The 57,671-nt window shown below is 72.2% G+C and carries 42 protein-coding genes, 1 pseudogene and 2 CRISPR repeat arrays (1 of these 45 running past the window's edge); of the genes and pseudogenes, 16 read left to right on the forward strand and 27 right to left on the reverse strand.

Annotated features, from left to right (window positions below):
• Positions 1 to 99 (forward strand): annotated as a pseudogene (locus IC605_RS16850) (IS5/IS1182 family transposase); the annotation flags it as partial.
• Between the two features lie 17 nt (positions 100 to 116).
• Positions 117 to 1,854: direct repeats of the CRISPR family, unit length 29 nt; unit sequence CGGACCATCCCCACACCCGTGGGGAAAAC.
• 67 nt (positions 1,855 to 1,921) lie between these two features.
• On the opposite strand, the gene cas2e reads toward IC605_RS16850, so the two are convergent.
• The 7 genes from cas2e to casA are packed head-to-tail and all read right to left on the reverse strand — an operon-like array spanning position 1,922 to position 8,030.
• Positions 1,922 to 2,254: a type I-E CRISPR-associated endoribonuclease Cas2e gene (cas2e, locus tag IC605_RS16855; RefSeq protein ID WP_246580963.1), complete on the reverse strand. Its 333-nt coding sequence runs from the start codon at positions 2,252 to 2,254 to the stop codon at positions 1,922 to 1,924.
• On the reverse strand, positions 2,223 to 3,185 hold the full coding sequence (gene cas1e, locus IC605_RS16860) for a type I-E CRISPR-associated endonuclease Cas1e (protein WP_216326841.1): 963 nt from the start codon (positions 3,183 to 3,185) through the stop codon (positions 2,223 to 2,225). The genes cas2e and cas1e overlap by 32 nt, the downstream gene beginning before the upstream one ends.
• On the reverse strand, positions 3,182 to 3,829 hold the full coding sequence (gene cas6e / locus IC605_RS16865; RefSeq protein WP_216326845.1) for a type I-E CRISPR-associated protein Cas6/Cse3/CasE: 648 nt from the start codon (positions 3,827 to 3,829) through the stop codon (positions 3,182 to 3,184). The genes cas1e and cas6e overlap by 4 nt, the downstream gene beginning before the upstream one ends.
• Complete coding sequence (gene cas5e, locus IC605_RS16870; RefSeq protein WP_216326847.1) at positions 3,826 to 4,524, reverse strand: type I-E CRISPR-associated protein Cas5/CasD; 699 nt, start codon at positions 4,522 to 4,524, stop codon at positions 3,826 to 3,828. The genes cas6e and cas5e overlap by 4 nt, the downstream gene beginning before the upstream one ends.
• 2 nt (positions 4,525 to 4,526) lie before the next feature.
• Positions 4,527 to 5,678 (reverse strand): type I-E CRISPR-associated protein Cas7/Cse4/CasC, encoded by a 1,152-nt coding sequence (gene cas7e / locus IC605_RS16875; RefSeq protein WP_216326849.1) that lies wholly within the window; start codon positions 5,676 to 5,678, stop codon positions 4,527 to 4,529.
• Complete coding sequence (gene casB / locus IC605_RS16880) at positions 5,675 to 6,325, reverse strand: type I-E CRISPR-associated protein Cse2/CasB (protein ID WP_246580964.1); 651 nt, start codon at positions 6,323 to 6,325, stop codon at positions 5,675 to 5,677. Before casB ends, cas7e begins: the two co-directional genes overlap by 4 nt.
• Positions 6,306 to 8,030 carry a type I-E CRISPR-associated protein Cse1/CasA gene (gene casA / locus IC605_RS16885; RefSeq protein ID WP_216326851.1) on the reverse strand — a complete coding sequence of 575 codons (1,725 nt, stop codon included), beginning with the start codon at positions 8,028 to 8,030 and terminating at the stop codon, positions 6,306 to 6,308. Before casA ends, casB begins: the two co-directional genes overlap by 20 nt.
• A 162-nt stretch (positions 8,031 to 8,192) precedes the next feature.
• Here casA and cas3 point away from each other — a divergent pair, with 162 nt between their 5' ends.
• The gene (gene cas3, locus IC605_RS16890) at positions 8,193 to 11,051 is read left to right on the forward strand and encodes a CRISPR-associated helicase Cas3' (protein WP_216326852.1); all 2,859 of its coding nucleotides are present in this window, start codon (positions 8,193 to 8,195) and stop codon (positions 11,049 to 11,051) included.
• On the opposite strand, the gene IC605_RS16895 is transcribed toward cas3, so the two are convergent.
• The 3 genes from IC605_RS16895 to IC605_RS16905 form a co-directional block, all read right to left on the reverse strand.
• A complete protein-coding gene (locus tag IC605_RS16895) occupies positions 11,036 to 12,103 on the reverse strand; it encodes a helix-turn-helix transcriptional regulator (RefSeq protein WP_216326854.1) in 1,068 nt (355 codons plus the stop codon). The two genes, cas3 and IC605_RS16895, sit on opposite strands and share 16 nt — an antisense overlap.
• An 85-nt stretch (positions 12,104 to 12,188) precedes the next feature.
• Positions 12,189 to 13,892, reverse strand: coding sequence for a tetratricopeptide repeat protein (locus tag IC605_RS16900; protein WP_343216647.1), 1,704 nt, complete (start codon positions 13,890 to 13,892; stop codon positions 12,189 to 12,191).
• 32 nt (positions 13,893 to 13,924) lie between these two features.
• The gene (locus tag IC605_RS16905; protein ID WP_216326856.1) at positions 13,925 to 14,101 is read right to left on the reverse strand and encodes a hypothetical protein; all 177 of its coding nucleotides are present in this window, start codon (positions 14,099 to 14,101) and stop codon (positions 13,925 to 13,927) included.
• A 339-nt stretch (positions 14,102 to 14,440) separates the two neighbouring features.
• Between IC605_RS16905 and IC605_RS16910 the strand changes: the two genes are divergently transcribed.
• The 8 genes from IC605_RS16910 (at position 14,441) to IC605_RS16945 (ending at position 24,662) form a co-directional block, all read left to right on the forward strand.
• Positions 14,441 to 14,608 carry a hypothetical protein gene (locus IC605_RS16910; RefSeq protein ID WP_216326858.1) on the forward strand — a complete coding sequence of 56 codons (168 nt, stop codon included), beginning with the start codon at positions 14,441 to 14,443 and terminating at the stop codon, positions 14,606 to 14,608.
• Positions 14,605 to 14,886, forward strand: a complete 282-nt coding sequence (locus IC605_RS16915) for a hypothetical protein (protein WP_216326861.1) — start codon at positions 14,605 to 14,607, stop codon at positions 14,884 to 14,886. The genes IC605_RS16910 and IC605_RS16915 overlap by 4 nt, the downstream gene beginning before the upstream one ends.
• 64 nt (positions 14,887 to 14,950) lie before the next feature.
• Positions 14,951 to 16,321: a CRISPR direct-repeat array (repeat unit 29 nt; unit sequence GTTTTCCCCACGTGGGTGGGGATGGACCG).
• A gap of 707 nt (positions 16,322 to 17,028) precedes the next feature.
• Positions 17,029 to 18,351 (forward strand): LCP family protein, encoded by a 1,323-nt coding sequence (locus IC605_RS25415; RefSeq protein WP_216326864.1) that lies wholly within the window; start codon positions 17,029 to 17,031, stop codon positions 18,349 to 18,351.
• A gap of 154 nt (positions 18,352 to 18,505) precedes the next feature.
• On the forward strand, positions 18,506 to 20,005 hold the full coding sequence (gene glpK, locus IC605_RS16925; protein WP_216326867.1) for a glycerol kinase GlpK: 1,500 nt from the start codon (positions 18,506 to 18,508) through the stop codon (positions 20,003 to 20,005).
• Positions 20,006 to 20,092: 87 nt separating this feature from the next.
• A complete protein-coding gene (locus IC605_RS16930) occupies positions 20,093 to 21,670 on the forward strand; it encodes a glycerol-3-phosphate dehydrogenase/oxidase (RefSeq protein ID WP_216326870.1) in 1,578 nt (525 codons plus the stop codon).
• Between the two features lie 158 nt (positions 21,671 to 21,828).
• A complete protein-coding gene (galK, locus tag IC605_RS16935; protein WP_216326874.1) occupies positions 21,829 to 22,860 on the forward strand; it encodes a galactokinase in 1,032 nt (343 codons plus the stop codon).
• Positions 22,861 to 22,909: 49 nt separating this feature from the next.
• On the forward strand, positions 22,910 to 23,911 hold the full coding sequence (galE, locus tag IC605_RS16940; protein ID WP_216326877.1) for a UDP-glucose 4-epimerase GalE: 1,002 nt from the start codon (positions 22,910 to 22,912) through the stop codon (positions 23,909 to 23,911).
• Between the two features lie 118 nt (positions 23,912 to 24,029).
• The gene (locus tag IC605_RS16945; RefSeq protein ID WP_216326879.1) at positions 24,030 to 24,662 is read left to right on the forward strand and encodes a DsbA family oxidoreductase; all 633 of its coding nucleotides are present in this window, start codon (positions 24,030 to 24,032) and stop codon (positions 24,660 to 24,662) included.
• Between the two features lie 6 nt (positions 24,663 to 24,668).
• Here IC605_RS16945 and IC605_RS16950 read toward each other — a convergent pair whose 3' ends face one another.
• Positions 24,669 to 26,078, reverse strand: coding sequence for a replication initiator protein A (locus tag IC605_RS16950; RefSeq protein ID WP_216326882.1), 1,410 nt, complete (start codon positions 26,076 to 26,078; stop codon positions 24,669 to 24,671).
• Positions 26,079 to 26,823: 745 nt separating this feature from the next.
• Here IC605_RS16950 and IC605_RS16955 point away from each other — a divergent pair.
• The gene (locus IC605_RS16955) at positions 26,824 to 27,600 is read left to right on the forward strand and encodes a ParA family protein (protein WP_216326885.1); all 777 of its coding nucleotides are present in this window, start codon (positions 26,824 to 26,826) and stop codon (positions 27,598 to 27,600) included.
• Complete coding sequence (locus IC605_RS16960) at positions 27,597 to 28,466, forward strand: ParB/RepB/Spo0J family partition protein (RefSeq protein ID WP_216326888.1); 870 nt, start codon at positions 27,597 to 27,599, stop codon at positions 28,464 to 28,466. Before IC605_RS16955 ends, IC605_RS16960 begins: the two co-directional genes overlap by 4 nt.
• 44 nt (positions 28,467 to 28,510) lie before the next feature.
• Here the strand turns inward: IC605_RS16960 and IC605_RS16965 are convergent, their stop codons facing one another.
• The 3 genes from IC605_RS16965 to IC605_RS16975 form a co-directional block, all read right to left on the reverse strand.
• Positions 28,511 to 29,224 carry an HAD family hydrolase gene (locus IC605_RS16965; protein ID WP_216326891.1) on the reverse strand — a complete coding sequence of 238 codons (714 nt, stop codon included), beginning with the start codon at positions 29,222 to 29,224 and terminating at the stop codon, positions 28,511 to 28,513.
• Between the two features lie 73 nt (positions 29,225 to 29,297).
• Positions 29,298 to 30,395, reverse strand: coding sequence for a sulfite oxidase (locus tag IC605_RS16970; protein ID WP_216326894.1), 1,098 nt, complete (start codon positions 30,393 to 30,395; stop codon positions 29,298 to 29,300).
• Positions 30,396 to 30,656: 261 nt separating this feature from the next.
• Positions 30,657 to 31,106: a barstar family protein gene (locus IC605_RS16975; protein WP_216326898.1), complete on the reverse strand. Its 450-nt coding sequence runs from the start codon at positions 31,104 to 31,106 to the stop codon at positions 30,657 to 30,659.
• Positions 31,107 to 31,879: 773 nt separating this feature from the next.
• Between IC605_RS16975 and IC605_RS16980 the strand changes: the two genes are divergently transcribed.
• Positions 31,880 to 33,025, forward strand: a complete 1,146-nt coding sequence (locus IC605_RS16980; protein WP_216326901.1) for an ABC transporter substrate-binding protein — start codon at positions 31,880 to 31,882, stop codon at positions 33,023 to 33,025.
• An 8-nt stretch (positions 33,026 to 33,033) separates the two neighbouring features.
• Positions 33,034 to 34,452 carry an FAD-binding oxidoreductase gene (locus IC605_RS16985; protein ID WP_216326903.1) on the forward strand — a complete coding sequence of 473 codons (1,419 nt, stop codon included), beginning with the start codon at positions 33,034 to 33,036 and terminating at the stop codon, positions 34,450 to 34,452.
• Here the strand turns inward: IC605_RS16985 and IC605_RS16990 are convergent.
• The 3 genes from IC605_RS16990 to IC605_RS17000 all read right to left on the reverse strand — a co-directional run bounded on the left by IC605_RS16990 (position 34,436) and on the right by IC605_RS17000 (position 38,315).
• Positions 34,436 to 35,800: an MATE family efflux transporter gene (locus tag IC605_RS16990; protein ID WP_343216648.1), complete on the reverse strand. Its 1,365-nt coding sequence runs from the start codon at positions 35,798 to 35,800 to the stop codon at positions 34,436 to 34,438. The two genes, IC605_RS16985 and IC605_RS16990, sit on opposite strands and share 17 nt — an antisense overlap.
• 698 nt (positions 35,801 to 36,498) lie before the next feature.
• Entirely contained in the window at positions 36,499 to 36,846 is a 348-nt protein-coding gene (locus tag IC605_RS16995) for a c-type cytochrome (RefSeq protein ID WP_216326906.1), read from the reverse strand.
• The gene (locus IC605_RS17000; RefSeq protein WP_216326908.1) at positions 36,843 to 38,315 is read right to left on the reverse strand and encodes a PQQ-dependent sugar dehydrogenase; all 1,473 of its coding nucleotides are present in this window, start codon (positions 38,313 to 38,315) and stop codon (positions 36,843 to 36,845) included. The genes IC605_RS16995 and IC605_RS17000 overlap by 4 nt, the downstream gene beginning before the upstream one ends.
• A 167-nt stretch (positions 38,316 to 38,482) precedes the next feature.
• Between IC605_RS17000 and IC605_RS25195 the strand changes: the two genes are divergently transcribed.
• Positions 38,483 to 43,012 (forward strand): MG2 domain-containing protein, encoded by a 4,530-nt coding sequence (locus IC605_RS25195; protein ID WP_216326911.1) that lies wholly within the window; start codon positions 38,483 to 38,485, stop codon positions 43,010 to 43,012.
• Positions 43,013 to 43,015: 3 nt separating this feature from the next.
• On the opposite strand, the gene IC605_RS17010 is transcribed toward IC605_RS25195, so the two are convergent.
• The 10 genes from IC605_RS17010 to IC605_RS17055 all read right to left on the reverse strand — a co-directional run bounded on the left by IC605_RS17010 (position 43,016) and on the right by IC605_RS17055 (position 57,226).
• Positions 43,016 to 44,053, reverse strand: coding sequence for a sugar phosphate isomerase/epimerase family protein (locus tag IC605_RS17010; RefSeq protein ID WP_216326914.1), 1,038 nt, complete (start codon positions 44,051 to 44,053; stop codon positions 43,016 to 43,018).
• 99 nt (positions 44,054 to 44,152) lie between these two features.
• Positions 44,153 to 45,268 (reverse strand): Gfo/Idh/MocA family protein, encoded by a 1,116-nt coding sequence (locus IC605_RS17015; protein WP_216326916.1) that lies wholly within the window; start codon positions 45,266 to 45,268, stop codon positions 44,153 to 44,155.
• Positions 45,269 to 45,326: 58 nt separating this feature from the next.
• Positions 45,327 to 46,166: a sugar phosphate isomerase/epimerase family protein gene (locus IC605_RS17020; protein ID WP_216326918.1), complete on the reverse strand. Its 840-nt coding sequence runs from the start codon at positions 46,164 to 46,166 to the stop codon at positions 45,327 to 45,329.
• A 139-nt stretch (positions 46,167 to 46,305) separates the two neighbouring features.
• Positions 46,306 to 48,777 carry a glycoside hydrolase family 3 C-terminal domain-containing protein gene (locus IC605_RS17025; protein ID WP_216326921.1) on the reverse strand — a complete coding sequence of 824 codons (2,472 nt, stop codon included), beginning with the start codon at positions 48,775 to 48,777 and terminating at the stop codon, positions 46,306 to 46,308.
• A gap of 49 nt (positions 48,778 to 48,826) precedes the next feature.
• Entirely contained in the window at positions 48,827 to 50,200 is a 1,374-nt protein-coding gene (locus tag IC605_RS17030; protein WP_216326925.1) for a GH1 family beta-glucosidase, read from the reverse strand.
• Complete coding sequence (locus IC605_RS17035; RefSeq protein ID WP_216326928.1) at positions 50,197 to 51,252, reverse strand: ABC transporter ATP-binding protein; 1,056 nt, start codon at positions 51,250 to 51,252, stop codon at positions 50,197 to 50,199. Before IC605_RS17035 ends, IC605_RS17030 begins: the two co-directional genes overlap by 4 nt.
• Complete coding sequence (locus IC605_RS17040) at positions 51,233 to 53,185, reverse strand: dipeptide/oligopeptide/nickel ABC transporter permease/ATP-binding protein (protein ID WP_216326931.1); 1,953 nt, start codon at positions 53,183 to 53,185, stop codon at positions 51,233 to 51,235. Before IC605_RS17040 ends, IC605_RS17035 begins: the two co-directional genes overlap by 20 nt.
• Positions 53,182 to 54,168 carry an ABC transporter permease gene (locus IC605_RS17045; protein ID WP_216326934.1) on the reverse strand — a complete coding sequence of 329 codons (987 nt, stop codon included), beginning with the start codon at positions 54,166 to 54,168 and terminating at the stop codon, positions 53,182 to 53,184. Before IC605_RS17045 ends, IC605_RS17040 begins: the two co-directional genes overlap by 4 nt.
• A 314-nt stretch (positions 54,169 to 54,482) precedes the next feature.
• The gene (locus tag IC605_RS17050; RefSeq protein ID WP_216326938.1) at positions 54,483 to 56,123 is read right to left on the reverse strand and encodes an ABC transporter substrate-binding protein; all 1,641 of its coding nucleotides are present in this window, start codon (positions 56,121 to 56,123) and stop codon (positions 54,483 to 54,485) included.
• Positions 56,124 to 56,182: 59 nt separating this feature from the next.
• Entirely contained in the window at positions 56,183 to 57,226 is a 1,044-nt protein-coding gene (locus IC605_RS17055; protein WP_216326941.1) for a LacI family DNA-binding transcriptional regulator, read from the reverse strand.
• A gap of 171 nt (positions 57,227 to 57,397) precedes the next feature.
• On the opposite strand from IC605_RS17055, the gene IC605_RS17060 reads away from it, so the two are divergent.
• A protein-coding gene (locus tag IC605_RS17060; RefSeq protein WP_343216649.1) for a glycoside hydrolase family 125 protein crosses the window boundary here: on the forward strand, positions 57,398 to 57,671 show its start. The gene runs 1,028 nt beyond the window's last position; only the first 274 of its 1,302 coding nucleotides appear in the window; the start codon lies at positions 57,398 to 57,400; its stop codon lies beyond the right edge, outside the window.

Here is a 57,671-nt window from a genome sequence, read left to right on the forward strand (position 1 = left end):
GGACGAGATTTAGAACGCTTGTCCTCTACTCTGATCGGCTTTCACTTTGTTGCCGCTTGCGTTCTGATGCTGGCGAAAATCAAGCCATTTTTTGGATAGGGCTTTGCCCAGCCTCTAGGACCATCCCCACACGCGTGGGGAAAACGAGTTCACGCACCCGGTTTACATCCCAGACAACGGACCATCCCCACACCCGTGGGGAAAACCAGGAGCTGGACCGATCAGTCGGGGCCGGTGCAGGACCATCCCCACACCCGTGGGGAAAACACGATGGCGCTCTCCGGGAGGGTGAGGCGGGCAGGACCATCCCCACACCCGTGGGGAAAACGACCCCACCGTCAGCAGCGGCGCGGCGCTGTACGGACCATCCCCACACCCGTGGGGAAAACCCCTGCTGCCGAGCCGCCTCCCGCTCCTCCTGCGGACCATCCCCACACCCGTGGGGAAAACACGAGCGCCGTAGTCAGGGCGATGATGGAGCCCGGACCATCCCCACACCCGTGGGGAAAACGCATGGGGCGTGTACTGGGCCACGCGCTATCCCCGGACCATCCCCACACCCGTGGGGAAAACGGCCAGGGCCTCAAGGACGGCGAGGCGAGCTGCGGACCATCCCCACACCCGTGGGGAAAACCCGCCAGTACGGGTATACCGACGGCTGGCGGGCGGACCATCCCCACACCCGTGGGGAAAACGCGTCCACCTAGACCAGCCCCTTCTCGCGTAGCGGACCATCCCCACACCCGTGGGGAAAACTTGTCGAGGTCCTCGGGGATCACGCCCCGGCGCGGACCATCCCCACACCCGTGGGGAAAACCAGCTCCGGCTTCCCAACAACTCCCGGCACATCGGACCATCCCCACACCCGTGGGGAAAACGTCCCGGTGTGGGCGACCCCCGGCGCGTAGGTCGGACCATCCCCACACCCGTGGGGAAAACGTGCTGCTCACGGTGTTGCTGGTGATGCTGTTCGGACCATCCCCACACCCGTGGGGAAAACTCATGCACGAAGGGCACGACCACCGCGGGGACCGGACCATCCCCACACCCGTGGGGAAAACTGGATGACGAGGAGACAGGTGCGCGCTACGCCCGGACCATCCCCACACCCGTGGGGAAAACGGGTCGTACCCCATCGCGTGGATGTGGGCGTTCGGACCATCCCCACACCCGTGGGGAAAACCCGTGAACGCGGGTCCGCTCCAGCTCGAACCGCGGACCATCCCCACACCCGTGGGGAAAACGTGTCGGCGGTGGGCAGGCTGAGCCCCCACCGCGGACCATCCCCACACCCGTGGGGAAAACCTGGAGGCGGGTGAGCCCCCGGCCGCCCTCCCCGGACCATCCCCACACCCGTGGGGAAAACGCCAGCGGGGTGAACGACGCGACCCTCGCCCCCGGACCATCCCCACACCCGTGGGGAAAACGAACACCCGTTGTCGCGGCCGCATTAATCAGGCGGACCATCCCCACACCCGTGGGGAAAACCACAAGCCCAGCAGGCTGCCCCTGCTGGAAAGCGGACCATCCCCACACCCGTGGGGAAAACCGCAGCAGCCGGTCGAGCAGGGTGTCGCCCGCCGGACCATCCCCACACCCGTGGGGAAAACACCGTGTGGGACGCAGTTTTCGAGACTGCGTCCGGACCATCCCCACACCCGTGGGGAAAACGCGAGCAAGGAGGTCTCGAAGTTCGGCCAGGGCGGACCATCCCCACACCCGTGGGGAAAACCAGGTCACCCAGGCGCAGGCCCAGCCCGGGGACGGACCATCCCCACACCCGTGGGGAAAACACCTCGATTCGCCCGGCGCCCACGGTCGTGCCCGGACCATCCCCACACCCGTGGGGAAAACCCTCTCAAAACACAAGCCTTCCCAGGCATCACCCACACCGAGATCCCCACTCCAACTCCGACTCACCTCACAATTTGTCGTCGTCCTCGGGGGGGGCATACTCCCGGCTGAGTTCCGTATGACGGGCGTTGCGGACGGCGACCAGTTGATAGCCGTCGAGGCTGACGACGCGGCGGGTGGCGTCGCCGTGGGTACGGATCACGAAGCCCTGCTCGTTCCCCGCGCGGTAGACCTGGGTGCAGCGGCCCCGGCGCGTGTGCTGCACGGCCTTGTCCCACAGCAGGTCACGCACGAGGGCCGAGGCGTTGCCGACGTACACGCCCGGCTGCACCTCGATCAGCCAGCGGGCAAGTTCGCCGCGCAGGCTCTCAGGAACGGCTTCCAGGGTCATCACCAGCATAGTTCTTTCCTCCCGTCGCGTTGCCCCCCGGGTCCCAGAGGTCGCCCGGCGCACTCGGCTCCGGGTCCGGGTCGTCGCCGCCGAGGAGGTGAACGAGGTCCGCCGCCATGCGTTCGAGGAGCCGAAGGCGGGTCATGTGGTCGCGCAATCCGGTGCGGACGCGGCGTTCGAGGTCGTCGCCCGGGGTGGCCGCCTCGCGGAAGGCGACGGGGAGCACCACCTCGACCTTGTAGAGGTCGGCCACGTCGTAGACGAAGGACAGCAGCTTGCCGGTGTGGACGAAGCCCAGGGCCGGGCTGTACCCCATGCTGAGGATCGCCGCGTGCGCGAGGCCGTACAGGCAGGCGTTTCCCGCGCTGACCGCCTTGTTGATCGGCGTGGCGCGGTCCCAGTCCTGCTGCCTGTACTGCCGGGCGTCCCATTTGACCCCGTGGGCGGCGCTGTAGCGGGCGTAGGCGTCCCGCATCCGCGCCCCCTCGCGCCCGCGAATCTGCTGGAGGGTCAGGTCGTCCGGCAGCCCTTCCGGGAAGCGCATCGCGTACATCTGCCGCACGACCTTCAGGCGGCTTTGCGGGTGGGCCCACAGCATGGCCTGGCGGTGGAGGCGGGCCGCGCTGCGGGTCTCGCCCAGGCCGCTCGCGTACAGGCGCACGCCCCCCTCCCCGACCCACAGCAGCGAGCAGCCGGTGTCGGAGAGGGCCTTCACCGCCTCGTGGCTCACGCTGCACCCCGGGCCGAGGAGGAGGACGCTCAGGTTGGCGATGGGGACGGTGAGCATCCCCTCCGGGTGGTAGGCGCGCACGCCGCGCCCGTCTTGCTCCAGGCGGGTGTGTTCGAGGTAGAGGTAGCCCGTGCCGTCGCGGAATTTGGGCAGCTCGCGCAGGTTTTGCCGCTGCCAGATGATCGCGCCCTGGGGCGAGGGTTGAGTCACGGGGCACCTCCGGCAGGCGCGAGGCTCAGCAGGCCGCAGCCGAGCGCCTTGGCGTGGCCCAGGCCGCCCCGCACGGCCGCGAGGAGCGCCGCGCCGTCGCTCACTTCGATCAACCCGCCAAAGGTGACGGTGTGGAGGGTGAGGGTCTGGGCGCCCTTGCGGGTGCGGACGGTGCCGCTGTGGGCGATATCGGCGGCGAGCAGGTCAAAGCCGTGCTGGCCGCCCTGCCGCTCCAGCCAGAGAAGCTGCTCGTGCGGCCCGCGCAGGGCGTGGCGGCGGCTGCGGCCCCGCTCGTCGAGCCTGCGTACCGTCACGTTCGCCCGCAGCCGGAAGCGCAGGGCACGGCCGGGGGTCAGCGCTCCTGTCAGGTCCACCGCCTTGACCTCCCGGCCCCGCAGCGAGCCGGGATGCCGGGCGTTCAGGGCCTCCCAGTCGGGCACGGTCAGGCTCTGCACCAGCAGGGTGGCCCGGTCCTCCCGGCGCCACAGCAGCCGCTCGCCGTCCGGCAGGGGCGCCCCCTCCACCCCTGCCCCCGGAAAGGCCCAGCGCAGGGTCTGGTGCAGGGCGTAGGGGCTGGCGAGGTCGCGGGCCGTACGGGGGTCGCGGTCGTCGAAGGTCAGGCGGGAGAGGTGCAGCGGCGTCACGCACCCACCTCCTCGCGGTCCTCGTGCCGGAGCACCGGGTCGCGGGGCAGGTCGAGGTCGGCCGTCACCGTCAGCACGTCGCGGGACACGTAGCGCCGCCGCGCGAAGGGACCGTCCGGCACGTCCTGCCGCCGGGAGGGGGAGGCGCGGCCCCGCTCGCCCTCCGGCACCGCCTCCCGGTCCAGCACCAGGCGGTAAGGTTCGCCGTTCTCCTCACGGCGCAGGCCGGGCGCCTCCCGCAGCGCGTCCCACAGGGTCACCTCCAGCGGAGGCCCGGCGAAAATGGGCAGGCTCGGCTGGAAGGCCCTCCGCCCCAGCGACAGCGGCCAGTGCGGGTTTTTCAGGGCGGCGTGCAACTCGGCCAGCACCTCCCGGTCCCCCTCCAGCCCGGCCCAGAAGGCGGCGTCCGCGAGGTAGGCGCGGCGGGTCACGTCGGTCCGCGTCTTCGGGGAATGGGGGAAGAGCTGCGCCGTGTGGTAGTCGCTGGACGCCACCCCCTGACGGTCCACCCGCACGCCGAAGCGCAGGCGGGTCAGGTGGTCCACCGGCTCGGCCCGGTCGATGCCCAGCGCCGCCGCCGCGAGGCCCAGCACGCCCGAGCGGCTGGGTTCGGCCTCGGTGTCGCGGTCGTCGAAGCGGCTGCGGGTGCCCCAGGCCTGCATGGGCGCCACCAGCCGCAGCAGCAGGGTCGCCACCGTCAGGCCCCCAGCGCGTGCAGGGCGTCCGCGACCGTCGCGTCGATCAGGGCCGCCACGCCGGGCATCGCCTCCCCGAAGACCTCGTGCCCGCCCTCCCGCGCCACGAAGCGGGCGGTCCCCGCGTCCCCGAACACGCCGTTTTGCCAGCCCATCTCGTCGGCCAGCGCCGCGACGCTGGGGGCCAGGTAGCCGCCCCCACCCTCGGCCCGCACGCCCCTCTCGAAGGCGTTGGCGAGGTTGCGCGGCGAGGTGTCCCGGCGCACGACCTGCACCATCAGCCCCGGCAGGTTGTGCGCGGCGAAGGTGTTCTGTTTGCCCGTCGGCGCGGCGAAGACCGAGGCGTACAGGAAGGCCCGCAGCCCCCGCTCCAGCAGCTCGCGGTCGCCCTGGAGGTTCTCCAGCAGCTTGCCCAGGTCGATGCAGGCGTAGCGGTAGACGGTCGCGCTGGCGAACTCCACCGTGCCCAGCATGTCGGCCCCGGCGTTGTCCTCGGGCTTGAGGTCGTCCACCGCCGTGTAGAAGTCGTACTGCCGCTCGCGCAGCCCGTGGGTGCTGATCGCGTGCGCGACCTGCGCCGCCGCGTCGGCGTTCTTGTCGGGGAGGTCGGCGAGCATCCGCCCGAAGAGGGCCACGTCCACCGCCCTGGAGCCGTTCAGCGCCCCGGCCAGTTGCTTGCCCAAGTCACCGCCCAGGGTCGCCTTCTTGCTGGCCTTTTTCTTGCCGCCCTCCTCGGACGCGGGGGCCGCCGCCTGGAACTCGGCCCAGTTGGCGTTGATGATGTCGGCCACCCGGCGCAGCTCGTCGCGGCCCAGGAAGAGGAGGTACTGGTTCTTGCCGTCCTTGACGGGGAGGCCCAGCCCGCCCAGCGCGAGTTCGGCGGCGGCGCGGCACTGCTCCCCCGTGCGGCCCTCGCCCGCGAGCAGCTCGGCAATCGCCTCGTGCGCCCGCTTGGTCCGCACACCCATCTCGTCCGGCCGCAGAAGCTGCCGCCCCCCGAAGTCCTGCCGCATGGCCCGCTTGAACGACTGCGAGGAAATCCGCAGCCGCCGGGTGCCGCCGAAAAAGGCGTCCTTGGGGCTGCCCGTGTCGTCGCGGTTGAGGTTGCTGGGGGCGAAGTTCTGGAGGTAGTGCAGTTCGAGGAGGGCTTTCATAGCGTGTCTCCATCGGCGTCGTCGCCGGTCTGGGAAGAGGGGGTCGGGGTGGGCGGCGCGTCTTCCGGGGAGGCTGTGGAAGGCACCTCGGCCTGCGCCTTCGCCTCCCGGCTGATCTCGCGGTAGAAGTCCTGCGCCCACTCGCGGCGCACGCGGTCGCCCCAGTACAGGAGGTCGGTGGTGAGGCGCACCCAGTCGGGCGTCAGGTCCCCGGTGGCAAGCAGGGTCACCGCCTGCCGCATCTGGTGGTTCAGGCCGTCGCGGTCGGTGTCCAGCAGCCCCAGGAAGCGTTTCTCGGTGCTGGGCCGCCGGTCCTGCGCGAGGTAGAGCCTACCCATCAGCAGGCCGATGGAGGGGCCTCTTTCCGTGTCGGCGTTCTCGGCGGGCGGCATTTCCACCTCCGCCGCGTCGCCCTCGTCCTGCCGGGCCCGCGGCCCCAGGGCATACAGGCCCGCCACGAGTTGCAGGGCGTCTTTCCGGTAGGGTTCCGCCGCGCCGTAGCCGGTGCGGGTATACAGCCCCTCCAGCCAGTACACGCCGCGCTCGTCGCCGCCCAGCCCCCGCCGGAGCTGCGCGAGGGGGCCGCGTTCCAGCCGACGCAGCTCGGCCACGAAGCGGGCGGGGCGGTCATCCGCTACTTTGGTCATGGGTGCCTCCGTTCTTGAGGGTGCCCAGGGCCCCCAGCAGCGGCCCCTGCGCTTTCTCGATGGCCCGCAGGCCCACCGCGTTCATCCCGGCGGCCTGCTCGGCGGTGCGCCAGCCTGCCCGCGCCGCGCGGCTCAGGGCGGCGTGCCAGCCCGCCAGGGCCGCGTCCGTATTCGCGTCCAGCGCCAGCAGGTAGGTGCGGAAGGGGGTGTCCAGCCCCGCCCAGTAGCTTGGTTCGGCGGGAATCTGGGCGGCCAGCTTGCCCACGTCGTCCTTGTGGGGGTCGCGCTCACCGTCCTTTTTCAGCAGGGCGTGGGCGAGAAGGTGGACCGAGCGGCGCAGGCCCTCGCCCACCGTCCCCGCGTCGGTCAGGGCCGCCCGCACGTGGTCGCGGAACCCCTCGGGATTCTCGATAAAGGCTTCCGGCAGCGTGTAGGTCTCCTGCCGCATGGCAAAGGCCTTGCCCTGATCGGTGAGCTGGCCGAACACGACGACGGGAATGACCGGGTGCGCGGCGCGGGCGTCGGGCGTGCCTTCCTCGGCCCAGCCGCCCTCGGGCGCGTCCTGGGAGGGGAGGCTCTGCCGGGCCTCACCCGTTCGCCCCAGCCGCTCGGCAGCGGCCCGCATCACGTCGCGGGCGTGCGAGACGGTCTTGGGCGGAGTGCCGGGCCGGACCTTCACCCCCCCCTTGCGGTCCTCGGCCACCTGGGCGGCGGGGTCGGGCAGCAGGGCGTTCAGGTCACGCCACAGCAGCCGCTCGCGCCGCAGTTTGTAGGGAAAGGGTTGCTCGTTCTTGGGGTCGCGGCTGGGGCGCAGGCTGACCATCGGGTCGGTGCCCGTGCCGCCCCCCTCGCCCGCCCCCTCCAGCGGCATTCCGGCGCCGAAGCCGACCGAGCGCACGACCACGCCCCCTGGCGTCTCCTCGGGCAGCAGCAGAACGCTGCGGCTGGGCCACGCGTAGCGGCTGGCGTACCCCCCGGCCACACGGGGCCGCTCGGGGTCGTACCGGGCGCGGATGTGCTCCGCGGTCAGCGGCTCCTCCTCCCAGGGCGGCAGGTCCTGGTCCCGCATGGCCTGCGGGTAGGGCACGAGGTTGAGGCAGAGGGTCTGGTGCAGGTTCGCCCCCTCCGCCAGAAACAGGCCCGCCGTCGCCACCGGAGCCGCCCGCGCCGAGGTGGTGAAGCGTTTGATGAGTCCCCCTAGCGCGAAGGTCTGGTGCGCCACGAGGTGTAGGGCCGCCCGCGCGGGCGTGAGCGCGTCGCTGCGAAGGCCACCGGGCCGGGCCTCCACGTTGAAGAGGGCCGTCGTGTTCGGGCTGCCCTCCTCGGTGCTCAGGCGGGTCCAGTGGCTGCGGAAGTTCTCGCCCACGGCCGCCGGGTCCAGCCCCACGATCTGCATGAAGGGTCGCGGTCCGAAGAGGTGGAGGCGGTCGGCATACCGCTCCAGATAGCGGGCCACCTCGTCCGGAAACCGCCCAGCCAGATACCAGTCGGCCCCCTGCTCCGCGTCCCCGGGACCCCTCAGCGCCCGGTGCAGGAGGGCCAGATGGAGCCGGTAGAGCGCGGCGGTCTGCAACGGGTGCCCGGCGTCGATGCGGCCGAAGTCGGCGGCCCGCAGCAGGGAATCCCGAAGAGCGACGGGCCGACGCTCGCCGTCCTGGGTGACAACAGGAATCCACTCCCTGTCCAGCAGGGAAAAAGTGTCCAACGGTTCACCTCCAGCCTTATTGTCGGGATGGGGCGTCGCTGGACTGTCACAGGTGGTCTTGCCGTCCGCACACAGGCACAAAAGTTGAGCCTGCCTCCCTCATGGCTGCCGGGACGCGACTGTGCGACCGATTTTGTCGCTTCCTCCCGGTACGCTCCCCACATGACTCAACTTCACCCGATCACGGCGGCGGCGCGGACCCTGTGGGCCAAGAGTGCGAAGAAGAACGCGGACGGCTCGGTGGGGGCCTGGCTCCCCGTCCTCAACCACCTGCTCGACGTGGCGGCGTGCGCGGCGGAAATCTTGAGCCTGGAGCCGCCGCAGACGCGGGCACTGTTTGGGGGCGACCTGGGGCTGGAGGGCGAGCAGGCGCTGGCCTGGACGCTGGCGCTGGTGGCCCTGCACGATCTGGGAAAGGCGAGCCCGGCTTTTCAGGTGCTGTGGGCCGAGGGGAAAAACGGGGTGGACCCGGCGCTGCGCTTCCCCGCCGAGTTGCGCGAGCCTCACGCGCCGCACGGGGTGGTGACCCAGGCGGTGCTGCCGGACTTCCTGACCGGGCTGGGGTGGCCGGGGCCGGTGGCGCGGGGCGCCGCGGACGCGGTGGGGTGCCATCACGGGTTCCGGGTGGAGGACCGCGAACTCAACCTCCCGCAGGCGCAGACCGGGGACGCCCGCTGGGGGCAGGTTCGCCAGGAGCTGTGCCGCCTCGTCACCCTGGGCATCGGTGCCCGCTACGACGCCGTGCCCACTACCGTCACCCTCACCCCCGCCGCCTTCATGCGTCTCGCGGGCCTGACCAGTTTCGCGGACTGGTTGGGCAGTTCCTTCCCGCTGCCCACGGTGACGGATTTCTCGGCCTATGACGACCCGGCGGCCTACTTCGCGCGGGCGCGGGAACGGGCGCGGCAGACGCTGGCCGGGATTCGCTGGCCCGTATTCGCCCCTCTGCGCGAGGAGCTGCCCCCCTTCCCCGAGGTTTTCGGCTTCCCACCCCGCCCCCTCCAGACGGCGCTGGCGCAGGCCCTGGCCGATGTCAGCGGCCCGGCCCTCGTGCTGGTGGAGGCCCCGATGGGTGAGGGCAAGACGGAGGCGGCCTTTTACGCGCACCTCCAGCTTCAGCGGGCGGCGGGGCACCGGGGCATGTACGTGGCACTGCCGACCCAGGCGACCGGCAACGCGATGTACGGGCGCTTCGCGGAGTTCCTGAAGGCGCAGGGCCGGGAGACGCCGCCCGACCTGCAACTCGCGCACGGGGGCACGCTGCTGAACGACAAGTTCCAGGCGACCGTCCGGCGCACCCGCAACGCCGAGCGCGACCCCGCCGAGGCCCACGGCTACGGCGTCCGCGCCGAGGAGTGGTTCACCCACCGCAAGCGGGCGCTGCTGTCCGAGTACGGGGTGGGCACGGTGGATCAGGCGCTGCTGGGGGTGCTGGGCGTGTCGCACCAGTTCGTGCGGCTGTGGGGGCTGGGCAACCGGGTCGTCGTGCTGGACGAGGTTCACGCCTACGACACCTACACGTCCGAGCTGATCGCGGCCCTCGTCGCGTGGCTGCGGGCGCTGGGGTCCAGCGTGGTCATCATGAGCGCGACCCTGCCCGGGTCGGGCCGTCGCGCCCTGCTGCGGGCCTGGGGCGTGGAGGACGCGCCCACGGCGGCCTACCCGCGCCTGACGGTCGCCCCGGCGCGGGGAGAGGTCCGGACCCTCACCGTCCCCGACCACGACGAGGACGGCACCGCCAGCCGTCCGCGCCAGCACGTCACCCTGCGGCCCCTGGGCAGCGCGCTGGAGGAAGTCGCCCGGCAAGCGGTGGACCTCGCGGTGGACGGCGGGTGCGTGGCGGTGATCGTGAACACCGTGGCGCGGGCACAGGCGGTGCAGGCGCGGGTGCTGGCCGAGCTGGAGGGGCGGGGCGTGACCGCCCGGACCTGCACGAAGGGCGGCGGCAAGGACCCCCGGGCCGTCAGCGTGCTGCTCTACCACGCCCGCTACCCGGCGGACGAGCGGCTGGAGCGCGAGGAGCGGGTGCTGCGCTACCTGGGCAAAGGCGGCAAGCGCCCGGAGCGTTTCATCCTGATCGCCACCCAGGTGGCCGAGCAGAGCCTGGACTTCGACGCCGACGTGATGCTGACCGACCTCGCGCCCGCCGACCTCGTGCTGCAACGGGCCGGGCGGCTGCACCGCCACGCGGCGAACCGGGGGAAGCGGCACGGCCACGACGACGCCGTGCTGCACGTCTCCGGGCTGGACGAATGGCCCGACGCGAGCCTGGAGCGCGAGTTCTGGGGCCGCGTCTATGCCCCCGCCCTGCTCTACCGCTCATGGCTGTCGCTGCGGCGGCGCCTGGCGGCCGGGTTGACCCTCCCCGACGATCTGGACGAGCTGGTGCAGGAGGTGTATGTCCCCGATTTTGCCGCACCCGAGCTGGCCCCCGAACAGCGCGAGCAACTCGCGGCGGCCGAGGCGGACCTGGAGAACAAGCGCGGCAACGAGGCCAAGACCGGCCTGTTCGCCCACATCGGCCGCCCCGCCGACTTCTGGCAGACACCCCTGCACCGCCGCCCCGACCCCGACAGCGAGAGCCTCAATGACGACCCCGCCGCCGTGGGGGCCGGGGAGGAGCCGGAGCGCCCCCGCACCCGCCTGGGCGAGGAAGGGGTGCGGATCGTACCCGTCGAACGGACCGAGAATGACGTGTGGCGGGTGTGCCGCTCGCCCTTCTGGGACCGGGGGCAGGAAGACATCGCGCCCCTGTTCGACCGGCTGGGCAAGGCCGACACCGACCACGCCATCCGGATCTACCGCCGCTCCCTCAGCGTCTCCCGCTGGGAACTCGTGCGCTTCGGCCTGGCGAAGTGGGAGGAGCAGGGGCAGTCGCTGGGGGGCGAGCACCGGGGCTGGCGGGCGCATCCACTGCTGCGCGACGCCGTGCCGCTGGTCTTCACGGGCGGCGTGGCCGTGGTGAAGGGCCTGCGGGTGCGGCTGGACCCCGAGCGGGGCCTGGTCTACGAGGGCGGGTGAGGTTCCGGGGACACGGGGGCCTCACCCGCCGCCCCGAATTCCGGCTCGTGCCGCCGCAGCGCCGCGCGCAGTTCGCCGAGCCAGTGCCGCCGCACGAACGCCGGGCCCAGCACGTCCACCCTCGGTCCCCAGGAGAGAATCCAGGGGATGAGTTCGCGGGGCAGGCCGGTGTGGTCGGTCCCGGCGCGGATGTCGAGTTCGACGCTGCCGTCGGCGTAGATCAAAGGTTCGCTGGCGTTGGGATAGCCGCCCTCCAGCACGCGGTAGGCGGCGTCGGGCGTGAAGCGCAGCCGCACGGTGATCGGGTTCTGGCCGCCGATCACGCCCCAGGCGTCGGTGAGGTAGTCGCGGGGGTTGAAGTCCTCGGGGATGGTGTAGGTATCGCTCAGCGTGGCGGGATTGAGCATCCGCCCGAGCTTGAAGGTGCGGACCTCGCCCCGGCGGCGCCGCTCCAGCCCGATCACGTAGGGGGCGAGGTTCGCGCGGCTGACCTCCACGAAATACACGCACAGCTCGTTGCCGCGTTCGAGTTCGCCGTTCGGGCGCTTGTAGTCGAAGCGCAGGACCTGATGGCGCTCCCAGGCGAGGGCGACCCGCTCCAGGGTGCCGTCGTCGCTGCGCCGGGCGGTGTTGACGACCACCGACTCGTTGAGCACCCGCCGGGTCGCCTCGGGCAGGCTATGGGCGATCTTGTGCAGGGCGCTGATATAGCGGCTGTGGTGGGCGGGCGCGTGGTGGTAGAGCAGCCGCACGGCGGCGTGGACGGTCAGCACCTCCACCGGATCGAGCGGCTCGCGGCGGTGGGGGATGTGGTACCTCCCGCCCCGTTTCTCCACCCCCCGGCTCATCTGTTCGAGGTCGCTCAGGGCCCGCTGGACCGTGCGGATGGGCTCGCGGAGCAGGTCGGCGAGTTCGCGGCTGGTCAGGGGCCGGGACCGCAACTCGTCCTCGATCAGCCGCAGGCGCTGAGCCTTGCGCCAGGTGCTGCGTCTCTGGGTGTCGGTGGACGGCGGCTCGTGCCGTTCCGGGTCCTGGGGTAGGGGTTCGCCCACGGTGGTCCTCCACCCGTGAGGATGCGCGTGGCGTGTCGCGCCATCGTCGCGCCGGGGTCTATTCCGGCTCGCGGCTGCGAGAATCTCAGTCCCTCTGACGCAACTCCCCCTCCCGGTCGAGGACCCAGGGGAGGGTGACGCCGCTCAGAAAGGCCTCGACGGGCTGGCCGGAGTCGAGGGCCGACCGCACGTCGTAGTCCCAGTCGGCCCCCGGGTCGAGGAAGTACGCGCCCGAGCGGGCCTGCACGCTGGCCTCCCAGCCCAGGGCGCGGCGCAACTCGCCCGCGATGCGCGAGACCGCCTGCCTGCCGTGCCGCTCGCGGCGGTCCTCCCGGTCGGAGACGGCGAGGGCGAGTTCCCCGGTGCCCGCCCGCCCCTCCGCCTCCAGCAGCGCGACGAGCAGCACGCCCGCCCGCGAGGTCGGCCCGACCGGCACCGGGCGCCCGTTCACCCGCACGTCGAGGGGACCCAGGGCACGCACCGTGACGCGGGTGCGCCCCGCGCGCGGCAGGGGAGCCGGGCGATCCGGGCCGGGGAGGAGGGCGAACAGCTCGGGAAAGGCGTGCGCCTCCTCGCGGGCCCAGAGGGTCCGGGGGTCGAGGCCGCCCAGGTGTGCGAGCGCCCCGGCGGGGTCGCCCCCCTGCCGGGCGAGTTCGGCGCGCACGACCCTCCCCCGGTCGGCGTCCTCGCCCGTGAGGGGACCCGTCCGGCCCAGGGCGTCCCGCGCGGCGGCGGGGTCTCTCAGCGCGGCGTAGGCAGCGGCCACGTCCACGAAGACCCACGAGCGGCCCGTCCGGCGGTCGCCGGGGGTGGCGAGTGTGGCGCGGGTCAGCCACTCCAGGGCGCTGCGGGCCCGGCCCGCGAGGCGCAGGGTGTGGCCCAGACCGCGCCACGCCTGCTGGCGGTCGTCGTCCTCGGCCTCCAGGTCCAGGGCGGCGCGGTAGGCCGAGGCGGCGCGGTCCCACTCGCCCAGGGCGCGGCGCACGGCCCCCTCCCCGCACAGGGCGCGGGCGCGAAAGGCCGCCGCCGCGCGACCGACCCGGCGCACCCGCCCGAAGTAGGCCTCGGCCTCCTCGAAGCGGCCCGCGCGCAGGCACACCAGCCCCAGGTTGTGCAGGGCGAGCGCGTGGTAATAGGGGTCGTGCTCGACAGAGGGCAGCGCCTGGGTGTAGGCGCGCAGGGCGCCCTGCACGTCCCCGCGCCCGCTGAGGGTCGCGCCCTCCTCCAGCCACACCAGGGCCAGCGCCCGGCCGGAGGCATGGAGGCGCGCCCGCGCGTACGCCTCCCGCCAGCCCTCCCGTCCCAGCGCGGCCAGCGAGCGCGCCCGCACCCGCCAGCCCAGGGTGTCCTCGAAGCGGGTGAGCCCCCCGGTCTCCGGCCCGGCGTCAGGGTGGGTGTCCAGCGATTCGCTTAGGCTGGGGGCCAGCCCCTCCAGCGCCTCTCCGAACCGCTCCTGCTGCGAGAGCGCCCAGGCCGCGTAGACGTTCAGGAAGGGGGCACCCAGCCCGGCCTGCCTGGCGGCGGTCACGGCGCCCAGCGTGTCCCCGGAGCGCCGCAGCCCCGTCAGCAGCCGCAGGTGGAGGCGCACGCCCGGCCCGCCGCCCCGCGTCTCCGGGGGCAGGAGGGTGAGGAGGTCCAGCAGCCGCGCGAAGCGGTCCAGACCCGGCGCCCCCTCGGCGGCGAGCCACAGGGTCCGCAGGGCGAGGTCCGCCCGGCCCTCCTCCACCAGGGCCGGGACGGACAGGGCAAGTTCCTCGTCGGACACGAACGCGGCGGGCGGGCGCGGCACCCGCTCAATCTACCGGGCGCCTCCGGAAAGGGTCAGCCGCCCATGCCCCCCTTGTCGTTGTCCCCGGCGAGGAGGGGAGCGGCGGAAGTGGGCGCGGCGACCTGCGGGGCAGCGCTGCGGGCAAGCGGAACGCCGAGCAGCGCGGCGGCCAGCAGCGTCAGGGCGAGGGCGGGGGCGGGGCGGGCGGTCGTGCGGGCGCGGTGGGTCATGGTCGGTCTCCCTCGGGCGGGGCCCGGGAACGGGACATGACGGCCCGGCGGCGCTCGCCTGTGCGGCGGCGTCTGCGGGAGGGGTCAGGTCCGGGCGGCGCGCTCGCCCGCAGGGGTACGGGGGCGCTCGGCGCTGTCTGCATCGCGTTTTCTCTGCGACACGTTCAGCGTGCCCGGGGGGAACGTCAAATTCGGACGCCCGGTTCAGCGCCCCTCGTCGTTCCCGCCTTCGCCTCCGGGCCGCCCGCTCCCGTGGGCCATGCCCGCCGCCCTCCCGGCCCTGGGACCCGCCGCCCGCCACCTCTGGGCCAAGAGCGACCGTGGCTCCCGAGCGGGCCGGTGGCTCCCCGTCCCCCACCCTCTCCTCGACGTGGCCGCGAGCCCGCCCGCACGAACAACCTCCTCGCCGAGGACCTGGGCGTGAGCGCCGAGATCGGCGAGGCCAGCCCCGTCTTCCAGCAGCCCTGGGAGCCGGGGGCGGCGTGCGTCCACACCCACCTGCGGTGACGACCCCCCAGCCCGCCGTTCCGCATGGGGTCGTCACCCAGGAGCGGCTGGGCTCCCCGCTTCCCCTCACCTACGCCGGGCCCGCTGACCTCGCCGCGCACGTGCGGGACGCGGTGGGCCGCCACCCCGTGCTGCGCGGCTACCTTCCCTCGTCCCGACTGACGGCGGGGCCACCCCGGGCCGCACCCGCATACGTACCGACAACAAGCTGGGATTGGTGGACGAGCGCGTCGGCTAAGCTGGGTCTGGGCCGCAGCCCGCGCCGCATGACAATGTGAGGTGAGTCAGACCGTTTTGGCGAGGCTTCGGATGGGAGCGGGTGATTTTGTGGCGGGCGGGAGGGTTTTCCCCACGTGGGTGGGGATGGACCGATCGTGGGCGTACAGACCGGGCGCGTGACCAGTTTTCCCCACGTGGGTGGGGATGGACCGCAGACCCTCGCCCAGCAGGTCACCGACCACAAGTTTTCCCCACGTGGGTGGGGATGGACCGCGCACCCTCAGCCTGCTGCTCGCCCTCCTCCTGTTTTCCCCACGTGGGTGGGGATGGACCGGCCGTTAGAGACCTGTGCCCCTTCAATCACAGGTTTTCCCCACGTGGGTGGGGATGGACCTCGGACTGGGGCTGGACGACCCTCCCCGACGACGTTTTCCCCACGTGGGTGGGGATGGACCGGGCACCGACGGGCACTACATCTGGGTGAACGTGTTTTCCCCACGTGGGTGGGGATGGACCGCTCTTCTCGACCGGGCTCACCACGACGAACTCGTTTTCCCCACGTGGGTGGGGATGGACCGCCCCTGATCGCCGGGCCGGTCGGTCCCGTCCCGTTTTCCCCACGTGGGTGGGGATGGACCGGTTATTCATACTTCCTCCCCGTCCCCACGCTCGTTTTCCCCACGTGGGTGGGGATGGACCGCGATTCAGTACGGGCTCGCCGCCGTCCTGGGTGTTTTCCCCACGTGGGTGGGGATGGACCGTGAACGCGGGTGTCGAGGGTGTAGAGGTCGAGGTTTTCCCCACGTGGGTGGGGATGGACCGGTGTGCGCGGTCCCTTCTGCCTTCCCTTTCCAGTTTTCCCCACGTGGGTGGGGATGGACCAGGTGCACCCTCCTGGCTGACCCCTCTGCTCGTGTTTTCCCCACGTGGGTGGGGATGGACCGGCTCAGGCCCGACCGGGGGCTGACCAGTTCGAGTTTTCCCCACGTGGGTGGGGATGGACCGAGGTGTCCATCGACCCCGAGGCCACGGTCATCGTTTTCCCCACGTGGGTGGGGATGGACCGCGGCGATTGCCCAGATCGACGCGGCCCTGAGAGTTTTCCCCACGTGGGTGGGGATGGACCGCCGCGTGGTGCAGCTCACCAATCTCAACGAGCGTTTTCCCCACGTGGGTGGGGATGGACCGAGGCGGCGCTGAAGGACGCGGGGTGTGCGCGCGTTTTCCCCACGTGGGTGGGGATGGACCGCCGAGATCGCCGCGCGGTACGGTATCTCTCTCGTTTTCCCCACGTGGGTGGGGATGGACCGGTGCGCGTCTATCACACGTTCGGGGACGGTGAGTTTTCCCCACGTGGGTGGGGATGGACCGTGGCCCACGTTCAAGATCAGGGAGGAACCCGAGTTTTCCCCACGTGGGTGGGGATGGACCGACGCGGTGCAGTTCGGAGACGTACCGCGCCAGGTTTTCCCTACGTGGGTGGGGATGAACCGCTGATGTGGAAGTCGCCCGCGCCCGTCGGTGCGTTTTCCCCACGTGGGTGGAATGGACCGGTAATTCGGCGCCGGGTGGTGGGGGCGAGCGAGTTTTCCCCACGTAGGTGGGGATGGACCGAACGCCGCCGACAACGCGACCTCGCAACAGAAGTTTTCCCCACGTGGGTGGGGATGAACCGACCCGGCGCCGCATGACCAGTGCCGGGCCTTCGTTTTCCCCACGTGGGTGGGGATAGACCGGGGAACAAGGAGCGCCAGGTCTACCTCAGGACGTTTTCCCCACATAGGTGGGGATGGACCGCTCGCCACCCCGAGCTGCACGAGCCGCTCCCGGTTTTCCCCACACGTGAGGAGATGGTCCGAGGGCACACAGGTCTCCTTGCCGCCGCACCGTGTATTCCCCATTCACGTGGACACACTTCAAAACGCCACCCCGTCCCGCACCCCGTGGGACGGCTCATCAGCCCGGAATCAGCGTGGGGGGCCTACAGTACCTTAACGGAAGAGGAGCGCTTGCCGGACCTTTGGCGGACGCTCTTTCCTGACCCCAAGGCTAGGATGTGAACCGCCCATGACTCCCGCCGTCTTCTCCCGTCTCGACCTGCCCGAACGTCTCCGGACCCTCCCTCCGCTCAGAGCCGGGCGTGGAGCGTGGTCCCGTCTCCCGCTGCGGGGGTGGGGGCGATGAGGCGGCGGTGGCCGTGGGTGGTCCTTTTCCTCGTGGTGCTGGGAGGCGCGGGGGGCTACCTCTACAGCGAGAAGCAGGAGACCGGCGAGATCGCCCGGGCCGTGTGGCAGGAGCTGCCCGGGAAGGGCGATCCCGAGGAGGCGCAGGCCGAGCCGCTGTTTCAGGACCTGAAGCCCGAGAACCTGAGCCCCGGGCAGGCGGAGAGGCCCGCGGTCGCCCCGGCCACGGCGGAGCAGCCCGGGCCGGGCCGGAAGCCGTCCGAGCAGCCCGCCTCTCCCCCACCGTCCATCAAGACACCTGCCGAGAGCCCGGTTCAGGCGCCTGAGCGCCCCGCCGAAGCGTCCCCCCCGGCCGAGGAGGTGGTCGCGGCGGCCACGCTCACGTCACGTCCAGCCGAGGGGTCGCAGGCCACGGGCAGGCCACAGCCCACGCCGACGAAAGCCGCCCAACCGGCACCCGCACCGTCTCCGGGTGCCGCCGCCCCCAGGCCAGCCACGCCCCCCGCCCAGGCCCCGGTCACGCGGCCAGCCCCCGCGCCGCAGCCGCAGCCCCGGGCCCCGCAGGCGTCCGCGCGCCCGGTGGGGGAAAACGACGGCGGCAGCATGAGGCCCAACCCCTACTCGAACAACGTGCACGTGCTTCTGATCGCCAACGACCAGGAAAGAATCGGCGAGGGCCGGGCCGACTCGATCATGCTCGTCACACTGAACCCCGACCGGCGGGCCGTGACCCTGCTGAGCATTCCGCGCGACACGCGGGTGAACATTCCGGGGCACGGGCTGGACAAGGTGAACCACGCCTACCGCTACGGCGGCGCGGCCTTGCTCAACCGCACGCTGCAACGCTTCTTCGGCTTTCCCTTCCAGTACTACGCGGAGATCAGCTACGGCGGCTTCCGCAACATGATCGATCAGGTAGGCGGGGTGGACGTGAATGTTCCCTTCTCCTTCGACTACGAGGGCTTCCACTTCGGGAAGGGGCCGATGCACCTCGACGGCGAGACGGCGCTCGCCTACAGCCGGATGCGCAAGCTCGATCCGCGCGGCGCCTTCGGGCGCGAGGACCGGCACCAGCAGATCGTGCGCGCCCTGATGGAGAAGCTGGCCGACATTCCGGTGGGCGACACCGTGCGCATGAACGACTTCGCCCGCCAGCTCATCCCGTACGTCCGCACCGACCTGGGCCCGCGCAAGATCGTGACCCTGCGCCGCGCCCACCCCTACGCCGACCAGCCGCCCGTGAGGCTCGGCGTGCGCGGCCACGGGCAGACCATCGGCGGCCTCTACTACTACATCGTGAACGACGCGGAGCGGCGGCGCCTGCACCTCGCCCTGCGGTAGGAGGAAACGAGGGGCGCCCGGCGGGGTGGGTCTGAACCGCCCCGCCGGGCGCCCTCCCGTGTGGCATCGTGGGCGGCGAACCTCAGGACCCCTCCGCCCCAGCCTTGCCGGGTTGACGGACGGGCCCCGTCCCCCTGCCAAGGAGCCTTCTGCCATGTCCCAGTACATCCTCGCGCTCGACCAGGGCACCACCTCCAGCCGCGCCATCGTCTTCGACCGGGAGGGCTCGGTCCGATCCGCCGCCCAGAAGGAATTCGCGCAGTCCTTCCCCCGGCCCGGCTGGGTCGAGCACGACCCCCTGGAACTGTGGAGCACCCAGAGCGGCGTCGCGCAGGAGGCGATCACCCGGGCGGGGCTGCGCGCGGGCGACATCGCCGCCATCGGCATCACCAACCAGCGCGAGACCGTGGTGGTGTGGGACCGGGCCACGGGGCAGCCCATCCACCCCGCCATCGTGTGGCAGGACCGCCGCACCGCGCAGACCTGCGACGCGCTGCGGGCCCAGGGGTACGAGGCGACCTTCCAGGCGAAGACGGGCCTCGTCCTCGACCCCTACTTCAGCGGGACGAAGGTGGCGTGGATACTCGACCACGTGCCGGGGGCGCGGGCGCGGGCCGAGCGGGGCGACCTCGCCTTCGGGACGGTGGACTCGTGGCTCGTCTACCACCTCACGGGCGGGGAGCGGCACCTCACCGACGTGACGAACGCCAGCCGCACGCTGATGTTCAACCTCCACACCGGGGACTGGGACGACGAGCTCCTCGCCCTGCTGAACGTGCCGCGCGCCCTCCTCCCCGAGGTCAGGGGCAGCAGCGAGGTCTACGGGGAGACGGCGGAGGGCTTATTTGGCCGCCGCATCCCCATCGCCGGGATCGCGGGGGACCAGCAGGCGGCGACCTTCGGGCAGGCGTGCCTGGAGCGGGGCATGGCGAAGAACACCTACGGCACCGGCTGTTTCATGCTGATGAACACGGCGGGGGAGGCGGTGCCGAGCCGTCACCAGCTCCTGACCACCGTCGCGTGGCAACTGGGGGGCGAGCGCACCTACGCGCTGGAGGGCAGCGTCTTCGTGGCGGGCGCAGTCGTCCAGTGGTTGCGCGACGGGCTGGGCATCATCCGCGAGAGCCGCGAGGTCGAGGCGCTGGCGACGAGCGTGGCGTCGTCGGGGGGCGTGTTCCTGGTGCCCGCCTTCGTGGGGCTGGGGGCGCCGTACTGGGACCCGTACGCCCGCGGAACGGTGGTGGGCCTCACCCGCGGCACCACGTCGGCCCACATCGCCCGCGCCGCGCTCGAATCCATCGCCTTCCAGTCGGCGGAGCTGCTCGGCGCCATGCGGCAAGACGGCGGCGGCGACCTGCGCGAGCTGCGGGTGGACGGCGGCGCCAGCCTCAACAACCTGATGATGCAGTTCCAGGCCGACATCCTCGGCGTGCCCGTCGTGCGCCCGAGGGTGACGGAGACGACCGCCCTGGGTGCGGCGTACCTCGCCGGGCTGGCGGTCGGCTACTGGTCGGGCCAAGGCGAGATCGCCCGGCAGTGGGGGGCGGAGCGCACCTTCGAGCCGCGGATGGACGCGGACGAGCGCGAACACCGCCTGGGCCGCTGGCGCCGGGCGGTCGAGCGCAGCCGGGCGTGGGAGGAACCGGAGGGCTGAGGACATCCGGGTCTTCTGAACCGCCGCCCCATGTGGAAGCATCCGCTCAGCCTGCCCGCCCCACCCTCCCCCACCGAAAGGACCCCGATGCCCCCGCTCCCCGACCCCCGCTCTCCCCTCCTCGCCGCCGCCACCGCCCCGCAGGTCTGGGACCTCCTCGTGATCGGCGGGGGGGCCTCGGGCCTGGGCACCGCCGTGGAGGCGGCCTCGCGCGGCTACCGCACGCTGCTCTTGGAGGCGCACGACTACGCCAAGGGCACGTCCAGCCGCTCGACCAAGCTCGTTCACGGCGGCGTGCGTTACCTCGCCCAGGGGAACGTCGGCCTGGTCCGCGAGGCCCTGCGCGAGCGCGGCCTGCTGAAAAAGAACGCGCCGCACCTCGTCCACGACCTCGGCTTCCTGATCGCCGCGTACACGTGGTGGTCCACCCCCTTTTACGGGATCGGCCTCAAGGTGTACGACGCGCTCGCCGGGCGGCTGAACCTCCAGCCCAGCCGCCTCGTGAGCCGCGGGGGGGCGCTCGGCAAGGTCCCGACCCTGAAGCGGGACGGGCTCAGGGGCGGGGTCCTGTACTTCGACGGGCAGTTCGACGACTCGCGGCTGGCGATCACCCTGCTGCGGACCTTCGAGGATCACGGCGGGGTGGCCCTCAACTACGCCCCGGTGACCGGGCTCGTCAAGGAGGGGGGCCGGGTCGCCGGGGCCCGCTTCCGCGACGGGGAGACCGGGCGGGAGCACGAGGTCCGGGCGCGGGCGGTCGTCAACGCGACGGGCGTCTTCGTGGACGAGGTGCGCCGGATGGACGACCCCGGGGCGCGCGACATGCTCTCGCCCAGCCAGGGCGTGCACGTGGTCGTGGACCGCCGCTTCCTGCCCGGCGAGAGCGCCCTGATGGTGCCCCGCACGGACGACGGGCGGGTGCTCTTCGCGGTGCCGTGGCATGGCCGCGTGGTGATCGGCACCACCGACACGCCCGTGCCCGAGGCGAGCCTCGAACCCCGGCCGCAGGAGGAGGAGGTCGCGTTCATCCTGGGCACCGCCGCGCGCTACCTCGACCCGGCCCCCACCCGCGCCGACGTGCGCAGCGTGTACGTGGGCCTGCGCCCGCTCGTGAGAAACGAGAAGACCGACGGGGCGGGCTCCACGGCGGCCCTCTCGCGCGACCACATCATCCGCGTCTCGGACTCGGGCCTGCTCACCCTGACGGGCGGCAAGTGGACGACCTACCGCCACATGGGCGAGGACACGGTGGACCGCGCCGCCGCCCTCGCCGGGCTGCCGGAGCGCCTGAGCCTGACGCGGGGCCTGCCCCTGCACGGCTGGAGCCCGCCCGGGGAGACGGCGGGGCGCCCCGATCACCTGCGGGTCTACGGCTCGGACGCGGACGACATCCAGGCCCTCCCGGGCGCGGACCGGCTGCTCCACCCCGAGCTGCCCTACACCGAGGCGGAGCTGCGCTGGGGCGTGCGCAAGGAGAGTGCGCGCACCGTCGAGGACCTGCTCTCGCGCCGCACCCGCGCCCTGCTCCTCAACGCCCGCGCGAGCGTCGAGGCTGCCCCCCGCGCCGCCGCCCTCCTCGCCGAGGAGCTGGGACAGGGCGAGGCGTGGCGGGAGGCGCAGGTGCGGGCCTACCGGGACCTCGCGCGGGGGTATCTCCTGGCCTGAAGGAACGCTGGAGGGCGGCCGCGCCCCCACCTGCCGGGAGGCCTCTAGGATGGGCGGGGCCCGACGCCCCCCTCCACGTTCCCCCAGCAGAAGGGAGTTCCCATGCCCGCATTCGGTCCCCGTCCCCCCACCGCCCCGCGCCCCCGTGAGGCGAACGCATGAGCTTTCGGGAGGTCTTCGGCCGTGAGCCCGAGGTCACCGCCAGTGCCCCGGGCCGCGTCAACCTGCTCGGCGAGCACACCGACTACCAGGGCGGCTTCGTGCTGCCCACCGCCATCCCCCAGCGCGCGACCGTGAGCGTGGCGCGCAGCGGCGGGCGTGAACACCGCCTCCACAGCGCCAACCTGAACCGGACCCTGACCGTGCCCCCCGGCGAGCGCGGCGAGGACTTCGCCCCCTACGTGATCGGCTGCATCGAGCTGCTGGGCGTGACGGACGCCCTCGACGTGCACATCGACAGCAACGTGCCGAGCGGGGGCCTCAGCAGCAGCGCGGCGCTGGAGGTCGGCACCCTGCGGGCCCTGCGCGAGCTGTACGGCCTGGAACAGGACGACGTGGACCTCGCCCTGATCGGCCAGCGGGTCGAGCACGAGTACGTCGGCGTCAAGTCGGGGATCATGGACCAGATGGCGAGCAGCCTCGCCGACACGGACCACATGCTCTTCCTCGACACCCGCACCCTGGAGCGGCAGGTCTACCCCTTCCCGGCGGGGGCGGAGGTCCTCGTGATCGACTCCGGTGTTCCGCGCACCCTGGCGGGCAGCGGCTACAACGAGCGCCGCGCCCAGGTCGAGGAGGCCGCCCGCCTGCTCGGCGTTCCCGAACTGCGTGACGTGACGGACGTGGCGGTGGTCGAGGCCCTGGGGGACGACCTGCTGCGCCGCCGCGCCCGCCACGTCGTCCTCGAGAACGCGCGGGTGCTGGAAGCCCTGCACGCCGACGCGGGGCGCTTCGGGGAGCTGATGAACGCCTCGCACGCCAGCCTGAAGGATGACTACGAGGTCTCGCACCCGAAGGTGGACGAACTCGTGGCCCTTCTCCAGGCCGATCCCCGCGTGTACGGCGCCCGGATGACCGGCGCGGGCTTCGGCGGGGCGCTCGTGGCCCTCGTGCCGCAGGGCGAGGCCGTCTCCGTCGCGGACGGCGTGCTCGCGCGCTACAGCGGGCAGGGCCAGCGGGTCGTGCCCTGAGGCCTTGCCCGACATCCACCCCTCTCCCCTTCTCCCCAGAGGTCCAACCATGAATCTCCTCGTCACCGGGGGCGCCGGATACATCGGCAGCCACACCGTCCGCCGCCTGATGGAGGCTGGGCACCACGTCACCGTCCTCGACAACCTCTCCAGCGGCCACACCGAGGCCCTGCCTCAGGGCGCGGCCTTCGAACGGACCGACCTGCTCGACTTTGAGGCGGTGCGCGACCTGTTCCAGCGGGTCAAGCCGGAGGCGGTCATCCATTTCGCCGCCCTGATCGAGGTGGGCGAGAGTATGCGCGCGCCTGCCCGCTACTACCGCAACAACGTGGTGGGCAGCCTCAACCTGCTTCAGGCGAATGCGGAGACCGTCAAGGCGCCCGTCGTCTTCAGCTCGACCGCCGCCGTGTACGGGGACGCGGAGGTGACGCCCATCCCCGAGGACGCGCCCAAGGGCCCGACGAGCGTGTACGGGGAGACGAAGCTGATGACCGAGCACATGCTCGACGCCTTCGAGCGGGCACACGGCGTCCGCCACGTCAAGCTGCGGTACTTCAACGTCTGCGGGGCCGAGCCGGGCGGGCTCATCGGCGAGGACCACCCCAACAAGACCCACCTGATCGAACTCGCGCTGCTGACCGCCCTCGGCCAGCGCGAGAAGATGATGATCTTCGGGGAGGACTACCCCACCCCCGACGGCACCTGCATCCGCGACTACATCCACGTCGTGGACCTCGCCGACGCGCACGTGCTGGCGGTCCAGGCGTTGGCGGACGGCGCGGCGAGCACCGCCTACAACGTCGGCCTGGGGCACGGCTTCAGCGTGAAGCAGGTCCTCGACGCGGTGGACGCGGTGATCGCCGAAGACGGCCTGCCGCCCCTGAAGCGCGAGATCGCCCCGCGCCGACCGGGCGACCCGCCGAGCCTCGTCGCCGACAGCCGCCGCATCCAGGAGGAACTCGGCTGGACCCCGCACTTCACCGACCTCAGGGGCATCATCCGCACCGCCTGGGAGTGGCACCGCTCGCACCCGCACGGCTTCCGGAAGTAGGCGCCCCCGACCCACTCGCTCCCCCCGTCGGCGCGGCGGGGGGCTTTTTTGGAGGTCGTTCGCGGTTGCTCGTCACGTGACGAGCAGATCGGGCGGCGGAGCGTGGTAGCGTCCGGGCATGACGACTCCCACCCCCGCGACGGACGTGTACTTCGACTTCCTGTGCCCCTTCGCCTGGCGCGGGGTGGAGCTGGCGGACGTGCTGCGGCAGGAACGGGGGCTCCCCTTCCGGCTGCGGCACTTCTCGCTCGTGCAGGGCAACCACCCCGAGAACCCCGACCGCAAGGCCCCGACGTGGTGGCTGCACGAGCAGGGCGCCGGGGAGGGCGAGCCCTTCCAGCGGGGCAGCCTGCGCGCCTTTCTCGCCGCCCACGCGGCGACCCGGCAGGGGGAGGAGGCGGCGTGGCGATTCACCCTCGCCCTCTTCCGCGCCCGCCACGAGCGCAAGGCCGAGCTGGACGAGGAGACGATCCGGGGCGCCGCCGGGGAGGCCGGGCTGGACCCGGAACAGTTCGCCCGTGACCTCGCGGACGACGCGGCGTTGCGTGACGAGCTGGGCGGCGAGTTGCGGGACGCGGCGGCCCTCGGCGTCTTCGGCACGCCGACTTTCGCGCTGCCGGAGGGTCAGGCGGCCTACCTGCGTTTTTCCCGCCTGACCCGCGATCCCAACGAGGCGCAGGACCTCTGGAGCCTGTACGGCGAGGTCCTGCGCTCGGGGGCCGGGATCGAGACGATTAAGCGCCCGCGTTGAGGGCGGTCAATCCCCTCCCGGCACAAGGCTCAGGCGGGCCCGCAGGTCGCGCACCATCGCGGCCCGCTCGCCGCTGCCCACCCCGCGCAGCACCCGCGCCTTGACCTCCAGGGGGTCCTCGAGCCCCTCGTCGAGCGCGAGGCGCAGGGCGTCGAGTTCGATGAGCTTCAGGTCATTCCGCAGCAGGAACGTCAGGGTGCGCATGACCTCCTCGACCTGGGCCTCCCGGGACAGGTCCCGCAGGGCCTCGTCTGCCCCCTCCCCGACTTCCTCCTGAGAGGGCCGTGAAGGGGCCTCGGAACCCTCAGTCGCACTCTGGGTGCGGTCCCGCCTGCGCTGAGCCTTCTGGGGCCCTTCTGGGGCCAGCACGGGCCCTTCGGGGGAGGCGTACTTCTCCGGATTCTTGAGCAGATCGCTGAAGAAGGCCGGTCGGCTGCGGGGTTTGTATCCATCCGCCAGGATGGCCTGGTAGCGGGCGAGGGTGTCTTCAACGGCGTCCTCGCCGTGTTCGCGCACGAATTGCAGGGCGCGGGTCTGGGTGATGCCGATGCCCGCGAGGTCCTCCATCAGCCCCGGGCTGGGGGGGATGAAGGCCTCGCCGAAGGTGTAGTGCAGGTATTTCTTCTTGCCGCGTCCGACGTACTCGACGTTTTTCAGGAAGCCCTTTTCGAGGAGTTCCTCGTGGGCGGCGTCGAGGGTGCGCTGGGCCATGCTGGGGCGGTCGGTCACGATCTTGCAGGCCTGGGCCCACTCCATCAGGCCGACCTGAAAGGTCATCGCCACCCGCTCGGGCTGCTCGGGGTCGCGGCGCTGGGCGTCGAGGAGACGGTAGATGGCCCGCGTGGGCGGGCGGCCCAGCGTCTGCATGAAGCTCAGGTCGAGCGGCTTGATGTACCCCGAGCGGACGCTGCGCGCGATCTCCTGCGGCAGGGTGATCTTGAGGATGCTGGAGGCGTCGAGGCGGTCACTCTCGCCTGAAGTGAATTCCAGGCGGTCGATGTACCGGAAGTTCACGTTCGTCCAGCGCCTACGCGGATGGTCGCGCCAGCCCTCGGCGATGAAGTAGTTCGTGGTGGTCAGCCGTCTCAGGCTCTCGTCGAGGGCGGCGTAGTAACGCCCGCTGTGGTCGAGCCCCGCCGTCTGAAGGAGCTGATAGGGCGTGCAGGTCACGCTGCCGTCGGCGGGGGCCCCCTGGTCGATGTACAGGTTCACGAGGGCGGCGGTGATGTCGGTGTCGATCCCGTGCGGCACCCCGTACTCGGGCATGGCCTGGCAGGTGACCCGGTAGCGCCTTTCGCCGTCCTCCAGCTCCACGCTCCAGTCTCGGTAGCCGGGGGGGATGCGTTCCTGGACGCTGATCAGGCTCAGCCGGGCGATGTTGAGTTCGTCGAAGCGCTTGATGCCGTTTTCGGCCACCGGGGACCCCCTGTTGTTGTTTTTAAATCTTTTAAAAGATCTTTTTAAAAGATATGTTGTAACAACATCAGGCGGTAGGGCGACTCGCGTCCCAGACGGCCTCCAGAGGGGCAAACGGCGCAAGTTGTCCGATAGTTTGGCGCAAGTTGTCCGATAGTTTTGACCCCAAAACGGCGCAAGTTGTCCGATAGGTAGACCCCAAACGGCGCAAGTTGTCCGATACTTTTGGCGCAAGTTGTCCGATAGGTAGACTTTGAAAACGGCGCAAGTTGTCCGATACCTCGGGCCCAAAACGGCGCAAGTTGTCCGATAGTTGAGGGCAAAACGGCGCAAGATGTCCGATAGGTAGACTTTGGGAACATGTAAATCCAAAAATGGCGTCTGGGACAGCGTTTAGGTTGAAACGGCGCAAGATGTCCGATAGCGTGTCTTTTTGGAACGGCGCAAGATGTCCGATAGGTAGATTTGTTGTTCTATGCGTAAATTCAAGTACGTATTAGGTCCACAACAACGATTGTTCAGGGCCTGTACGTCTTTCCGAAGTACCCCCAATGGGGGAATGGGCACCAGACGGGCTGGCCTCACCTGTCCGCCCCAAGAGTCGGCGAGCTTCGCTTTTCCACCTCTTGCCAAATGGCGCAAGTCGTCCGATAGGGGTGGCGCACGGGGCGCGTCTGATCGGGATTTTCCAGCCTGCTCGTCACGTGACGAGCGCGCGGGGTGACCATCGGGTAGGCTGGGAGAAATGCGGACGCTGACGTTCTTCAACCACGCGGGCGGGGTCATGAAGTCGAGCCTCACCCGCGACGTGGGGTATACCCTCTCGCAGGCGGGGCTGAGGGTGCTCCTCGTGGACCTCGATCCCCAGGCGAACCTGACCGACTGGCTGGGTGTGAGCGGCGTGACGCGAGAGCAGACGGTGTACGACACGGCCACCCGGGGCGAGCCCCTCCCCTCCCCCGTCCCCGTGCACGGCCTGCACCTGATCCCCAGCGACGTGTCCCTGGCGCTCGCCGAGGGGCAGATGATGGGGGTGGTGGGAGCGCACCTGCACCTGCGGCAGGCGCTTCAGGCGGTCGCCGCCGGGTACGACGTGGCCCTGCTCGACAGCCCGCCGAGCCTGGGGCAGCTCTCGATTCTGGGCGCGCTCGCCGCCGACCACCTGATCGTGCCGGTCCCCACCCGGCAAAAGGGCATGAACGCCCTGGCGGGCCTGAGCGAGGCGATGGCAACCTACCGCAAGTTGCGCCCGGACCTGACCGTCGCCCTGTACGTGCCCACCCTCTACGACGCCCGGCGCTCGCACGACCGGGAGGCGCTCGCGGCCCTGCAAGACCTCCTGCGGCCCCTCGCCAGCCCGGTGCCCGACCGGGGCGCGGTGTGGAACGACAGCGCGAGCGCCGGGCAGCCCGTCGGGGTGTACGCGCCGGGCTCGCCGGTCCACCGCGACGTGCTGCGGGTAACGGCGGAGATCGCCCGCGCCGCGCACCTCGGCGTGGAGATTCCCGGGGTGGAGGCGTGACCCGCAAGGCCCGGCCCGCCATCGGCGCCCGCCTGAGCGGGCTGGTGGAGGGGGTGGAGGCGCTGGGGCAACCCGCCTCCACGACCCTGCCGGTGGACTCGCTGCGTCCGGGTGCCTTCCAGCCACGGGTCTATTTCGCGCCGGAGGCCCTGGAGGAACTCGCCCGCAGCATTCGGGAACAGGGGGTGTTGCAACCCCTCCTCGTTCGCCCGCTGGGGGGCGGGTACGAGATCGTGGCCGGGGAGCGGCGCTGGCGGGCCGCGCGACTTGCCGATCTGCGCGAGGTCCCGGTCCTCGTCCGTGACCTCACCGACGAGCAGGCCCGGCTCGCCGCCGCCGTCGAGAACCTGCAACGCGAGAACCTCAATCCCCTGGAGGAGGTGCGCGCCCGGCTCGCGGTCGCCGCCTCGGCCCTGGGCGTGGCCCCCGAGGAGGCCCCCGCCCGCCTCTTCGCCCTCGACCGCCGCCCCGACGAGGACCCGGCGGCCGTGGCCCGCCTCGACGCCCTCTTCGGTGCCCTGGGCCGCGAGACGTGGCGCAGCTTCGTGAAGAACCGGGCCGCCGTCCTCAACCTTCCGGAGGACGTGCAGGCGGCCGTTCAGGAGGGGCTCGACTACCGCAAGGCCCTCGTCGTCGGCCGGGTGGGGGACGGGGCGCGGCGGGCCGAACTTCTCGACCTCGCCCGGCGGGGGGAGACCGTGCAGGGATTGCGCGAACGGTTGCGCCCCGTCCGGGCGACCGATCCGGCCCAGGAGGTCGCCCGCCGCCTCGCCGACCGCCACACCCTCTCTCGCCTTGACGCGGCCCGGCGCCGCAAGGTCGAGCGGCTGCTGCGGCAGATCGGCGAGCTGCTCGACGAGGGGTGAGGGGTCTGCTCGTCACGTGACGAGCAAGGGGGAGGGGGCCGGAGTCACCCGTCCTCGTCCGCCGGGGAGCCGCCCAAGGCCGCCTGCGCCGCCTCCATCACCGGGCCGTCTCCCGGCGTCAGCGCGTAGTCGCACAGGGCGAGAAAGGCCGTGTCCGAGGGGGAGGCGCTGACCCCGAGCGTGAGCGCGACCTCCTCGCCAAGCTGCGAGAGGACGTAGTTGACGGCGCTCTCGGGGTTGACCTCACGGGGGAGCATGGTGAGGGCGGCCGGCCCCTCCACCAGCCGCAGCCGTCCCCGGAAGGGGCCCTCGTCCAGCCAGGTCTGCCACTCGCGGGCCGCCGCCCCCAGGGCGTGCGTGAGGGTGTGGGGATGGGTCAGGGTGACCATCAGGGGTCGGCCATGTCGCTCGTGGAGCTGCGCCTCGGTGCCGAGTTGAGCCAGCCAGCCGATGTGCTGCGCGGCCTGATGCGCCAGGCGCAGGGCCCCCTCGTATTCGTCCAGCGTCTCGGCGGTCAGGCGGCGCCACGCCGGGTCCTCCTCGCCGTCCGGGTTCAGCACGACGGCCCCGTGCCTCAGGACCTGCCAGGAGGAGAAGGCCGCCGGGATGTCCAGCAGGCCCTCCTCGTCCAGGCCCGTGACGGGAACGAGTTCCGCGCCCGAGAGCAGGGCCGCGAGGGTGACCTGGGCGGTGTCTGGCTCCTCCCCGGGGGTGCGCGCGGTGAGGATGCCCTCGGGATTCACGAAAGCGACGATCATGGGCGCACTGTAGAACGAGAGGGTTCCGAAGGGGAGGTGCCCCACACTGCTCGTCACGTGACGAGCAACCCCTTCACCGCGGCCGCTCCCGGACCTCCACCTCGACGGGCAGGGGGTGGGTGATCATGTAGCCGCCCCGCGCCGGGTCGTGGGAGGCGGGCTGGGTCCGGCCCCGGGCGTCGGTGGCGCGGGCGACGAGCGTGTGACGGCCCGGGCAGGTGGGGGTGTGCCACAGCAGGCGCCAGCGCCGCCAGACGTGCGGCGTGGGCGGGTCGAGGAAGCGGGCGTCCGCCCAGGTCCGCCCGCCGTCCACGCTGACCTCGACCCGCTCCACGGCCGCCTCGCCTGCCCACGCGGCCCCCGCGACCTCGTACACGGTGCCGCAGGGCACCTCCTCGTGGGGGGCGGGGCGGGCGACGGCGGCCTTGAGCTGCATGGCCCCGAGGGGCCGGAGCTGGGGCGGCAGACCGTCCCGCGTATCCCAGTAGGCGTAATCGACCGTCTGGAAATACCCCTGGAAGGGCTCGGCCGTCACCTGGACCGACGTGAGCCACTTGACCGACGCCATGCCGTACCACCCCGGCACGACCGCGCGCACCGGGAAGCCGTGGTTGGGGGTCAGCGCCTCCCCGTTCATCCCGTAGGCCAGCAGCACGTCGCCCAGAGCCCGGTCGAGGGGGACGCTGCGCGCGTAGGCGATCTCGCCGGGGGTCGGCAGCGGGTCGGTCAGCACGCCCCGGTCGGCACCCTCCAGCACGACCTCGCGCGCCGAGTCGAGGAGCCCGGCCCGTTCCAGCACCTTCGAGAGCGGCACGCCGGTCCACTCGGCCGTGCCCACCGCGCCCAGTTCCCAGGCCACCCCGCGCCGCCGGGGGGTGAGGAAGACGCGCCCGTTTCCGGCGCACTCCATCGTCGCCGTGAGGGTGCGGGCGGGCAGGGACCGCAGTTCGGCGAGGTCCAGCCGAAAGGGACGGGCGACCGCTCCGCCCACCGTCAGGCCCCAGCCACCCGCGCTCAGGCGTGGGGTGGGAAAGTGACTGCGGACGTAGAAGCTCGCCGTGGGCGTCACCCGGGGACCCAGGTGGCAGAAGGGAAATTCGAGGTTGGGGGGCGACTGCTCGCGGGTGATCAGATAGGGCGCTGGGCCCGGCTCGTGGGGGGATGGTGGCATGAACCCTCCTGGTGGAAGGAAGTGGGTCGGGGGCTGAGGCGCCCGCGGGGGCATCTTCCCCGGGAGACGCAGCGGGAGGTGGGCGGGTCCGGCGTCCCGGCGGCCCCCTGATCAGGGACGAGGGCCGCCGTCCTGCTGTGACGAGCAGAGGAGAACGACCGGCACGTGGGACCGTCCCGTCGCCCGGTTTCCCGGAAAAGCGGCGGGTGCGGTCGAGGCCGGGGGGACCGTGGGCCGCGTGTTCGGGCGCGGCCGGGGGCCTCATCCCTCCCCCGCTGGGTCGGAGAAGACGCGGCTCTCCTGGCCGACGAGGACGAGATGAAAGGGCGTGGGGTGGAGCGGGCCGAACTCGTCGTGGTCGGAGGGAACGTGCCAGGAGGGGGCGGAGCACTCCCAGGAGTGACGGAGGACCTCCAGGGCCCGGGCGCTGGCCTCCTCGGCGTCCCAGACGATCAGCAGGTACCCGTGGGCCGGGTGCCAGGCGAGGTCGCGCAGGCCGTCGCCGAGCGCGTCGCGGTGGTGTTCGAACCAGGCCGGAAAGCCCATCGCGCGGGCGACCCGGGAGAACACCTGCGCTTCCGACCCCAACTCCGCCCCGCGCAGGTGGAAGACGGCGAGGTCACAGGGGTGTTCGAGGAAGGCGGCCACCTCCTGAACCGAGGCGAAGTGCACGCAGGTCGGTCCGGTCTCCGTGAGCGCCGAGAGGTTCATGGGGCGGGCCGCCCTCGCCGGAGAAGTTCCTGGCCTATGGACCGGCGTCCGTGGGCCTGGAGAAAGGCCGGAACGTCTTGCGGTCGCCCGGGAGAGGGCTGCGTCATGTTTCCTCCAGGTCGGGGGCCCCCCGCCCGCCGTGGGCGCGGAGATGAAGGGGGAGACGGCGGACAGGTTCCCCCACCGGGTCCCAGCCGCGCGAGGGTGGGGGACACCTCCCCGTAGGTCCGCAGGCCGAGACGGGTCTGCCAGCCGCGCACGGCACCGGGCACGTCGGGGACGGGCCGCCCCGGCTCGCTCACGCCGAACCTGCTGCTGGGCCGGGCGGGCAGGGTCTGGCGCGCGATGAAGTCCGGAGGGTTGCCGTCCGCGTTCCAATCCCCCGAGGGAAAGAGAGCCTCACCCGTCTCGTCGGCCAGCAGGTCCGGCCGGGCCTCGGGGAAACGGTCGACCGGCACGTTGCGGGCGAGGGGGTACGGCCCGCCTGCCTCACCCAGAACGAGGCGCAGGAGGGTGGAGGGGGCGCGCGGGGTCGGCCCCTCAGAACCGAGATGGGCGCGGTCAGGCGGGCGAGGCTCAGGGGGCGGCTCCGGTCAAGGGGACCTCCGGGGAGGGGAGGGGGCGGCGGTGGTCGGTGCCCCCAGCATAGGCCCACTCGCGGCGGGGGGGGAGGCGAGGGGGTCCGGTGCGCCGCCGGCCTTTCTGCTACGATCCCGGGAAAGCTCAACCCAGCTCCCTCACCGTCTGGAACGTCCCCCACGGAGGTTTTTGCCATGATGCGACCTGCCCGATTGTTCGTGACCGCCCTGCTCGCCCTCTCCTCGCTCGCGCTGGCCGACGTGCGGGTGGGGGTGGTGGTGTCCTCGACGGGTCCGGCGGCGAGCCTGGGCATTCCCGAAAAGAACACGGTCGCCCTGCTGCCGCAGACCATCGGCGGGCAGCGCATCGTGTACACGGTCCTCGACGACGCCTCCGACACGACCGCCGCCGTGACGGCCACCCGCAAGCTGATTCAGGACAATCGGGTGGACCTGATCATCGGGACCACGACCACGCCCGCCTCGCTCGCCATGATCGACGTGGCCGCCGAGGCGAAGGTGCCCATGATCAGCCTCGCCGCCTCGGAGGCGATCATCAAGCCCGTGGACGCCCGCAGGGGCTGGGTGTTCAAGACCCCGCAGACGGACGCGCTGATGGCCGCCGCGATCACGGGGCACATGCAGCAAAACGGGGTGAAGACGGTGGGCTACATCGGCTTCAACGACGCCTACGGGGAAGGGTGGCTGACCGAACTCCAGCGCAACGCGGCGTCGCGCGGCCTGCGGGTGGTGGCGGTGGAGAGATACGGACGCAGCGACACCAGCGTGACCGGGCAGATCCTCAAGGTGCTCGCCTCCCGACCCGACGCGGTCTTGATCGGCGCCTCCGGGGTGCCCGCCGTGCTGCCGCAAAAGACCCTCAAAGACCGGGGCTACGCGGGCAAGATCTACCAGACCCACGGGGTCGCCAACGCCGACTTCCTGCGGGTGGGGGGCCGGGACGTGGAGGGCGCGATCCTGCCCGCCGGGCCGGTGCTCGTCGCCTCCCAGCTTCCCGACACCAACCCCACCAAGAAGGTCGGCCTCGCCTACACCGCCCTGTACGAGAACCGCTACGGCCAGGGCAGCGTGAGCACCTTCGGGGCGCACATGTGGGACGCGGGGCTGCTGATGCAGAAGGCGATTCCCGTCGCCCTCAAGCGGGCGAGACCCGGCACCGCCGAATTCCGCGCTGCCCTGCGTGACGCGCTGGAGGGCACCCGCAACGTGATCGGCGCGCACGGCATCTTCAACCTGAGTGCCCAGGACCACCTCGGCCTCGACGCCCGCAGCCGCGTGATGGTGCAGATCGTGGACGGCAACTGGAAGCTGATTCGGTAGGGGAGGGGATGACGGCTCCTGAGGCGGCGTGGCTGGACGCCCTGCGGAACGCCCTCGGCGACCGCGTGAGCGTGCGGCCCGGCGACCTGAGCGCCCACGCCCGCGACGAGGGCACCCCCCTGACCTGCACCCCCGGCGCGGTCGTCCTCGCCCGGTCGGAGGCGGACGTGCTGGGTACGCTCGCCGTCGCGCGGGAGTTCGGCGTGTCCGTCACTCCCTGGGGCGCCGGGACGAGCCTGGAGGGGGCGGCCCTCCCGGTGCCCGGCGCGATCTCCCTTGACCTCACGGGTCTGGACACCGTGGGCGAGGTGGACCCGGTGGGCTGGACGGTCACGGTGGGGCCGGGGGTGCGGCGGGTGGCGCTCAACCGCCGCCTGCGCCCGCACGGCCTCTTCTTCCCGGTGGACCCCGGTGCGGACGCCTCGCTGGGGGGCATGGCCGCCACGAACGCCAGCGGCACGACCACCGTGCGCTACGGGGGGATGCGCGAGCACGTCGCCGCCCTGCGCGTGGCCCTAATGGACGGGCGCGTCCTGACCCTGGGAAGCGCGGCCCGCAAGAGCAGCAGCGGGTACGCCCTCAAGAGCCTGTTCATCGGCTCGGAGGGGACCCTGGGCGTGATCACCTCGCTCACCCTGCGGCTGCACCCCCTCCCACCCGCCACGGCGAGCGCGCAACTCGCCTTCCCGGACGTGGAGGCCGCCGTGGGGGCGAGCCTCACCGTGCGCGGGCTGGGCGTGCTCCCCGAGCGGCTGGAGTTCGTGGACGCGGCAACCGTGCGGGCCGTGAACCGTCACCGCGACCGCCAGGACCCCGAGGCCCCGACCCTCTGGGTGGAGGTGGCGGGCCGCGACCGGGCGGACGTGGACGCGCAGCTCGCCCTGGTGGCGGAGGCGGCGGCCCTGCACGGGGGGCAGGTGGTGGGGGAGGCCCGGACGCCCGAGGCGGCGGGAGCCTTATGGGCCGCCCGGCACGGCGTGTACGACGCCCTGCGCGCCGCTTGGCACGGCCACGCCACCCGCATCGGGGACGTGTGCGTGCCCCTCCCGGCGCTGGCGGGGACGGCGGCCCTCGCCGGGCGGCTGCTGGACGAGCACGGCCTGACCTCCCCCCTGGTCGGCCACATCGGGGACGGCAATCTCCACCTGCTGATGCACGCCCCGCCTGAGGACGCGGACGCCTGGGCACGCATCGACCGCGTGCTGCACGACCTCGCCGCGCACGCCGTCGCGGTGGGGGGCACCTGCACGGGCGAACACGGGGTCGGGCTGCGCAAGCGGGCCTACCTGCGCGCCGAGCACGGGGAGGCCCTCGACGTGATGCGCGAGGTGAAGGCGCTGTTCGACCCCCGGGGCCTGCTCAACCCGGGGAAGGTGGTGGGCGACCCGGACGGGCTCCCGGAGTGGAAATTCAGTCCCCCGCCCTGACGACCCCGCCCGGACGGGTGCGGCGCAGGAAGCGCGTCAGCAGCAGCACCGCCGCCGTCGTCAGCCCCGCCGTCAGGCCGAACCACAATCCGCGCGGCCCCAACCCGAGGGGGAAGGCGAGCAGGGCCCCCACCCCCAGCCCGACGAGCCAGTACGAGGTCAGCGAGATCACGAGCGGCCAGCGGGTGTCGTGCAGGCCGCGCAGGGCGGCGTTGGCGGTGACCTGCACCCCGTCGAGCGTCTGGAAGAGGGCGGCGATCACGAGCAGGGCGGTGCCCGTGGCGATCAGCGCCGCGTTGCGCGGGTCGTCCACGTCCACGAAGACGCCGAGCGCCAGCCGGGGGGCGAGGAGTTCGAGGAGGGCGAAGACGACCATCACGCCGCCCGCCAGCCCCACGCCGATCAGCCCCGCGCGGCGGGCCCCCGCCCGGTTGCCCGCTCCCGCCGCGTGCGCGACCCGGATGCCCGTCGCGGTGGCGAGCCCCAGCGGGATCATGAACACTGCCGTGATGACCTGAAGCGCGACGTTGTGCCCGGCGAGCGCCTCCGGCCCGAAGCGCGCCATCAGGAGGGAGACCACGCTGAACATGCCCCCCTCGGCGCCGAGGGTCAGGCCGATGGGCCAGCCCAGGTGGAGCAGGGCACTCACCTCCCCGCGCGTTCCCCCCCCGGCGCGGGGCGCGGCCCGCAGCGCGGCGGGAAGCAGGGCCAGGGTCGTCATCCACGCCGTCGCCGCGCTCGCCAGTCCCGCTCCCACCAGACCCAGCCGGGGCAGGGGTCCCCACCCGAAGGCGAGGGCCGGGCTGAGCAGGCTCACGAGCGCCACCCCGCCCAGCGCCACCGCCGTCACCACCCGGGGCCGCCCGGTCCCCTCCAGCGTGCCGCGCAGGGCCGTGAAGGTCAGCACCGGGAGCATGCCCAGCGAGTACACCCGCAGGTAGGTCGCGGCGAGGTCCGCCCGGATGCCCTCCGGCGCGAGACCCGGCAGCAGCGCCGCCACCCCCCACATGACGGGGAGGGCGAGCGCGGCGAGCCCCAGAGCCAGCCACAGCCCGCCCCGCAGCGCCCGGCCCACGCCCGCCGGGTCCCCCGCCCCGTGCGCCTGCGCGGCCCGCGGACCCACCGAGAGCATCACCCCCACCAGGATCATGAACAGCAGGTAGTAGGTCGCGTTCGCGTACGCCGCCGCCGCGAGTTCGGCGCCCCCCAGCCGCCCGATCACCGCCGTGCTGATCAGCGCCAGCGAATTCGAGGCGAACTGCGACACGACCACCGGCCCGGCGAGCCGGGTCAGCGCCGCGAGTTCCCCGCGCAGGGGAGAGGAGGGGGAGAGGGGGATCAGCGTCACAAGCAGGCAGTCTACGCGCCGGGAACGGGCCGGGAGGCCGGGCGGACCTGGCCTCCTCCCTCCCCGCGGCAGACGGGGTGACGGCCCGCCGCGCTGTGTCACGAAGTCGCGGCGCAGCACCCGGCCGCCGCCCGCTCGTCACCGACCCATCGCCCCGAAGGGTAGGCCCGGCGACGGCGGGGGACGTGACGACCGTCTGCTCGCCCCCCGGGCCGACTCGCCCAGGTTGATGGGGACGGGCCCGTTCTCACCCGGAAAGGACCCGACCACCTGCGTGTCCCCGGTCCCGCTGTCGGCCATTCGAACGTCAGGTCTGTCCGTCCATGCCCCGCGGTCCGGTGAGCCCGCTGGCGACGACAGCACCGTGTGCAGGAATGAAGGCGACCTCCCGGCTACAGCCCGCGATCAGCGCGGCGGAGCGGTGTGCTGCGACAGAACCCAGGGTCTCTCCCCGGGCCGATGCTCCCCCAACACAAGCGGCAACGAGCATCGGGAGGGCAGCCCTCGTCCTCTCCACGAAGCAGAGGCACGGGGAGCGCAACATTCTTACTTTTCGCGTGAAGGTTCTCCCCCGGACCAGGCCATCATGCCCATCCGGAAGGGAGGGTGGGCGCCCCGGGTGCGGGACTGCGGTGGGGCGAGTCAGGTCTGCTCGTCACGTGACGAGCACCCTCCTCCCGGTGTTCCGGACGTCCCCTCTACGGCCCGCCGACGCCGTGCCGACGCAGCCTGACCACGTAGTCCGCGAGGGCCGCCAGGTCCGCGTCGCTGATCTCGGAGGCGTCGAAGGCGGGCATGGCCCCCAGCCCGGCGCGCACCTGGGCGCGGATGGCGAGGTGGGGGAGGGGCTTGTCGTTCAGGGCCGGTCCCAGCCCCTCGGCGCCGCCTGGATGGCACTGCTGGCAGTTCGCCATGTACACGACCCGCCCGCGCGCCTCGCTGGGGCTCAGGTCGGTGAGTTCGCCGACGAGGGGCGCGTCCCGCCGCTGCGGCAGGCAAGCGGTGAGCAGCGGGGCGAGCAGGAGGAGGGGGAGAAGCCGTCTCATCGTGTCCCCTCCCGGGAGATGCGCCACAGGACACCCGTGTTCGGCTGCGGAATCTGACCCTTCTCGGTCGTGGTCATCACCCCGAAGTCCACGACGTACAGGGCGTCGCCCGCCGGGGTGAAGCGCACGTCCACCGGGCGCTCGAAGCCGCCGCCCCCGATCTTGGAGGCCGGGCCGTTCTCGGGGCCCCGGTTGACCGCGAAGTCCTCGATCCGACCGTCCGAGACGTTCACCCGGACCACCTTGTACCCAACCGGCCCCAGAATTTTCCCGACCCCCGGCGCGAGGTCCCCGAACTGCGCGACGAACGCCTCGCCCGCGTGCCCGAAGGCGGCGCGCCCGAAGTCGATCCCGTTCGAGGAGGAGTGCACCCCGAGCAGGGCGGCGGGTTTCGGCGGGGTGCCCGGCGCGCGGGCGAGCACCTGCCCCGGCGCGGGCTTGCCGGGTGCCCGGAAGTGGTCGGCGTCGCTCAGGAGCCGCCCCGCGTGGAAGTCGGGCCAGCCGTACCAGGTGCCCGGCGTGACCTTCCAGAGGGGGTCACCGGCCCCGTAGACCGGGCGGCTGCCGCGCTCGTCGTAGCTGTTGTCGGCGACGTAGAGGGTGCCGTCCGGCGCGAAGGCGAGGCCGAAGGGGTTGCGAAAGCCCCACGCGACGAGTTCGAGGCGTCCCCCGCCCTCGGGCACCCGCATCACCGACCCGCCGCACGGCAGCGCCCCGCGCACGACCTGTCCGGCCCGCGAGGGGGTGCCGAACGGCAGGAACGCCCCCGTCGTCACCCGGTCCCCGGCGGGCGTGAGGGGATTGTCCGACTCGAAGTTGCGCCCGGCGAGGGTCACGTCCGCGCAGGGGGTGTCGTGGAACGTGGGATGCCGCTTCAGCCAGCCGTAGTCCGCGTTGTCCGGCCCCACGACGGCGCTGTTGGTGGCGGTGCCCTGCCCGAAGTACACGTAGCCGTTCCTCACGACCGGGCGGTTGGTGTGGTGGTCGCCCAGGCTGGGCAGGTTCTCCACCAGCGGGGTGACCTTGCCGTCCGGGCTGATCTTCACGATGCGCCCGCCGCCGACCTCGCCCCCCTCGCCGACGTAGAAGGTGCCGTTCGCGTAGTCGAGGCCGTTCCAGGGTGGCCGCTCGCCCCGGGCGATCTCGGTGCGGGTGCCGCCCTGCTCTACCCGCAGCAGCCGGGGCACGGTGAAGACCTCGCCGTAGGAGTACCCCGCCTCCAGCACGTGGGGGCGCCCCGCGTCGTCGAAGGCGACGGCGGTGGGGAAGTTGAGCCCGGTGGCGACGGCCTCCACCCGGTACCCGGCGGGAACGGCCACGTCGGCGGGCCGGATCAGGCGCAGGGCGCGGGGCGTGGTCTGCCCGCCCCCGTTGGAGGGTAGCAGGCTGTAACAGGAGGTCAGCAGCAGGCCGCTGAGGACGGCGGCGGCGAGGGAACGTCCGGGGTGGGGGGAGCGCGCTGGCTTCAAGGTCCGCCTCCTGGGGGGAACACAACAGCTTCGGGTCAGGCTCCCATCGTAGGAGGTGAGGGGTGCCCATCACCGCAGCCCCCTTGACACTCTCTTCAGCGTCACCCGCCGCACGTCCGGCGGCAGATTTGCCCTCCTCCCACGCGGGGCGGCGCCTATCCTGGGGTATGCCGCGTCTCCCCCTGCGTGCCCTCCTGCTCCTGACTGCCTGTCTGGGGGCGACCGCCCGGGCGGACGTGACGGTCGCGCCCACCCCGCTCTACGCCTCCCCGGCGCTGGACGGCCCGCCCGTCCTGACCCTGCCCTCCGGCAAGCCCGTGAGCGTCCTGCGGTCCTCGGGGGGCGAGCGCCCGGTCGTGACCATCCCCTACGGCGAGCGGGTGCTCTACGCGCGCGGCGGGAACGTGAAGTCCACCGCCGGGGCCGTGCGGCTGAGCGGCCCGCAGTGGTGGCTGCCGCCCCAGCCGAGCGCGCGCCCGGTGACGGTGTACCTCACCCGCCAGACGCAGGCGCAGGTGGCCCCGGCCTGGGAGGTCCGCGTGCTCCCGCTCGCCCCGGCGGCCCCCGGCGAGACGGTCCTCCGGCCCACGGGCGGCGCCCGGCGCACCGTGCGGGTGAGGCTGGCCGGGGAGAGGACCGCCGTTCCGCTGGAGCGCCTGGCGCCCGGCCGCTACCTCGTGACCGCCTCGCGCGCGGACGCCCCCGCCTCGGTCCTCGCCGCCGACGTGCTGGAGGTCACCGACCTCGCGCTGACGGCCCTGACCACCCCCACGGGCCTCTGGGTCTGGGCGACCCGCCTGGACGACGGGAGGGTGCTGCCCGGCGCGCGGCTGCGGGCGCTCGCCTCCCTGTTCGGGCCGGAGGGCGAGCGGGTGTCCTCCCGCCCCCTGCCCGCCGTGACGACGGACGCCCGGGGCCTGGCCTTCCTGCCCCAGCGCGACGGGGAGCGGCTGGCCGTCTACGGGGACGTGGGGCTCAGCGGCGCGACGCAGCGGGCGGTGATCGGGGCCGGGGAGTTCGGGCTGTGGTCGGGCGACGAGACGCGGGCGCGGGCCTTCGTCCAGACCGACAAGCCGGTGTACCGCCCCGGCGAGACCCTGCGCGGGCTGGCCGTCGTGCGCAGGCTCCAGCCCGGGGCGCGGGTGCCGTACCGGGGCCCCGTCACCGTGCGCCTCGTGGACGGCGGCTACCCGGCCCTGACCCTGGCGCGGCGGTCGGCGAGCGCGGACGCGGACGGCCTCGTGACCTTCGAGGTCCCCCTCCCCGAGGACGTGCGGGTGGGCGAGTACCGGGTGGAGGTCGAGGTGCCCGGCCCGTCCACCCGGCAGAACCCCGCCCCCGCGCCCGACATTTCCAGCCTGCCCGTGCGGGTGCAGGCCTTCGTCAAGCCGCAGTTCACCCTCGACCTCGGCGGCCCGGCGGAGGTCGTGAGCGGGGAGCCCCTGCCCGTCAGCGCCCGCGCCGAGCTGTACGCGGGGGGTGGGGCGACCGTGCGGGCGGACGCCTACCTCAGCCGTGGTTACGACCGGGGCACCCTCTGGCCGGGAGCGGTGGACACCGGGCGCCCGGATGAACGCTTCGCCCTTGAAACCGAATCCTGGGACTACTGGCGCTCCTCGCCGGACCTGAACCCCGGGCAGAAGCCCGCCGCCCGGCTCGACCTCGCCTCGGGGAGGGGGCAGGCCACGTTGCGCCCGACGGCGACCGGGGGCGTGCCCCGCGTCTATACCGTCGTCGTCCGCGCCCGCGACGAGTACGGGCGGGACGTGCTCGCCTCGCGCGAGGTCACCGTCCACCCCGCCGGGCTGAAGTTCGAGCTGCCGGGTTTCCCCACCCAGGCGGGCGAGGAGGTCCGGGCCCGCGTCCTCGTCCGGCAGGTGGGCAAGGGCGCGCCGCTGGCGGGTCGCCCGGTGAGCATGACCATCGTGCGCGCCTACACGGAGCCCGTGCAGGTGGCGGGCCGCACCGAGTACCGCAACGGCGAGGAGGTCGTCTCGCGGCGGGAGGGCCGCAGCGGGTCCGGGGGGGCGTTCGACCTCGCCTTCCGGGCACAGGAGCCGGGCGCCTACCTCGTCCGCCTGTCGGCCCGGGACGCGGCGGGGCGGGCGGTGCGCGCTGACTTCCAGGCCGCCTTCGTGCCCGAGCCCGCGCCGACCGGGCAGGCCCGCACCCTGACCCTCGGTGCCGACCGCACCCGCTACGCGGTGGGGGACACCGCCCGCCTCACCCTGCGGACCGACCTCCCGCCCGGCACGCCCGTCCTGCTGGGCGCCAACGTCGAGGGCCGCGTGACCCCCCGCCTCGTCCGGGTGACGGGCCGCGAGCTGCGCGTGGACTGGAAGGTCACCCCCGACCTCGCGCCCGGCCTCACCTTCACGGCGGCGGCGGTCTTCGGGGCGGACTCGCTGCGCGCGGGGACGGAGCTGCTGTACGTCCCGCGCACCGACCAACAGCTCGCCGTGGAGGTCATCCCGGAGAAGACCGACCTCAAGCCCGGCGAGGAGACCACCCTGACCGTCCGCACCCGGCAGGGGGGGCGCGCGGTTCCCGCCCTCGTCACCCTCGCGGTGGTGAACGAGGCCGTCTACGCGCTCGCGGGCGACCCCAGCCCCGACCCGTGGCGCCTGCTGTGGGGGGCGAGCTACCCCGCCGTGCAGGTGTACTCGACCGCCGGGGCGCCCGCCGACGGGGGCGGCGGCGGGGGAGGCGAGGCCCAGGGCGGCGTGCCGAGGCAGGACCTGCGCGAGGTAGCCCTCTTCCGCACGGTGGCGACCGGACCCGACGGCGCGGCCCGCGTCCAGGTCCGTCTCCCCGAGGCGCTGGGGGGCTACCGCGTCAGCGCCCGCGCCCTGACCCGGGGGGGCGGCGCCGGGGCGGTCCGGAATGAGGTGCGCGCCGAGCTGCCCTTCGCCCTGCGCCTCGCCCGTCCGCGTGTGCTCACCCAGGGGGACGAGGGCCGCGCCGCCGTGAGCGTCCTCGACCGCACCGGGCCGGGGGGGACTGCCGGGCAGGGCAGCGTCACCCTCGGCCTGGGTGTCGGTGGGAGAGAGACCACCCGGGTCCTGCCCCTGAACGCGGGGGCCGCAAATACCCTCTTCCCCCTCACCGCGCCGGGGACGGGCCAAAACGTCCTTCTCGACGCCTGGGCGCAGCGGGGCGCCCACCGCGACGCCCTGCGCGAGACCCTGCCCCTGCGGGAGGCGGGGCCGCGCACCCTCCTCGCCCGGAACGGGGCGCAGGCGGGGCCGGGTCTCCTGAGCGATCCCCTGACGTGGCCCGGCGGCGCGGCGGTCGAGAGCCTCGTCGTGGACCTCGCCGTCACGCCGCTGCAAGCCGCCCTCACCGGCCTCGACGCCCACCTCGCCGACCCGGGGGAACGCTGGGTCACGACCGACGGGGTGGCGGCCCGGCTGGGGGCCAACCTCGACCTCGCGGCCATCGGCACCCGGCTGGGCTGGCCCGACGTGGCGGCGCGCGCCCTGGGGCAGGCCCGGCGCGACCTCGCCTCCCTGCTCGCCCTGCGCGGCCAGGAAGGGTGGGGCTGGACCGCCGGGAGCGCCCCCACCGCCGAGATGACCGCCCGCGCCCTGGCCGCGCTCGCCCAGGCCAAGGGGGTGGGCCTGACCGACGCGGTGACCCTCACCGTGGCCGCCGGGGACGCCCGCCGTCTGCTGGGGAAGGCGGGCACGGGAGAGCCGGACCGCGTGCTCCTCGCCGCCGCCCTCGCCCGGACGGGGGACCCCGCCGCTGCGCTCGGCCTGGCGCGGGCAGGCGCTCCGGCCGACCCGGTGGACGCCGCCCGGCTCGCCGCCGCCCTGGCCCCGCTCGCCCGCGACCTCGCCCGGCCCCTCTACACCCGGGCGCGGCGTGAGGCGCAGACGACCAAGACGGGCACCCTGGTCCTCGGCGACGCCGGGAGCTGGCGGGGCGACACCGAGCCCACCGCCCTGCTGCTGGAGGCGGGGGCGGCGCTGGGGCAGCGGGCGGACGTGGCTCCCCTGACCCAGGCGCTCCTCGACCGCAAGACCGGCGCCGCGTGGCCCGGTCCCCTCGCCACCGGGGCGGCCCTGCGCGCCCTGCGCCGGGTGGTGGAGGGGGAGACGGCAGGGCAATCCACCGAAGTCACCCTGCGGGCGGGCCCCTGGGAGAAGGCCGTGCGGCTGGGCGCCCCCGTCCGTGTCGTGGTGCCCCCGGAGGTGGTGAAGGCGGGAGAGTCGCTGACCCTCCAGGGGAGCGGCCCCTTCGCCTTCCGCCGGGAATTGCGGGTTCGGGCGAAGGACACCTCTCCCGCCGCCCCCAGCCTCGTCCACATCGAGCGCCGCTACGACCGCACGCGGGTCGAGCGCGACGGCGTGGTCACCGTCACCCTCACCGTCCGGGCCGACGTGGGGGCGCGGCACCTGCGCGTGACCGATCCCCTCCCCGGCGGCCTGGAGGCGGTGGACGACCGACCCTTCGCCTATCCGGGCTCCGTCAACCCGCCGCGCTCGGGCACGGTGACCTGGGCCGAGCGGTCCCTCTACGACGACCGGGCCGTTTTCTACCTGGAACGGGTCGCGGCGGGCGTCACGACCATCCGCTACCCGTTGCGGGCGCTCGCCCCGGGCCGCTACACCGCCCCGGCCCCCCGGGTGGACTTCGCGGCTGGAGGCGTGCCCGGGGTCGGCAGCGCGGAAGTGGTGGAGGTCCTGGAGTAGGGCTCAGGACGCGGGTGTCTCCTGGGCCCCGCCCGGCTGCTCCTCTTTGGCGAAGGCGGCGTCGAAGGCCACGTTCGAGGCGGGGAAGTCGAGCCGCCGCAGGAAGGCCGCGCTCTCGGTCGCCCCGTGCACCCGGTCCATCCGCGAGTCCTCCCACTCGACGCTCAGCGGCCCGTCGTACCCGATGTCGTTCAGCGCGACGATGACCTCCTCGAAATTGATGTCCCCGCGCCCCACCGAGCGGAAGTCCCAGTAACGGCGGTGGTCCCCGAAGGAGGCATGCCCGCCGAAGACGCCCACCTCGCCTGTGCCGTGCCCCCACCACACGTCCTTCATGTGCGCGTGGAAGATGCGGCCTGCGAAGGTGTGCAGGAAGCGGATGTAGTCCACGTGCTGATACCCCAGGTGGCTGGGGTCGAAGTTGAAGCCGAAGCGGGGGTGATGCCGCACCGCCTCCAGCGCCCGCCGCGCCGTCGCGATGTCGAAGGCGATCTCGGTGGGGTGGACCTCCAGCGCGAAGTTCACCCCCTCCGCCTCGAAGGCGTCCAGGATGGGCGTCCAGCGGGCCGCAAAGTCCGCGAAGCCCCGGTCCCAGAACGCCTGATCCGTGGGCGGGAAGGCGTACAGGCTGTGCCAGATGGACGAGCCCGTGAAGCCGTTCACCACGCTCACGCCGAACTTGCGCGCGGCCCGGCCCGTATCGATGATCTCCCGCGCCGCCCGCCCCCGCACCCCCTCCGGGTCGCCGTCACCCCAGACGTGCGCGGGGACGATGGATTTGTGCCGCTCGTCGATGGGGTCGCACACCGCCTGCCCGACGAGGTGATTGCTGATCGCCACGCATTGCAAACCGTGTTGTTCCAGCAGGGCGCGTTTTTCCTGCACGTAGCCGTCGTCGCTCAGGGCTGCCTGAACATCGAAGTGGTCGCCCCAGCAGGCGAGTTCCAGGCCGTCGTAGCCCATCTGTTTTGCCAGCGGCGCGAGTTCAGCGAGGGGGAGGTCGGCCCACTGGCCGGTAAAGAGGGTGATCGGTCGGGGCATGGGGTCTCCTTGAAAGGGGCCGCCCGCAGCCGAGGGAACGGGCGGGCGGCGCGAGGAAAGAGGCTCTGGGCGGTGCGGGTCCGGTACCCGGGGGACAGCTTAAGCTCCCGGCGCCCCCGCTGGCGTGCCCCTGAACCACGCGGGCTGGGCGGGGAGCGCCTCGGGCCGCTCGGCGTGGCTCGTCGGCGTCAACGTCCGCTCCTGCTCGGCGGCCTCCAGAATGGTGTGCATCACGTCGAGGACGTGGAAGGCGAGTTCACCGCTCGCCCGGTGAGGCGTGCCGCGCGAGATGGCGTCGAGCATGTCCGCCAGCCCGATCCCGCGCGCGTTGTCCTGGAAGGGGCGGGTGAGGTCCACCGTCTCCCACTCCTCGTCCCCCCGGCGGCGGAGTCTGAGCGGCCCCCCGAAAGTGTTCGGGTCGGGCAGGCTCAGCGTTCCCTCCGTCCCGTAAATCTCGATGCGCGGCAGCTCGCTCGCGGGCGTGTCGAAGCTGGCGATGAAGGTGGCCGCCTGCCCGCCCCCGAAGCCCAGTTGCGCGGTGACGTGCGTGGGCGTGTTCACCCGAATCCTCTCGCCCTGCCGCGCCCCGCTGCCGACCACGCGCTCCTCGAACGCCTTCACGGCGCTGCCGCCCACCCGCGTGACGCCGCCGAGCATGTTGATCAGGGCCGTGAGGTAGTACGGCCCCATATCGAAGAGCGGCCCCGCGCCGGGCTGGTAGAAGAAGTCGGGGCTGGGGTGCCAGGCTTCCGGCCCGCTCCCCATGAAAAAGGCGGTGGCCGCGACCGGGCGCCCGATGATCCCCGCGTCGAGGAGTTCCCGCCCGGTCTGGAGCCCGGCGCCCAGAAAGGTGTCCGGCGCGCAGCCCACCCGCAGGCCGCGTTCTTCCGCCTCCCGCAGGATGGCCCGCCCGTCCTCGCGCTCGACCGCCAGCGGCTTCTCGCTGTAGACGTGTTTTCCGGCACGCAGGGCGGCCAGGCTCACCTCCGCGTGCGCGGCGGGCGGCGTGAGGTTCACGACGGCGACGATCTCGGGGTCGGCGAGGAGGTCGCCCCGCGTCATGGCCTGCGTGCCGTACTCGGCGGCCTGCGCCTGCGCGCGGCCCAGGTCGAGGTCGGTGACCGCCCTCACCTCGAAGAGGGCGAGTTCGCGGGCGATCTTGAGGTAGGCGGCGCTGATGTTGCCGGTGCCGACGATGCCGATCTTGTGGGTCATGGGTGTTCCTTCGGTGGGGGAGGGGAGAGGTGGGGGACGGCGGGCGCTGTCCGCGCTCCTACCTCGTCACCGCCACCTCCTCCCAACCTGAGAGGCCCTCGTCGATCAATCGCCGCGCGCTTCTCTCCACGTCGGCGAACACGTCCCCGGCGCTGCGGTCCATCTCCAGCACGTGCCACCGCGCGGACGGGGCGGCGAGGATGGCGGCGCGGTAGTCCACCACACCCTCGCCGAGCGGCACCTGATCCGCCTCGGGGGTCGCCGGGCCGTCCTTGACGTGGAGGGCGAGCGTCCGGTCCCCGAGGCGCCGCAGCAGCTCCGCCGGGTCCTGCCCCGCCGTGCGCGCCCAGTAGGTATCGACCTCGGTGAAGACCGCCGGGTCGAGCAGGCCGAGCAGGGTGTCGTAGGCGGTTTGTCCATTCTCCAGCGTGTTCCACTCCCACCAGTGGTTGTGGTAGCCGAGCCGGATGCCGCGCGCGGAGGCGTTCTGCGCGGCCTCGTTCATCGCCTCCGCGAAGTGCCGCGTGCCGTCCAGTGTGGAGAGGGCGTCGCGCTCGAAGCCGTGGACCTCGCCGGGCCAGGAGACGACGGCGAGCCCCGCCCCGATCAATTCGAGTTCGTCCAGAATCGCGTCCGCCTGCGGTCCATACGGCGCGGCGGCGTGGACGGACGAGAGCCCCAGGCCGTGGTCGTCCAGGTCGCGGCGCAGGGTGGTGGCCGACGCCATCCGCGCGGCGGGAGTCTGATGGCTGCCCCCGATGCCGAAGGGCTCGACGTACCGGAAGCCCATCCCGGCCACCCGCGCGACCGTGGCGGTCGGGTCGGCCTGCCCGGCGTCGCGGAAGGTATACATCTGGACAGAGAGGGTGCCTTTCGGGGTGTTCTGTGGGTCCGTCATGGGGTCCTCCGGGAGGGTGGAGCGTTTTTGGGCCGTCATCGGGATGGTGACGGGAGAGCAGGTCCCAGGCGGGCGGGGAGAGACGGGCCCCCGCGTCCACGACGGTCACGGGAGGTGGGGTACTGAATGCTCCCACGCCTCAGCCCACGGGCTCGCTCCATTCCCCGGTCAGGGTGAGCGATAGCCTGATGGGCAGGTCCGCGCCGCTCGTCCCGATCAGGACCTCGAAGCTTCCCGCGTCGGCGACCCAGGCGTTCCGGGTGTCATCGAAGTAGGCGAGCGAGCGCATGTCGAGGGGCAGCACGATCTCCTCGGCCTTGCCCGGCCCCAGGGTCACCTTTCCGAACGCCTTGAGTTCCTTGTCGGGCCGTTCCAGCGTGGTCTCCACGTCGCGCACGTAGACCTGCACGACCTGTTGCCCGGCCCGCTCGCCCGTGTTCCGCACCCGCACGTTCACGGTCACCTCGCCGCCCGGCCCGACCTGATCGGCACTCAGCCGCGCGTCTTCCAGCTCGAAGGTCGTGTACGAGAGCCCGAAGCCGAAGGGGAAGAGGGGCGTCAGGCCGTGCCGGTCCACGTGGCGGTAGCCGATGGAGAGCCCCTCCCGGTACTCGACGTGTCCGTTCTCGCCGGGGTACTGCACGTCGGGCGTCTCGGGGTGGGTGGGGTCGTCCGAGAGCCGCGCGGGAAAGGTCTGCGGCAATCTCCCGCCGGGGTCGGTGTGGCCCAGCAGCACGTCCGCGAAGGCGTGCCCGGCCTCCTGTCCCGGGAACCAGCCCTGCAAGAGGGCGGGCACCTCGCCCAGCCACGGCATCAGCACCGGGCCGCCCGTCTGGAGCAGGACGACCGTGCGCGGGTTGGCGGCCACCACGGCGCGGACGAGTTCGTCCTGGCGGCCGGGCAGGTCCAGGCCCCAGCGGTCCACCCCCTCCGTCTCCCAGTCGCCGTTCGTCCCGACGCACACCACCGCGTAATCCGCCTCGCGCGCCGCGAGCACCGCCTCCTCCAGCGCCGTGGGGGAGAGGGGCGCCCGGAAGCCCAGCCGTACCGCGTTCAGGGGCACGAAGCCGCCCCCGCGCGGCTCGAACTCGACCGTGGCCGCGTGCTCCCCGGCAGCGAGGAAAACGCTCCTGCGCCGTTCGGCGCTGCCCATCCCGAAGTAGGTGTCGCCCGGCTGCCAGTCCGTCCGGTTGTCGAGCACCTCCTGCCCGTCCACGAGGAGTCGGCTCAGCCCCGCGCTCGCCAGGCTCAGCTCGTACTCGCCGCCCTGCGGAACGGGCAGGGTCAGGCTCAGCCGGGCGCGGAAGGACGTGGGGTCCACGCCCTCCGGGAAGGAGAACCACATGACCTCGCCCCCCCGGCGTTTCTCGGTCGCCACGGGCTCGCCGCTCTCGCCGAAGTACTCGATGTGCAGGGGAACGTCCGGCGTGGGCAGGAAGCGGTCGTTGTCACAGCCGACGGCGTGGGTGACGTTCTCCTCGCCCAGCGCCGCGCGCAGCCCCTCCAGCGGGGAGACGCGGCGGTGGGCGTTCATCTGCGCGCTGCCGCCGCCCATGACCTGCCCGGTCGCCGCGTTCGGCCCGATGACGGCGACTCTGGCCTTTGCGGGAAGAGGCAGTAACCCGCCCTCGTTCTTGAGGAGCACCGTCCCCTCGGCCCCGGCGCGGCGGATCAGGGCGCGGGTGTCCGTATATTCCTCGTCACGCTCGGCCTCGTCGCACACGTCGCGGGGCTGGTCGAAGGTCCCGGTGCGCTCGATCAGGCGCAGCACGTTGCGGGCGGCCTCCCGGACGGCCTGCCGGGTCGCCTCGTCGTTCTGCGCTTCCTCCAGCAGCGCCCCCCTGGCCCTCGCCGGGCCGGGCATCTCCAGGTCGAGGCCCGCCCGCACGCTCTCGCCCGCCGAATGGGTGCCGCCCCAGTCGCTCATCACCAGGCCGTCGAAGCCCCACTCGCCGCGCAGGATGCCATTGATCAGACGGGGATTCTCGCTGCAATAGGTGCCGTCCAGCCGGTTGTACCCGGTCATGATCGCCCACGCGCCACCCCGCCTGACCGTCATCTCGAAGGGCAGCAGGTACAGCTCGCGCAGCGCCCGCTCGGGGATGTCCGAACTGATCGTGTTGCGCTGGTACTCCGACTCGTTGCCGACGTAGTGCTTGACGGTGGCGGCCACGCCCCCCGACTGGAGGCCCTGCACGTAGGCGGTCCCCAGGCTCCCGGTCAGGAAGGGGTCTTCGGAGTAGCTCTCGAAGTTGCGCCCGTTCAGCGTCGAGCGGAAGAGGTTCATGGTGGGGGCGAGCAGCACCCCCGCGCCCTTGTCCCGCACCTCCCGGGCGAGGTGGACGCCGACCTCGCGCAGCAATTCGACGTTCCAAGTGCTGCCCAGGGCGATGCCCACCGGGAAGGCCGCCGTCTTCCTGCCGCCGACGAGGGGACCGCCGCCGCGCGCCCCGGCGGGGCCGTCGGTGACCTTCAAGGAGGGGACGTTCAGGCGCGGGACAGGGACGGTGCGCCAGAAGTCGGCTCCGGCCAGCAGCGAGACCTGCTCCTCCAGGGTCATCCCGTCGAGCAGGGAGTCGAGATCGGTCGTTCGCTGGTCGGCCTTCGTCATGGAAAAACCTCTGAAGAAAGGGAGAAAGGGGGAGAGGGGGCGCAGAAGCCTACCCCTCCTCCCCCCGGGCCAGCCTGCCGTACCACTCGCCGCTGGCCTTCACGGTGCGCCGCCCGGTGCCGTAGTCCACCCGCACCAGCCCGAAGCGTTTGCTGTATCCCTCGGCCCACTCGAAGTTGTCGAGCAGGCTCCAGGCGAAGTAGCCCTTCAGGGGAACGCCTGCCCGAATCGCGTCCCGGCAGGCGGCGAGGTGGCGCTCAATGTAGCGGCGGCGGGCCTCGTCGTGAATTTGGCCGTCCGGCGTGGGGCGGTCGTCATAGGCCGCGCCGTTCTCGGTGACGTACAGCACGGGCGGGGCGTAGTCCTGGTGGACCCGCACCAGAATCTCGCGCAGGCCGTCCGGGTACACCTCCCAGTCGAAGGCCGTGTATTCCCCCTCCGGGCGAAGCTGGCGCGTGTCCATGAGACCGCGCTCGCCGGGCGCGTGCTCCACCACGCTGCGCTGGTAGTAGTTCACGCCGAGAAAGTCGGTCCGCGCGGCGATGGTTTCCAGGTCACCCGGCTGGATCGCTTCCTCGAAGGCCGGGGCGTGCGGGCGGTACAGGTCCAGCATGTCCGCCGGATACCCCCGCCCGTACACCGGGTCGAGAAACCAGCGGTTGAGGAACCCGTCCCCGCGCCGGGCGGCGGCCACGTCCTCGGGCCGGTCGGTAGCGGGCTGCTGTGGCCCCAGGATCAGGGTGATGCCCACCCGGGCGTCCGGCACCCGCGCCCGGACCCTCTCCACCGCCAGCCCGTGCGACAGCAGCAGGTGGTGGGAGGCGAGCAGGCCCGTCGCCAGGTCCTGCCCCCCCGGCGCGTGGATGCCCACCACATTTCCCAGAAAGGCCGCGCACCACGGCTCGTTGTGGGTGATCCAGCCCCTTACCCGGTCGCCGAGCCGACCCGCCACCGCGTCCGCGTACTCGGCGAAGGCGTACGCCGTGTTGCGGTTCGCCCACCCGCCCGCGTCCTGCAACACCTGCGGCAGGTCCCAGTGGTACAGCGTCACGTACGGGTCCACGCCCCGCGCGAGCAGCCCGTCGGTGAGGCGGTCGTAGAAGTCGAGTCCCCGGGCGTTCACCTCGCCCCGCCCGCCCGGCACCACGCGCGGCCACGCGACCGAGAAGCGGTAGGCGTTCAGCCCCAGCGCCCGCATCAGCCCCAGGTCTTCCTCCCAGCGGTGGTAGTGGTCGCAGGCCACGTCGCCGTTCTCGCCCGCCTTGACCTTGCCCGGCGTGTGGCTGAAGGTGTCCCAGATGCTCGGGCTGCGCCCGTCCTCGGCCACCGCCCCCTCGATCTGGTAGGCGGCGGTCGCCGTGCCCCAGGCGAAGTCGGCGGGGAAGTCGGTCTTACGGAGGCTCTGGGTCTCGCTCACGGTCACGCGGTCACCTCGGGTTGGGCTGGGGGCTGGGGGTGGAGGGGAGGCTGGGCGGCCAGTACGGGGTCGTGCAGGATGCAGCGCGCCTGGTGGCCGGGGCCCACGTCGTACATCTTCGGCAGGCCCTCGCGGCACACGGGCCGGGCGTGTGGGCACCTCGGCTCGAAGGGGCAGCCGGGCGGCAGGTTCGTCAGGTCGGGGACCTCTCCCCGCGCCTCGACGCGCTCGGGGTGCAGGCCCTCCTCGGGCTTGGGAGCCGCACTCTTGAGCAGTTGCGTGTACGGCATCTGCGGGTGGTCGATCACCCGCCCCGCCGGACCGACCTCCACGATGTGCCCGGTGTACATCACCGCGATGCGGTCGGCCATGTACCGCGCCCCCGCGAGGTCGTGGGTGATGAACAGCATCGAGAGCCCCTCCTGGTCGCGCAGGTCGAGCAGCAGGTTCATGATGTCGAGGCGGATGGACACGTCGAGCGCCGAGGTCGGCTCGTCCGCGAGGATCAGCTCGGGCCGCGCGGCCAGCGCCCGGGCGATCACCACCCGCTGCCGCTGCCCGCCGCTCAGCTCGTGTGGCTTCTTGACGGCGTAGCTCGCCCCCGGTGAGAGGCCCACCCGGTCGAGGAGGGCGTTGACCTGCTCGCCCACGTCCCGCCCCCGCGCCAGCCCGTGCAGTCTCAGCGGGCGCGACAGGATGTAGCCAATCGTGTGCAGGCCGTTGAGGCTGCCGTAGGGGTCCTGAAAGATCATCTGGACGTGCTTGCGAAATCTCCTCAGCCGCGCGCCGCCCATCCGCAGCGGCACCTCCTCACCGGCCAAGCGCATGGTCCCCGAGGTCGGCTCGTGGAGGTGGCCGATCAGTCGGGCGACCGTGCTCTTGCCCGAGCCCGACTCGCCGACGAGGCCCAGCACCTCGCCGCGCCCGATGGTGAGGTCCACGTGGTTGACGGCGGTGACGCTCTTGCCCGCGCGCCCCACCTTGAAGACCTTGGTGAGGCCGCGCGCCTCCAGGGCCGCCCCGAGGCTCAGGCCCGTGCTAGTCGCTGGCGAGAGCATGGCCCCCCTCCTGTGGTCCCGTCTCCTTCACGGCGGGCGAGTGCAGGAAGCACGCGACCCGGTGCCCGGCCTCCACCTCGACGCTCGCGGGCTTGTGAACGTCGCAGGTCCCCGGCATCCGCGACGGGCAGCGGTCGTAGAAGGGGCAGCCCGTCAGCTCCAGATTCAGCGGCGGCGGGCGCCCGGGAATCCCCTCGCGCCGCTCGCGCTCGCCGGAGAGCGGCGGGAAGGCCGTCATCAGCCGCCGGGTGTACGGGTGCTTGGGCTGGCGGTAGATGTCGGCGGCGGGCGCCTCCTCCACGATCTCGCCCGCGTACATGATGGCGATGCGGTCGCTCATCTCGACGAGCAGCGAGAGGTCGTGGGTGATGAAGATGATGGCGATGCCGAGTTCCCGGCGCACCTCGTCGATCTCCTGCAAGATCTGCCGCTGCACCACCACGTCCAGCGCGGTCGTCGGCTCGTCCATCACGACGAGTTTCGGCTCCAGGGCGAGCGCGATGGCGATGACCACCCGCTGCTTCATCCCGCCCGAGAGCTGGTGCGGGTAGGCGTCGAGGTAACTCTCGCGGATGCCGACGAGGCGGAAGAGTTCCTTGGCCCGCGCCTCCAGTTTTCCCTTGTCCTTGACCCCGTGCGCCTGCATCGCGTCGTAGACCTGCTCCCGAATCTTGATGACCGGGTTGAGGATATTCATGCTGGCCTGGAAGACGAGGGAATAGTCCTTCCAGCGCACCCGGCGCAATTCCTCGGGACTCAGCGCGAGGAGGTCCTTGCCGTCCAGCACCGCCTCACCGCCGAACACCGCGCCGGGTGGGTCGAGCAAGCGGGTCGCCGCGAAGGCCAGCGTGGACTTGCCGCAGCCCGACTCACCCGCGAGGCCGACAAATTCGCCGCGCTTCACGTCCAGGCTCACGTCGCGCACGGCCCGCACCGGCCCGAGAGGGGTGACGTACCCCGCGTCGAGGTGCCGGATGGAGAGCAGGGTGTCGGCGGACGGCGGGGCCGCGACCTTCGGGCCCTTCCCACGCCTCAGGACCTTCGTCGCCTTGTTCGCGTGGTTGGCCTTGGGGTTGGTGATCTCGTCGATGCCGAAGTTCAGCAGCGCGCAGGCGGTCCCGAGCAGAGCGATCCCCAGCCCCGGCCACGCGAACCACCACCACGCCCCCTGGAGGAGGGCGCCCCGGGCCTGTGCCCAGTACAGCATGGTGCCCCAGGTGATCTTGCCCACGTCGCCCACGCCGATAAAGGAGAGCGACGCCTCGGCGAGGATGGCGTACAGCGCGGTGGAAAAGAAGTTCGCCATGATGAGGCCCGCGAGGTTGGGCAGCATCTCCGCGAAGATGATCCGCCCCGGCCCCTCCCCGGTGGCGACGGCGGCCTGCACGAAGTCGCGCCCCCGCAGCGCCAGCGCCTGCCCGCGCAGCACCCGCGCCCCGAAGGCCCAGCCCGTCAGCGAGATCACCAGGATGATCGGCCACACCCCGCCGCCGCGCAGGAACGCCCCCGCCACGATCAATAGGGGCAGCCCCGGCAGCACCAGAAAGACGTTGACGACCGTGTTGATGATCTCGTCGGTGCGCCCCCCGAAGTAGGCGGCGGCGATGCCCAGGGTCGTGCCGATGGCGGTTGCCACCAGCCCGGAGGCGAAGCCGATCAGCAGCGTGAGCCTCGCCCCGTACAGCAGTTGCGCCAGGATGTCCTGCCCGAGCGCGGTCGTGCCCAGCGGGTGCGCCGCCGAGGGTTTGAGCCACGTCCCGAACTCCAGCGAGGTCGGGTCGTAGGGGGTGAGCAGCGGGGCGAAGAGGCCCATCAGCAGCAGCAGCAGCAGGATGGCCGCCCCCGCGGCGGCGCGCGGCGAGCGCAGCACGAAGCGCAGGCCACGCGGATTGAACCGCGGCCTGGGCGTGCGGTTGACGGGGATGACGGTCACGTGATCCTCCCGTCCCGCACGCGCGGGTCGAGCACCGCGTACAGCGCGTCCACGATGAAGTTGGCGATGAGGACCGCCAGCGCGATGAAGAGGAAGATCGCCTGCATCAGCGGGTAGTCGAGTCCCACGACTGCCTGGTACAGGTACAGCCCCAGGCCGGGGTACGAGAACACCGTCTCGGTGAGGATCGAGCCGCCCACCACGAACCCCAGCGCGATGCCGAAGGCGGTGAAGGAGGGCAGCAGCGCGTTTCTCAGGATGTAGCGGTTCAGGATGCGGCCGTCGGATAAGCCCTTGGCCCGCGCGAAGGCGAGGTAATCCTCCCCCATCACGTTCATGACGTTGTTGCGCATGGTGATCAGCCAGCCGCCCGCCGACGTGACGATGATGGTCAGCGCGGGCAACACGGCGTGCCGCAGCATGGACAACCACCACTCCGGGCTGAAGGGGGTCAGGAAGGGGTCGAGGTTGCCGCTGAGGGGAAAGATGCTCTGCCGGTACGCGAGGAAATACAGCAGCAGCAGCGCGAACCAGAAGTACGGCATGGAGTTCAGAAAGAGGGCGACCGGCGGCAGGGCGTCGGCCACCCGGCCCCCGCGCCGCCACGCGGAATACAGCCCGAAGGCGCTGCCGAGCAGGAACGACAGGATGGTCGTCACGCCGATGAGGCCGATGGTCCACGGCGCCGCCTGCGCGATGATGTCGCTCACCGGGGTCGGAAACTGCCCGATGGAGCGCCCGAAGTCGCCGCGCAGCAGCCGCCCGAGGTACTGGAAATACTGCTCGATCAATGTGCCCTGGTTGTCGAGGCCGTAAGCCTTCGTGAGCGCCGTGACCGCCTGCGGGTCGAGGCGGCCCTGGTACTTGGCGATCATCGCGCCGATGGGGTCGCCCGGCACGAGCCGGGGCAGGATGAAGTTGAGGGTCACCGCCACCCACAGGGTGAACAGCAAGACGCCGAACTTGCGCAGGAGGTAGGGCATGGGGCCTCCTCAACATGGGGGGCGGGACGGGAGTGGTCCCAGTCCCACCCGGGAGAATGCAGGGCGCGGCGAGGCTTATTCAGGGAGAGGTGGTCTTTCTACCACTCCCCCTTGAGGGGGGAGGTTGGGACTTGTAGAGCTCCGCAGGAGAGGGGGTGAATGGGCACGACCTGTAGCGCCGTGAGAAGAAGTGGCAGGCCGTCTTGCGGAAGCCTCCGCCGCCCCGTCGCCCCCTCACCCCGGCCCTCTCCCGCAAGGGGAGAGGGAGAAACTGCGGCTCACCCCCTCGCCCCCTCAACCCGCCGGGACGCGCCTCACTTGGGCTTGACGTTGAGGTACATCAGGCGCGCGCCGGGCACGTCGTCGGGGCTGCCGTCGTTGTAGGGGTTTTGCGCGGTCGGGAAGTTCGTGAACTTGCTGGTGTTGTACAGCGAGAACTGCGCGCGGTCGGTCAGCGGCACCCACGGCATGTCCCGCGCCACGGTCGAGATCATGGTGGAGACGGCCTGCTTCTGCGCGGCGGGGTCGCTGGTGGAGCGGAAGGCGGCGATGGCCTTGGTGAGGTTCGGGTTGGTGTAGCGCGACAGGTTCGAGGGGGCCGTCTTGCCGACCGCCGCGCTGAGTTCGGGCGAGAACGACGAGTAGAACAGGTAGTACGGCGAAGGGCCGTTGCCCCAGCCCCAACTGATGCCCATGTCGTAGGTCGCGGTCTGGAGCCCGCCCGAGTAGCTGCTCCACGTCTGCTGGTCGATGCTGGTGTTGAGGCCGACCCGCTTGAGGTTGTCGCCCACGACCTGCGCCATCGTGATGAAGTCGGTCCAGCCCGCGCCCACCAGAATCTTGAAGGCCGGGAGGGGCTGGCCGTCCTTGCCCAGCCGCACGCCCTGCGCGTTCTTCTTGTACCCGGCGGCGGTCAGGGCCGCGTCGGCGGCGGCGGTGTCGTACTTGGGGGCCATGCCCTTCATGGAGGCGGGCAGCCACTGGGCCTGCTGGGCGGGAATCACCGCGCTCGCCGGGGCGGCGTTCAGCACGCCCGAGTAGGCCTTTTGCGCCACGTCCTTGGTGTTGATCGCCGTCGCCAGGGCGCGGCGGAAGGCGGGGTCGGAAAAGGGCGCCTTGGTCGTGTTGAAGTACAGGAAGTTGGAGTTGTTGGTCGGCCACCAGTAGCTGAAGTTCGGGCCCTTCTGGGCGTAACCCCCCTTGGGGTCGGGAATCCCGACGTAGCCATAGTCGGCCTCGCCCTTGAGGAGTTGCAGCAGCGCGGCGTCGTTGCCGTTCGTCGCGCGCCACACCACCGCGTCCACGTAGGGCTGGCCCTTGATCCAGTAGTTGGGATTTTTCAGCACCCGCACGGCCTGCTGGCTGTAGGCGTCGAAGGTAAAGGGTCCGGTGCCGACCGGCTTGGCGTTCGTGTAGGTCAGCGGGTCCGTGACGCTGCTCCACAGGTGCTGGGGCACGATGGGCGTCAGCGCCAGGTAGAAAAAGATCGGCGTGTTCGCCCGGTTGAAGGTGAAGGTGACGGTGTTGCCGCTCGATTTCACGCCCGCCAGCCCGTTTTTCCACAGCCCGCTGAGGTCGAGCGCCGGGTACTGCTTGAGGTAGTTGAAGGTAAAGGCCACGTCGGCCGCCGTGAACGCCTGGCCGTCGTGCCACTTCACGCCGGGCCGGGTCGTGACCGTCAGGGTCTTGTTGTCGGGGCTCCAGGCGTACTTCGTCCCCAGGACGTTGGTGACCTTGCCGTTCAGGCCGTTGACGTAAAACAGCGTCTCGTAGATCGCCGAGTTCGTCGCCTGGAGGTGCTGGTCCCCCGGCGAGAAGGGGTTGAGGTTCTGCGCGCCCCACTGCGCGGCGCGCACGACCGTGAAGGTGGTCTTCGGTTGCTGGGCGAGGGCAGAGGCCCCGAGGGCGGCGGTGAGCAGGGCGAGGGGGGCGGCGAGGCGGGACAGTGGGTTCATGCGGGACCTCGGGCAGTCTCCGGCGCGGGGCCGGGCGAGAGGGGCGGGGTGGGTGAGGGTCAGCGGGACGGGGAGGGCGGTGGCCCGGTGGAGTCGCGCACGATCAGGGTGGTGGGAAAGAGAGGGGGCGGCGCGGGCGACACGCCGCGCACGAGGTCGAGCAGCATCCGCACGGCGGCCCCGCCCATCTCGGGAAGCGGCTGGCGCACGGTGGTCAGGGGCGGGCGGCCCCGCGCGGCGGCCCCCACGTCGTCGTAGCCCACGACCGACAGCTCCCCGGGCACGCGCACCCCGCAACCCTCGGCGGCGCGCAGCACTCCCAGGGCCGCCGAGTCGTTGGCCGCGAAGATGGCGGTGGGCGGCTCGGGCAGGCGCAGCAGCTCGTGGGCGGCGCGCTCCCCGCCCGCCTCGGTGAAGTCCCCGGCGGCCACGTACGGGGGGGAGAGGTCCACGCCCCCCTCCCGCAGCCCGTCGCGCAGGCCGCGTTCGCGCGCCCGGGATTCCTCGCGGTGGACCCGGGAAGTCTCCGGCCCCCGGATGTACGCCACCCGGCGGTGGCCCAGCGCCAGCAGGTGCCGGGCCACGAGGAGGCCGCCGTGCGCGTTGTCGCCCCGCACGCTGTAGGGACTCAGGGACCCAGCGGTGACCACCGGCACGGCCCCCTCGAACATCTGGTGCTCGTCCCCGCTGGGCAGGATCAGGAGCACCCCGTCGGCGAGGGTGCGCAGCAGGGCCGCCCGCTCGCGCTCCAGGCTCACCCGCCCCGAGGTGGTGAACACCGCCAGATTCATGCCCGCATCCTCGGCGGCGCCCAGTGCCCCGTGGAGCAGCTCGGTCACGTAGGGCACCCCGTAGCGCGGGGCCAGCACGCCGATCAGGTTGCTGCGCCGCCCCGCCAGCCGTCGCGCCGCCGGATTCGCCACGTACCCGGTCTGCTCGACGGCCCGTAGCACCCGCTGCCGCGTTGCCTCGCTCATGCCGGGCTTGCCGTTGATGACGTTCGAGGCCGTCATCTTCGATACGCCCGCCAGACGCGCGACATCCGCCAGGGTGGCCGGGGTCGGCGGCGGGGAGAGGGGCGGCGGCGACAAGAGGTCCGTCATGGGCGCTCCGGGGTGGAAAGCAGGACCCAGCCAGCGGGACGAAGGGGGCGGAGGACAGGACTCGCCGACAGCCTCGTGCTTAATTAAACTTTACTTTAGCGATAAAGTAGGCTTTTCCCGGGGGCGTGTCAAGGTGCCCCACCTGAGCGGACCCGGCGCACAATGGGCGGTGTGACCCACCCCAGCCTGCAAACCCCCCTCGACGAGGTGCGGCACGCCTTCGCCGCACGACAGGACGTGGCGCGCGTCTTCGCCCGCTGCCTGCCGAACACCCTGGAGACCACCGTGCGGCCGCGCGGGGACGGCACGACCTTCGTGGTCACGGGCGACATCCCCGCGATGTGGCTGCGCGACTCGGCGGCGCAGGTGTGGCCGTATCTGGAATGGTGCGCGGGGGACGCGGAGGTGCGCGCCCTGCTGGGCGGCGTGATCCTCCGGCAGGCGC

It is taken from the genome of Deinococcus aestuarii (assembly GCF_018863415.1).
Classification (GTDB): Bacteria; Deinococcota; Deinococci; order Deinococcales; family Deinococcaceae; genus Deinococcus; species Deinococcus aestuarii.

Excerpts from the sequence above, each read along its gene's own strand:
- galK (WP_216326874.1), top strand. The coding sequence starts at position 21,829 with ATGAGCTTTCGGGAGGTCTTCGGCCGTGAGCCCGAGGTCACCGCCAGT.
- IC605_RS16945 (WP_216326879.1), top strand. The coding sequence starts at position 24,030 with ATGACGACTCCCACCCCCGCGACGGACGTGTACTTCGACTTCCTGTGC.
- IC605_RS16980 (WP_216326901.1), top strand. The coding sequence starts at position 31,880 with ATGATGCGACCTGCCCGATTGTTCGTGACCGCCCTGCTCGCCCTCTCC.
- IC605_RS16975 (WP_216326898.1), bottom strand. The coding sequence starts at position 31,106 with ATGAACCTCTCGGCGCTCACGGAGACCGGACCGACCTGCGTGCACTTC.
- IC605_RS17045 (WP_216326934.1), bottom strand. The coding sequence starts at position 54,168 with ATGCCCTACCTCCTGCGCAAGTTCGGCGTCTTGCTGTTCACCCTGTGG.
- glpK (WP_216326867.1), top strand. The coding sequence starts at position 18,506 with ATGTCCCAGTACATCCTCGCGCTCGACCAGGGCACCACCTCCAGCCGC.
- casB (WP_246580964.1), bottom strand. The coding sequence starts at position 6,325 with ATGACCAAAGTAGCGGATGACCGCCCCGCCCGCTTCGTGGCCGAGCTG.
- IC605_RS16995 (WP_216326906.1), bottom strand. The coding sequence starts at position 36,846 with ATGAGACGGCTTCTCCCCCTCCTCCTGCTCGCCCCGCTGCTCACCGCT.
- IC605_RS25195 (WP_216326911.1), top strand. The coding sequence starts at position 38,483 with ATGCCGCGTCTCCCCCTGCGTGCCCTCCTGCTCCTGACTGCCTGTCTG.
- cas2e (WP_246580963.1), bottom strand. The coding sequence starts at position 2,254 with ATGCTGGTGATGACCCTGGAAGCCGTTCCTGAGAGCCTGCGCGGCGAA.
- IC605_RS17035 (WP_216326928.1), bottom strand. The coding sequence starts at position 51,252 with ATGCTCTCGCCAGCGACTAGCACGGGCCTGAGCCTCGGGGCGGCCCTG.
- galE (WP_216326877.1), top strand. The coding sequence starts at position 22,910 with ATGAATCTCCTCGTCACCGGGGGCGCCGGATACATCGGCAGCCACACC.
- cas3 (WP_216326852.1), top strand. The coding sequence starts at position 8,193 with ATGACTCAACTTCACCCGATCACGGCGGCGGCGCGGACCCTGTGGGCC.
- IC605_RS16955 (WP_216326885.1), top strand. The coding sequence starts at position 26,824 with ATGCGGACGCTGACGTTCTTCAACCACGCGGGCGGGGTCATGAAGTCG.
- IC605_RS16930 (WP_216326870.1), top strand. The coding sequence starts at position 20,093 with ATGCCCCCGCTCCCCGACCCCCGCTCTCCCCTCCTCGCCGCCGCCACC.
- IC605_RS17020 (WP_216326918.1), bottom strand. The coding sequence starts at position 46,166 with ATGACGGACCCACAGAACACCCCGAAAGGCACCCTCTCTGTCCAGATG.
- IC605_RS17055 (WP_216326941.1), bottom strand. The coding sequence starts at position 57,226 with ATGACGGACCTCTTGTCGCCGCCGCCCCTCTCCCCGCCGCCGACCCCG.
- IC605_RS16985 (WP_216326903.1), top strand. The coding sequence starts at position 33,034 with ATGACGGCTCCTGAGGCGGCGTGGCTGGACGCCCTGCGGAACGCCCTC.
- IC605_RS16965 (WP_216326891.1), bottom strand. The coding sequence starts at position 29,224 with ATGATCGTCGCTTTCGTGAATCCCGAGGGCATCCTCACCGCGCGCACC.
- IC605_RS17010 (WP_216326914.1), bottom strand. The coding sequence starts at position 44,053 with ATGCCCCGACCGATCACCCTCTTTACCGGCCAGTGGGCCGACCTCCCC.
- IC605_RS16905 (WP_216326856.1), bottom strand. The coding sequence starts at position 14,101 with ATGACCCACCGCGCCCGCACGACCGCCCGCCCCGCCCCCGCCCTCGCC.
- IC605_RS17050 (WP_216326938.1), bottom strand. The coding sequence starts at position 56,123 with ATGAACCCACTGTCCCGCCTCGCCGCCCCCCTCGCCCTGCTCACCGCC.
- cas7e (WP_216326849.1), bottom strand. The coding sequence starts at position 5,678 with ATGAAAGCCCTCCTCGAACTGCACTACCTCCAGAACTTCGCCCCCAGC.
- IC605_RS16970 (WP_216326894.1), bottom strand. The coding sequence starts at position 30,395 with ATGCCACCATCCCCCCACGAGCCGGGCCCAGCGCCCTATCTGATCACC.
- IC605_RS17025 (WP_216326921.1), bottom strand. The coding sequence starts at position 48,777 with ATGACGAAGGCCGACCAGCGAACGACCGATCTCGACTCCCTGCTCGAC.
- IC605_RS17015 (WP_216326916.1), bottom strand. The coding sequence starts at position 45,268 with ATGACCCACAAGATCGGCATCGTCGGCACCGGCAACATCAGCGCCGCC.